The organism is Streptomyces changanensis (assembly GCF_024600715.1).
Classification (GTDB): domain Bacteria; phylum Actinomycetota; class Actinomycetes; order Streptomycetales; family Streptomycetaceae; genus Streptomyces; species Streptomyces changanensis.
The window spans coordinates 4,394,301-4,451,971 of the sequence record NZ_CP102332.1 but is presented as its reverse complement, the minus strand read 5'-3'; the positions used below and the strand labels follow the sequence as shown (position 1 = coordinate 4,451,971).

Genomic DNA, 57,671 nt, shown 5'->3' with positions numbered 1-57,671 from the left:
AGGTGGTCGGCTCGACGGACGTCGGGCTGCCGCTCGGCCCGGCCGGCAAGGCCGCGCTGCTGCCGCTCAACGTGGCCGCGTTCGGCCGGGACCTCAGCGTCCCGGAGGACGAGGTCCGGCTGTACCTGGCGCTGCGCGAGGCCGCCCACCAGCGGCTCTTCGCCCACGTGCCGTGGCTGCGCTCGCACCTGTTCGGCGCGGTCGAGGGGTACGCGCGCGGGATCAAGGTCGACACGTCCAAGCTGGAGGACGCGGTCGCGCAGCTCGACCCGAGCAGTCCGGAGCAGCTGCAGGAGGCGCTCCAGCAGGGCATGTTCCAGCCCGAGGACACGGCCGAGCAGAAGGCCGCGCTCGCCCGTCTGGAGACGGCGCTCGCCCTGGTCGAGGGGTGGGTGGACGCGGTGGTGCACGCCGCGGCCGGCTCCCGGCTCACGTCGGCGGACGCGCTGCGCGAGACGCTGCGGCGGCGCCGCGCCTCGGGCGGTCCCGCCGAGCAGACCTTCGCGACGCTGATCGGCCTGGAGCTGCGGCCGCGGCGGCTGCGGGACGCGGCGCGGCTGTGGGCCTCGCTCACCGACGCGCGCGGCGTCGACGGGCGGGACGCGCTGTGGGAGCACCCCGACATGCTGCCGACCGCCTCCGACCTGGACGACCCGGACGGTTTCGTCCACCGGGAGCACATGGACTTCTCCGAGCTGGACAAGATGCTCGGCGAGGCGGCCGGCCGGCCGGACCGGGCCGGCGGCTCCGACCGCTCCGACCGCTCCGACGGCTCCGACGGCTCCTCGGGCGAGGGCACCTCGGGTCAGGGCAGCTCGGGTGAGGGCGATGCGCCGGGCAAGGGCGGCACCCCGGGCCAGGGCGACGCCTCGGGTCAGAGCGACGCCTCGGGTGAGGGCGACAAGGACAAGTGAGCCTGCACACCGACGCGGTCCGCGTACTGGAGGGGTACGGGGACCAGGAAGAGCTGCGCCGGACGTACCTGGATCACCTCGCGGCGCACGAGGACGCCATGTGGAAGGCGTGCGCGGCGGGCCACCTCACCGCCAGCGCCCTGGTCGTGGACCCGGAGCGGGGCAGGGTGCTGCTGACGCTGCACCGGAAGCTGCGCATGTGGCTGCAGATGGGCGGGCACTGCGAGCCCGGCGACCGGACGATGGCCGCGGCGGCGCTGCGGGAGGCGACCGAGGAGTCAGGCATCCCCGGACTGGACCTGCTGCCGGGCGGCCCCGTCCGGCTCGACCGACACGCCACGCCCTGCGCCTGGCACCTCGACGTGCAGTACGCGGCGGTGGCGCCGCCGGACGCGGTGGAGGCCATCAGCGACGAGTCGCTGGACCTGCGCTGGTACGCGTACGACGACGTGGCGGACGTGGCCGACGCGTCGGTGGTCCGGCTGGTCCAGCGAACGCTGACGCGGCTGTAGCGGCGACCGGGGCGGAAAGCCCGGAACCGGAACCGGAAGCCTGGGGCCGGAGCCGGAAGCCCCGAGCCGGGAGGGGCGCCCGCCGTGGAGGCGGGCGCCCCTCCCGCGCGTCGGGCGGGTGCGCGGGGCGGGCGGTGCGGCCGCGTGCGCGCGGGATGCCGGCCCGGCGGGTCCGGCGGGTCCGGCGGGTCCGGCGGGTACGCGGGTTCAGTTCCAGGCGTTGTTCTGGTTCTGCCCGTGCGCGCCGTGCTGGCCGACGCCGAACTGGGCCGCCACGCCCTGCCCGATCTGCGCGCCCTGCGGTGGCATGACCTCGCTGGGCTGGACGAGGGCGAAGCCGTGGCCGAGGAAGTTCAGCTCCCAGCCCTCCCCGGTCGTGCCGCGACGCCGGCGGACGTTCGACGAGTGCGTCTGGGCCTGCATCTGCACCCGTAGCGACGACGACCAGGCGACGATCGCGTCGGCGTCGACGTTGACGTACTTGTCGGGCGTGACCTGCATCATCAGGGGCCGGCCGGACGTCATCAGCGCGACCTGGCCGCGGCCGGAGACGTTCAGCTGGTACTTGCCGGAGCCGGAGATGCCGTACTGGCTGTCCACGGCGATGACCTCGGTGTGCAGCGTCGAATCGAGCGCCAGCACGTAGGCGCTGTCGACGGTCAGCCCGTCCTGGTCGACGTCGACGACGTGGACGTACTGGGCCAGGTTGGCGAGGTAGACGGTGCCCTGCCCGGAACAGCGCATCAGGTCGAGCCCCTCGCCGGTGTGGGCGTGGGCCGTGCGCTGGCTCTGGTTCTGGATCTCGCCGTCGAAGTCCATCAGTCCCTGGTAGGCGACCATGGCGCCCTTGCGGGCGAGGACGTCGTCGTGACCGGTGAGCGCGACCCGCAGGAGCTGCGGGTTCTGCACCGTGTACCGGTCCTGGCTCTGCTGTTCCGTGTGGCTGAAAAGCGGACTCTGCATGATCTGTTCTCGCTCCCCCGGCTCAGTTCCGGACCCGTAGCCGGTCGGTGCTGTCCTCGCTCGGCTGTACGACGACGATGCCCTGGCCCGAGAAGGCCATCTGGTACGCCTCCCCGCTGCCCCGCCCGATGAGGGAGGACGCCTTGAAACTGCGCTTGCCCTTGACCTTCAGGGAAGGCGACCAGGCGATGAGCGCGTCCGGGTCGACGTACGTCTCGTCGTCGCCCCGGCCGCAGTCGACGACGATGGGCGTGCCGCGCGATGTGAGCGCGACCCAGCCGGTGCCGCCGATCTGGACGTTCCACAGGCCCTGGCCGGCGAACTTCGCCATGCCCTTGACGCGCTCGACGCCCCACTGGAGGTGTGCGTCGAAGGCCAGGACGTTCGTGCCGTTCACGGACAGGGCGTCACCGTCGAGGTGGACGACGACGACGTCCGCCCCGTAGTCGGCGAGGTAGAGCAGGCCGTCGCCGGAGCACTTCATGAGGGGCGCGCCCTCACCGGTGACCCAGGAGGAGGCGATCTGCCGCACCGCCGGCGGGTTGGGCTCGTACTGGACGAAGCCCTCGTAGGCGACGACGGAGCCGGTGCGGGCGAACAGGTCCTGGCCGGTGGCCATGGCGACCTTGAGCATGGCGTTGCCGTGGTTCTCCATGCGGGCCGTGACGGGGGTCGGGGCATAGCCCGCGAGCTGCTGGTTCATTCCTCGGGCTCCCTCAGACCTCGTAGGGCTGGACGACGATGAAGTTGCCGGGGGCTCCCCGGAACTGCAGGTTCACGGTCTCGCCGCTGTGGCCCGGGTAGGCGTTGCGGCGCAGCCGGACCTGGCTGGAGAGGACCACCTGGGAGGCGGCCGACCAGGCGACGACCGCGTTGCAGTCGGCGAAGGTGGTGGGCGTGACGGGCAGGACCACCGGGGTGCCCTGCGTCTTCACGACGACCGTGCCGGTGCCGTGGAAGAGCATCGTGAACAGCGCCCCGCCGGGAATGCCGTGCCCCTCGATGCGGCGGACCTCGTGGTGCAGCGACTCGTCGAACGCGAGGACGTTCTCGGCGGAGACGCAGATCCCGTCGCCCTGGAGCTCGATGGGGTGCAGCTGTGCGTTGTTCTCGGCGAGGAAGAGCTGGCCGCGGCCGGTACAGCGCATGAGCTGCATCTCCTGGCCGGTGGCGTTGCCGACGATGCGGCCGGCGAAACCGGCGCCCTTGTAGCCGAACTCGACCTTGCCCTGGTACATGACCATGCTGCCCTGCCGAGCGAGCACGGGCGTCTGGCCCATGGCGAGGTCGACCCGCATGAGCTGCGGGTTCTGCGACGTCCAGCGCTGCCCGGTCGGCGTCTCGCGGTACTTCTGCAGCGCGGCCGCCAACCCGGCACCCTGCGGCGCGCCCTGCGGAACGCCGTGCGGGGCACCGACGGGCGGGGTGCCGACGGGCGGGGCACCGAGGGGCGGCATACCGGCGTGGGGGGTGCCGACGGGCGGCGTCCCCATCGCGGGCTGCTGCCCGTACGCGCCGGGGGCCGGCTGCCCGTACCCGAGCGCCTGACCGTACGGCGCCTGGACCGGTGCTCCGTGTGGCGGCGTCTGCCCGTAGGGGGTGGGCGCGCCGTGCGGCGGGGTCTGCCCGTAGGGGGTGGGCGCGCCGTGCGGCGGGGTCTGCCCGTAGGGGGTGGGCGCGCCGTGCTGCGGCGGCGTCTGCCCATACGGTGCGGGCGCCCCGTGCGGCGGGGTCTGCCCCGGCACCTGCCCGTAGGGGGCCGGCTGCTGGGGGTGCTGCGCCTGTCCGTAGGGCGTGGGCGGCGGCGCGGGTACCTGCGGGGTGGGCGCCTGGGACGGGGATACCTGCGGGGCCACCGCTGCGCCCAGGGGTGCGGCCATCGTGGGTGCCGCGTGCAGCGGCTGCTGCGGCCGGGCCGGGGCGGGGACCGGAGGCTGCTGTGCGGCCGCGGGGGCGCCGAAGGCCGGAGCGGGCTGGGCCGGGGCGGCCGGGCCGGCGGGCGGCGCGAAGGACGGCGCGGCGTGCGGGGGCTGGGGCTGGGGCTGCTGGGGGGCCTGGGGCTGCTGGGGCTCCTCCTCGAGGACCTCGCCGCCGAAGTTCTTCAGCAGCGCGTCGAGGCCGCCGTCGAAACCCTGACCGACCGCGGCGAAGCGCCAGCCGTCCTTGCGGTAGAAGTCACCCAGCATCACCGCGCGCTCGGTGGTGAACTCCGAGCCGCTGAACGCGTACCGGGCCACCTCCTCACCGCCCGCGACGATCCTGAGGTAACCGGCGCCCACCTGCGACATCTGTCCGGCGCCGTCGATGGTGGCCGTGAAGGACAGCTTGTGGATGCCGTCCGGCACACGGTCCAGCGTGACGCGGAAGGACTCGGTGTCACCGGCCTGCGCGCCCAGCAGCTGGATGGACTCCTCGGGGGACTTGGGCTGGTTGAAGAAGACGAAGTACCGGTCGTCCGAGAGCCGCTCGTCGGCGTCGAGGCCGAAGCAGCTGATGTCGAAGGACAGTCCCGGTCCCGCGATCTGCACGCCGACGTACAGATCGGTCCCGGCTGTCAGGTCACTGATCCGGGCCTTGTGGCCCCGTTGGAATTCCCTGGCCATGCGTGAAGACCGTCCCCCATCCCGGAATGTGTGTGCGTCGCGCCAGGCTAACGGCTGGCCACGATGGTGGACCACGCCGGCGACCGGCTCGGTACGTACTCGGTACAGGACCGGGGACGTCAGTCGCCGGACGGACACGGAGGGTGCGGCAGGCGGCCGGCGGCGACCACACCCTCCAGGTAGCCACGCGCCCGCTCGGTCCTCGGATAGGAGTCGAGCAGCTGCCAGAACCGGGGCCCGTGCCCGGGGACGAGCAGGTGGGCCAGCTCGTGCAGCAGCACGTAGTCGACGACGTACTCGGGCATTCCCTGGAGCCGGTGGGACAGCCGGATGCTGCCCTCGGCCGGGGTGCAGGATCCCCAGCGGGTGTTCTGGTTGGTGACCCAGCGGACGGACGCCGGCCGTGCCCGACCGCCGAGGTACTGCGCGGACAGCCGCTCGGCCCGCTCGGCCAGCTCGGAGTCGCCGGGGCGGCGGCGGCTCTCCTGGGCGGCGAGCTTGTCGAGCATCTGGGTCACCCAGCGCCGCTCCTCGGCCTGCGACATCCGGGCGGGGATGAGGACGATGGTGCGGTCGCCCTCGCGGTAGGCCGAGACGGTCCTACGGCGGCGGGTGCTCCTGCGCACCTCGACGGCGGACGTCCGGTCCGCGTGGGACGGGTCGCTGGTGGTGGGGCTGGGCTGGGGGTCGGCGGGCACGACCCGACGGTACCTGCCGGCCGGCTCATTGAAGCCGCTCGGCGGCGTTGACCCCGGCGGTCCGTCCACAGCCCGCAGCATTCGTATGACTGATCGGCCTCCCTGTGGACGACGGCCGGAGGTGATGGCGCCGACGGCGGCATGCTGCATCCACGTGACGAGCGAGGGAGGTGGCGAGGATGCATCCGATGGTGAAGCCGGCGCTGCGGCGCGCATGGCGAGATCTGCAGTGCGTGCAGTTCGGGGTGGCTCCCGCGCACGCGGTGGTGGTGGGCCCGGTGGACACGACGACCGGGAGCCTGCTGGCGCTGCTGGACGGGACGCGCGGGGTGGGTCTGCTGCGGGAGGAGGCGCGGGCGCTCGGGGTGCCGGACGGCTGGTTGGAGGCGTTGCTCGACCGGCTGGCCGCGGCGGGGCTGCTGGACGACACGGCGCCGGGCGACCGGGCGGTGGAGGCCGTGCGGCGGGAGGCCGGCGTGCTCGACCGGATGCGCGCCGATCTCGGGTCGCTCTCGGTGGTGCACCGCGAGCCGGGCGGTGCGATACGGCGCCTGGCCGCGCGCGGCGGCATGCGCGTCCAGGTGAGGGGCGCGGGTCGGGTGGGGGCGGCGGTGGCCGGGCTGCTGTCGGCGTCCGGTGTCGGCCGGGTCGAGGTGATGGACGGCGGGCGGGTCGAGCCGTGGGACGTGGCGCCCGGCGGTTTCCCGGCCGAGTCGGTCGGCGACCGGCGGGACGCGGCGGCCCGGCGGTTGGTGGGCCGGTCGGCACCGGGCGGCGGGCGGGCGCCCCGTGCGCCGACCGGGCCCGAGCCGGGTCTGTCGCTCGTGGTGGTCACACCCCGGGACGGGCTGGCGGCGTACGCCCCGGACCCGGTGGCGGCGGACACCTGGGTGGGGACGGGCACACCGCATCTGTTCGCCGGGGTCGTGGAGGCCACCGGGGTGCTGGGACCGCTGGTGCTGCCGGGCGAGACGGCGTGCGCGCGGTGTGTGGAGATGGGCCGGACGGACGCTGATCCGGCGTGGCCGCGTCTGCTGGCGCAATGGCGGTCGGGGCGCCGGAGTGCGGTGCCGGCCGGGGACGTGAGGCTGTCGGCGGCCGTGGCGGGGCTGGCGGCGGCGCACGCGCTGGCGTTCCTGGACGGGGGTGTGGCGGCGAGTGCGGGGGCGCGGTGGGAGGTGTCGTCACCGTTGCTGGAGTGGCGGGCGCGGCCGCTGCGGCCGCATGGCGGGTGCCCGTGCGGGGCGGCGGACCGGGAACCGTCGGAGGGGGAACGGGAGCGGCCCTCGGGAGTCCGCGGCGGGCAGGACACAATGGCGGGGTAACCGCCGTCGGCGGCGCGTGTCAGGGCAAGGCGGCACGGGAGTCTGGGCTTTGGAGGGGCGTATGTCTGATCTTCCCCGGAAGGCGGTCACCCGGACCGCCAAGTTGGCCGCTCTGCCACTGGGCTTCGCGGGGCGGGCCACGTGGGGGCTGGGCAAGCGGATCGGGGGCAAGTCCGCCGAGATCGTCGCGCGGGAGCTGCAACAGCGCACGGCTGACCAGCTGTTCAAGGTGCTGGGCGAGCTGAAGGGCGGTGCGATGAAGCTCGGGCAGGCACTGTCCGTCTTCGAGTCGGCACTGCCGGAGGAGGTCGCGGGGCCGTATCGGGCCGCCCTGACCAAGCTCCAGGAGGCGGCGCCCCCGATGCCGACGAGGACGGTGCACGCCGCGCTCGCGGAGCGGTTGGGCGAGGACTGGCGTGAGCTGTTCCTGGAGTTCGAGGAGAAGCCGGCGGCCGCGGCCTCGATCGGGCAGGTGCACCGGGCGGTGTGGCACGACGGACGCGAGGTCGCCGTGAAGGTGCAGTACCCGGGGGCGGGTGAGGCGCTGCTGTCGGACCTGGCTCAGCTGAGCCGGTTCGCCCGGCTGTTGGGGCCGCTGGTGCCGGGCATGGACATCAAGCCGCTCATCGCGGAGATGCGCGACCGGGTGTCGGAGGAGCTGGACTACGACCTGGAGGCGCGGGCCCAGCGGGAGCACGCCGCGGAGTTCGCGGACGACCCCGACGTGGTGGTGCCGGACGTGGTGCACCAGTCGGACCAGGTGCTGGTGACGGAGTGGATCGACGGGGTGCCGCTGTCGGAGGTCATAGCGGGCGGCACACCGGAGGAGCGGGACCGGGCGGGCCAGTTGCTGGCGCGGTTCCTGTTCTCGGGCCCCGCTCGGACGGGCCTGCTCCACGCGGACCCGCACCCGGGGAACTTCCGGCTGCTGCCCGGGGAGGACGGCGGTCGGGCGCGGCTGGGAGTGCTGGACTTCGGGACGGTGGACCGGCTTCCGGGCGGGCTGCCGGAGACGATCGGCCTGTGTCTGCGCATGGCCCTGGAGGGCGAGGCGGAAACCGTCTACGAGCTGCTGTGCGACGAGGGGTTCGTGAAGGAGTCCATAGAACTGGACCCGGAGGAGGTGCTCGACTACCTGCTGCCCATCATCGAGCCGGCCGAGGCGGACGAGTTCCTCTTCACGCGCGAGTGGATCCGCTCACAGGCGGCGCGGATCGCCGACCCGCGCTCTCCGGCACACCAGCTGGGCAAGCAGCTGAACCTGCCCCCTGCGTACCTGCTGATCCATCGGGTGACGCTGAGCACGATCGGCGTGCTGTGTCAGCTGAACGCCTCGGTGCGCCTGCGCGACGAGTTGGAGGAGTGGCTGCCGGGGTTCCTGCCGGAGGAGCCGGTGGAGGAACCGGCCTGACCTGACGGGACGCGGCGGCGGCTCGGGCGGCTCCGAGCTCCCGGTCGTGGACTGTGAGCCGGCGGCCGCGGACGTGAGTTCGTCGGCCCTCAGGCGCGCGGGCCGTGGTCCCGCGCGAGGTGGTGACCCGGTGCGCGGGGTGGTGACCCGGTGCGCGGGGTGGTGGTTCGGTGGAGTCACCACCAGCGGCCCGGTGGGTCACCACCAGGCGGAGTCGACTCGGCTCTCGATGGACCGCAGGTGGTCGCGGGCGCACGTGTCGCGGAAGTACAGCCGGGTGCCGTTCTCGACGGAGCAGGTCCAGGTGACGGGGAGGCCGTCGGCGGTCGTGCCGCAGCGTGAGCACACCGCGGCGGCCGAGCGGGGCTGCGCGGGTTCGGGTGTCCGCTCGTTCACCACGAGACGATGACCCCACCGGCCGCCGGATCCCGGGGCGAACGCACCGTGGGGGCCGGTCGGTGAGACCGGCCCCCACGGGATGGGCTGTGGTGATGATCGGGTGCCGCGGCCGGTCGGCTACTGCATGACCGCCATGGCCAGCGCGCGGCGCGCGCGGAGCGAGGCACGCTCCGCGCGCCGCTGCATCCGCCGGGCCGTGATCAGGCGGGCGCCGGCCCGTTGCTCGTCGGCTTCCCGGAGGCGCTCGTGCATATGCGCACGTGCCAGGGCTTCTGGGATGAGTTGCATTTCTCGGGTCCTGTTCTGGCGCGCGGCGTGCGCACCGAGGGTGGTGACGTCAGAAGTCGCGGAGCCCAGGGGCTCGTTGGTGGAAGAGGTCATCGGGGCCTGCTTCTGGGGTTCGTGCGTGAGGGGGCGGTCGATCGTTCCGGTGCCGGTGTTCATGCCGTGACCGGGTTCTTGCGCGGGCGGCCACGCGGCCGCTTGCGGGCGACCACCACGCCCTGGACGAAGAGCTCACCGCCCCAGACGCCCCACGGCTCGCGCCGCTCCTTCGCACCCGCGAGGCAGGCGGTCATGAGCGGGCAGGTGCGGCAGAGGGACTTGGCGTACTCGACGTCCGCCGGCGACTCGGCGAAGAAGACCTCCGGGTCGTAGGAGCGGCACGGTACGGGCACGCCGAGGTTCTCGATGGCGTCGTCGAGCGCGGTGAGCGCAGTGAGGGCGGTCACGTCGTGGTCCTTCATGAGGCCGGGCGGGGAGATCGTGTCGGAAGGCGGTACGGACGGGGCGTGCGCTTCGAGATGCACGGTGGTGTGTTTCCTCGTCTGTCGGTCCGGCGGGTGTGCCGGTGGGCTGGTACCGGGTTCTGCTGGTCCCGAGGCCCCTTCGTACTGGTCCGCCCGTTCGGGCAAAACAGAAGGGCCGCGGATCCCGGGTGGGGTTCCGCGGCCCTGAAGGCGCCGGCCTGATGCTGGATCAGGCTGGATCACTCCAGGGTTCGAGCCCACGGAAGGCCCACATCGTGTGGTGCTGCTGCTGCGTCTGCTCCGTCAGGTCGGCACCGGTCGCCGCAAGGGCATAGGCCGGGGCCTGCGCCGCTGCTACTCCTGCTTCCAGTGCCTTGGTCGGTCGCTCATTGGCCGCAAAGACCTCGATGACGGGGAGAGCCGACAGGGAGGACGACGGACGGGCGGCCCGGAGACCACGCAGACCGGTGCCAGGGAACGCCGAACCGGAGAGGCCGAGCGAGCAGGCGGAGGCGACGACCGAGCAATCGGTCATTTTGGCGGTGCTGACGTTGCGGGTCTTGATGCTGATCACTGGAAATCGCCTCCTCTCGGCGTCTCGGGGGGGGATCGGCCGGAGCCGACCCCACGCGTATTCGGATAAGTACAGCACGAGGACAGGGCTTCAAGGAAGCCGCTGTTCGCGTGGTTAAGAACCTATGGGGATCTCCGGGGCGGGCGCAAACTATTTTTGCGACGAGTTGCGATCAGTCTTCGGCGTCGTCCACACCGACGTCTTGACCTGCGCAGATGGCCAGGACGTCGGCGCCGAAACGATTGAGCTTGCGGATGCCGACACCGGGGATGGCGGCGAGCTCGCCGTCGGTGGACGGGACCGTCTCGGCGATGGCGATGAGCGTCTTCTCCGTGAAGACGCAGTAGTCGGGCTGGCCGGCGCGCCTCGCCTGCCGGGCGCGCCAGGCGAGCAGCCGCTCGTACAGGCCCTCGTCCATCTCCGAGGGGCAGTCCTCGCAGCGCATCAGCTTCATCTCGCCGGCGATCGTCAGCGTCGTGCCGCACACCCGGCACCGCACCGGGCCGCGGACACGCCGGGTCCGGGCGCCCGCGGCGGGTGCCCGGTCGACACCACCCGCGTGCGTCGCGCGGATGGTCTGCCCTGCGCTGCCGGGGCGCAGCCCCTTCAGGAACCGGGACGGCTCGCGGTGGGCCCGGCCGCCGGGCGAGCGGGACAGCGCCCAGGACAGGCTCAGGTGACGGCGGGCGCGCGTCACACCGACGTAGAGCAGGCGCCGCTCCTCCTCGATCTGCTCGTCCGTCCTCGCGTACGTGATGGGGAGCATGCCCTCGGTGAGGCCGACGAGGAAGACGGCGTCCCATTCGAGGCCCTTCGCCGCGTGGAGGGAGGCCAGCGTCACACCTTGGACGGTGGGGGCGTGCTGGGCGGCCGCCCGCTCGTCCAGCTCGGTGACGAGGTCGGCGAGGGTGGCGTCCGGGCGGGCACGGGCGAGGTCCTCGGCGAGGCGGACGAGCGCGGCGAGCGACTCCCAGCGGTCCCGGACGGCCCCGGACCCCGCGGGCGGCTCCGTCGTCCAGCCCTTGGTCGACAGGACGGCACGGACCTGCGAGGGCAGGTCGACGACGTCGTCGAGGAGCGGGTCGTTCGCGCCGAAGCGGGCCGCGCTGCGCAGGGCGGCCCCCGCCTCCCGCACCTCCTGCCGCTCGAAGAAGCGCTCGGCGCCGCGCAGCTGGTACGGCACGCCGGCGTCGGCGAGGGCCTGCTCGTAGACCTCGGACTGGGCGTTGATCCGGTACAGGACGGCGATCTCTCCGGCCGGGACGCCGGAGGCGATCAGGTCGCGGATGCGGCGGGCGGTGCCCTCGGCCTCGGTCGGCTCGTCGCCGTACTCCGCGTAGACGGGCTCGGGGCCGGGCGCGCGCTGCGAGACCAGTTCCAGCCGGTGGTCGGCGGCGCGGCCGGACGCCTGGGCGAGGAGGCCGTTGGCCAGATGGACGACCTGGGGGGTGGAGCGGTAGTCGCGGACGAGTCGGACGACCGTCGCCTGCGGGTGGCGGGTGCGGAAGTCGAGCAGGTAGTCGGGGGTGGCGCCGGTGAAGGAGTAGATCGTCTGGCTGGCGTCGCCGACGACGCAGAGGCTGTCGCGGTCGCCGAGCCACAGGTCGAGGAGGCGCTGCTGGAGCGGGGAGACGTCCTGGTACTCGTCGACGACGAAGTGCTGGTACTGGCGGCGGACCTGGTCGGCGATGTCGTGGCGGTCCTGGAGGATGCCGACCGTGAGCAGCAGGACGTCCTCGAAGTCGAGGACGTCGCGCTCCCGCTTCAGCTGCTCGTACATGGCGTAGATCTGGCTGGTTTCGGCCGGGTCGCGGGGGGCCGTGCGCTGGGTCTTGGCGACGGCCGCCGGATAGTCGGCGGGGACGGTCTGGGTGACCTTCGCCCACTCGATCTCCGAGGTGACGTCGCGCAGCTCGGAGCGGTCGAGGCGGACGCGGCAGCGGGTGGCGGCGTCGGCGACGAGCTGGGCCTTGCGGTCGATGAGCCGGGGCAGGTCGCCGCCGACGGCTTTCGGCCAGAAGTACTGGAGCTGGCGGAGGGCCGCCGAGTGGAACGTGCGGGCCTGGACGCCGCCGGCGCCGAGCTGCCGCAGCCGGCCGCGCATCTCCCCGGCGGCGCGGTTGGTGAACGTGACGGCCAGCACGCCGGAGGGCTGGAGGATGCCCGCGCGGACGCCGTACGCGATGCGGTGGGTGATGGCCCGGGTCTTGCCCGTGCCCGCGCCGGCGAGGACGCACACCGGTCCGTGCAGGGCCGTCGCGACCTCGCGCTGCTCCGGGTCGAGCCCGTCGAGCACCGCGTCGGCCGAGTCCGGTACCTGCGGGAAGAGGGTGGAGTGCGTCGCTGGTGTCACCCTGCCATGCTGCCAGGTCGGTGGAGGGGGACGGCTCGGTCGTCCACAGGGGTGCGACGCCGGTCATACCGGAGGTGGGAATGCCCGGCCGGTCCCCGTACGTTCTCCCCAGTGCGATCACGCACTCCAGCGATTCGAGGAGCGGAAGAGACGATGCAGGGTTCTGTGACGATGTACAGCACCACCTGGTGCGGCTACTGCCGGCGGCTGAAGAGCCAGATGGACCGCGAGGGCATCGCCTACACGGAGATCAACATCGAGCTGGACCCGGAGTCCGCCGCGTTCGTGGAGAAGGTCAACAACGGCAACCAGACGGTCCCGACCGTGCTCGTGGCGCCGAACGGCGGCGGCGAGGACGTCGTCATGACGAACCCGAGCCTGAAGCAGGTCCAGCAGGCGCTGGCCGGCTGACGCCACCGCGCCGCTCCCCCGCAGACAGGACGCCCCCGCCGACCGACCGGCGGGGGCGTCCGCGTTCCTGATCGCGGGGCGGAGCCCCGGCCGGGGCCCGGCGGGCCCGGCCGGGACACGGCGGGTGAGCCGGGGGGCTCGGCCGGCCCGGCCGGGAGCCCCGCTTCGGCAGCACCCGGCCGGCGGCCGCCTCTCCGGGGCGGGTTCAGAGTGCGGCCGCGCCCGGCTTCGGCAGCGGTCTGCCGTACCAGAGCTCGATGAGGTGCGACGCGATCGAGACGCCGAACGGCGGCAGGACCTCTCCGGAGGCGAAGGCGGCGGTGAGCTCCTCGCGGGAGAACCAGCGGGCCTCCTCGATCTCGTCGCCGTCGACGTCGATCTCGCAGGACGTGGCGCGGGCCAGGAAGCCCAGCATGAGGCTGGACGGGAAGGGCCAGGGCTGGCTGGCGACGTACTCGACCGTGCCGACGGTGACGCCGGCCTCCTCGAAGACCTCGCGCACGACGGACTGCTCGATCGACTCGCCGGGCTCGACGAAACCGGCGAGCGTCGAGAAGCGGCCCTCCGGCCAGTGCACCTGGCGGCCGAGCAGCGCGCGGTCCTGCTCGTCCGTCACCAGCATGATCACGGCCGGATCGGTGCGCGGGTAGTGCTCGGCGCCGCAGGCGGGGCAGCGGCGGATGTGGCCGGCAGCGGCGATCACGGTGCGCTCGCCACAGCGGGAACAGAAGCGGTGGAGGCGCTGCCAGTTCTCCAGGGCGACGGCGTGCACCATCAGGGCGGCGTCGCGCCCGTCGAGCAGGAGCCCGGCTTCGCGGAGCCCGGCGGGGCGTGCCGACTGGTCCATCCGGCCGGGCAGCGCGTCCTTCTGCAGGGCGAAGTAGCTGACTCCGTCGGTGTCGGTGCCGAGGAAGTAGCGGTGGGTCTCCGTCAGCGGCGCCTCGAAGGCCGGCGTCATGACCAGTTCGGTCCGGCCGTCGGGGGTGTCGTCGACCAGCACCTGCCCGCCGGAAACCACGAACACGCGCGTGGTCGGGTGGCTCCACGCCGCCGCGAGCCACGCCTCGTCGAGGCGGTGGTGGGCGGCGCGGTCGATACCGCTCGGGGCGGTGAAGCCGATCGGACGGTGACCGGCCTCGTTGCTGATGGTGCTCACTGATGCTTCCAACTCCCCCGGGTCTGATGGGTGTCTGTCAGGCGTGGTCTTCAGCGGAGTGCGGTGGACAGCTCGCCCCACAGATGGGCGGTCGTCTCCACGCCCTTGAGGAGGAGGTCCAGCTCGACCTTCTCGTTCGGCGCGTGCCAGCCGTCGGACGGCACGGAGATGCCGAGGAAGAGGACCGGCGCGGCCAGCACGTCCTGGAGGTCGGCGGCGGGGCCGGAGCCGCCCTCACGGGTGTAGCGGATCTTCGCCCCGTCGAAGGCGCGGCTCATGGAGCGGGCGACGGCCCGCAGGGCCGGGTGGTCGAGCGGCGTCAGGCAGGGGCGGGTGGCGGCGCCGAAGGTGATCCGGTGGCGGACGCCGGCCGGGACGCGGGCGGCGACCCAGTCGTGGACCGCTTGCTCGATCCGGTCCGGGTCCTGTCCGGCGACGAGCCGGAAGGTCAGCTTCAGCTGGGCGGACGAGGGGATGATCGTCTTGCCGCCGGGGCCCTGGTAGCCGCCGCCGATGCCGTTGACCTCGGCGGTCGGGCGGGCCCAGACGCGTTCCAGGGTGGAGTAGCCCGCCTCGCCGAGGGTGCCGTGGGAGCGGGCCGTGGCCAGCCACGCCGCCTCGTCGAACGGCAGCTCGGCGATGAGTTCCCGCTCCCTGTCGTCGAGCTCGACGACACCGTCGTAGAAGCCGGGGACGGTCACGCGCTCGTCGTCGTCGTGGAGGGCGGCGACCAGGCGGGCGGCGACGGTGGCCGGGTTCGGCACGGCGCCGCCGAAGGAGCCGGAGTGGATGTCCTGGTCCGGGCCGTGCAGCTCGATCTCGCACTCGGCGAGGCCGCGCATGCCGGTGCAGACGGTGGGCGTCGTCTCGTTCCACATGCCGGTGTCGGAGACGACCACGGCGTCGGCGGCGAGACGGTCGCGGTGGTGCTCGACCAGGGCGCGGAAGTGCGGGGAGCCGGATTCCTCCTCGCCTTCGACGAGCATCTTGAGGTTGACGGCGGGGGCGGTGCGGCCGGTCAGGTCCAGGTGGGCGAGGACGCCGAGAGTGTGGAAGAACACCTGCCCCTTGTCGTCGGCCGCCCCGCGCGCGTGGAGCCGCCCGTCGCGGACGACCGGCTCGAAGGGCTCGGTGTGCCAGCCGTCCTCGCGGGCGGCGGGCTGCACGTCGTGGTGGCCGTAGACGAGGACGGTGGGGGCGTCGGGGTCGCCGGAGGGCCACTCCGCGAAGACCGCGGGGGCGCCGTCCGTCTCCCAGACCTCGGCGACCGGGAACCCCGTCTCCTGGAGCTTGGCGGCGAGCCATTCGGCGCTGTGCCGCACGTCGGGGGCGTGCTCCGGCTGGGCCGAGACGGAAGGGATGCGCAGCCACTCGGCGAGGTCGTCGAGGAAGGCGTCGCGGTGCTGCTCCACGTACTTCCGTACGGTCTGGACGGCGCTGTCCGGGGTGTCGCTCATACTGCTGAGCCTATCCGGCGGAGGGCGGTGTCCCGTCTGCCGTCCCACCGATCAGGACGCGCTCCAGCCCGTCCCGGCCGGGCAGCCCCTCCGGGCGGACGACCTCGCCGGTGCGGACGTACACGAACGCGGCGCTGACCGCGTCGAGGGGCAGTCCGTGCTGCTCGGCCCAGGCGAGGCGGTAGACCGCCAGTTGGAGCGGGTCGCCGGTGCGGTGGCGGGTGGTCTTCCAGTCGACGATCTCGTACGTGCCGGAGTCCGGGTCGTGGTAGACGGCGTCGATGCGGCCGCGGACGACCCGCCCCGCCAGGGCGAGCTGGAAGGGCGCCTCGACGCGGTGCGGCGTGCGGTGGGCGTACTCGGTCCGCTCGAACGCCTCCTTGAGGGCGGCCAGGTCCCTCTCGTCGACGATCTCCGGCTCGTCGGCGTGGACCTCGCCGCCGGGCAGCTCGTCGGGGCCGAGCAGCGGCAGGGGCAGCGCCTCGAAGCGCGACTCCACCCAGGCGTGGAACCGCGTGCCGCGGCGGGCCGCCGGCTGCGGCGGGCGCGGCATGGGCCGGGCCAGCTCCGCCGCGAAGGCGTCGGGGTCGGCCGCCAGGCGCAGCAGCTGCGAGGCGGAGAGCGAGGCGGGCAGCGGCACGTCCCTGGTGGCGCTGCGGGCGCGCAGCAGCTCGCCGGTGAGGGCGTCGAGGTCGCGGTCCCAGGAGGCGACGGTGCGGGCCTCCTCGGGTGCGAGCCGATCCGTGTCGCCACGGGGTGCCGGGGCGTCGTGGCGGGGGGCCGGGATGTCGTCGCGCGGGGGCGGGATGTCGTCTTGGGGGCCGCCGGCGTCGTTCCGTAGGGCGCCGGCGTCGTCGCGGAGGTTCCCGGCGTCGTTCCAGGGGTCGCCGGCCTCGTTCCGGGGATCGCTGGCGTCGTCGCGGGGGTCGCCGGCGCCGTCCCGGGGGTCCGCGGCGTCACCGCGGGGGACCCCGGGGCGTGCGTCGGGGCCCCTGGTGGTGTCTCCCGGGCGTCCGGTGCGCTGGTGCGGGAGCGCGTGCGCGGGCAGTGGGAAGCCGTCCGGGAGCTCGCCCCGCGTGTGGGAGGCGTCGCCCGGAACATCGGGGTCGTCGTCGGGGGGCGGGGCGTCATCGGGGGGCGGGGCGTCATCGGGCCAGGGGACGTCCAGGCCGTCCGGGCCGTCCAGGTCGTCCGGCGCGCCCCTGTCGTCCGGTGCGTCCAGGTCCGGCCACCACGGCACGTCGTCGGCGGCGGCGTCCGGCGCGTGGGCCGCCTCCCGTGCGTCGTCGTCGGGCGGGGCCTCCAGGTAGGCGAGGACCGTCTCGGCGGCGGCGCGGCGGCGGGCCAGGGACACGGGGTCGAGCGGCAGGGGCCACGCGTGGTCGTCGGCGGCGGCCCCGAGGGCGGGGTTCTCCGCGTCCTCGTCCGGTTCCTCCGCCCACGCCTCGATCTCGCCGAACCCGGCCGCGCAGTGGTCGTACAGCGCGTGGAGGAACGGGGAGGGGCCGCGGCGGCGCTTCTGGGACGGCCCCCACCAGTGGGCGGAACCGAGCAGGATGGAGCGGGGGCGGGTGAAGGTGACGTACCCGAGGCGGAGCTCCTCGGTGTGCTGGTGGTCCCGCAGCGCGTCCTTGAACGCCCTCAGCGACGCGGCGTTCCAGGTGTCGATCCCCGGCAGGGTGTCGGCGTCGCCCCGCAGGGTGTACGGGAGCACCTGCGGCTGGGCGGTCCACGCCTCACGCGCGCGGGAGCTCGGGAACTGGCCGGTCACGAGGCCGGGGACGGCGACGACGTCCCACTCCAGGCCCTTGGACTTGTGCGCGGTGAGGACCTTGACGGTGTTCTCGCCGCCCGGCAGGGCGTTGTCGAGGCCCTTCTCGTACTGGGCGGCCGTGCGCAGGAAGCCGAGGAAGGCGAGGAGGGTGGCCTCGCCGTCCACGGCGGCGAAGCGGGCCGCGACGTCCAGGAAGTTGGACAGGGTCTCGCGGCGGCGGGCGGCCAGGGCGTGCGGTGACGCGGAGAGCTCGACCTCCAGGCCGGTGGTGGCGAGGATCCGGTGCAGCACGTCCATCAGCGGGTCGGCGAGGGAGCGGCGCAGGTCGCGCAGCTCGGCGGCGAGACGGGCGAAGCGGACGCGCGCCTCGGCCGAGAACGGCAGGCCGTCGTCGTGGCCGCCGGTGTCCAGGAAGGTGTCCAGAGCGTCGGCCAGGGAGATCACCTCGGCGGGGTCCACGCCCTCCACGGCGGCGGCGAGCCTCTCGTCGGGGTCGGCGTCGCCGTCGGCGGCGCGGTGGACGAGGAGGCGGGCGCGGCGGCCGAGCAGGGCGAGGTCACGGGCGCCGATGCGCCAGCGGGGGCCGGTGAGGAGCCGTACGAGCGCGGCGTTGGCACCGGGGTCCTGGAGGACCTCGCAGACGGCGACCAGGTCGGCGACCTCGGGCAGGTGCAGCAGCCCGGACAGGCCGACGACCTCGACCGGCACGTCGCGCGCGACGAGGGCGGCCTGTATCTCGGGGAAGTCCGTCGCCGTGCGGCACAGGACGGCGATCTCGCCCGGTTCCTTGCCGGTGCGGACGAGGTGCGCGATGGAGTCGGCGAGCCAGGCGATCTCCTCGGCCTGGGTCGGCAGCAGGGCGATCCGCACCACGCCGTCCCGCTCGGCGCCGGGGGCCGGGCGGAGCGCCTCCACGCCCTCGTGCATGGCGCGCAGGGGCTCGGCGAGCCCGTTGGCGAGGTCGAGGAGGCGGCCGCCGCTGCGGCGGTTCTCGCTGAGCGCGTACCGGGTCGCGGGGCGGCCGTCGGCGTACGGGAAGTGCTCGGGGAAGTCGTCGAGGTTGGCGACGGAGGCGCCGCGCCAGCCGTAGATGGCCTGGCACGGGTCGCCGACGGCCGTGACGGGGTGGCCCGTGCCCCCGCCGAAGAGGCCGGAGAGGAGCAGCCGCTGAGCGACGGACGTGTCCTGGTACTCGTCGAGGAGGACCACCCGGAACTCGTCGCGCAGCTGCGCGCCGGCCTCGGGGCGGGTGAGGGCCAGCCGGGCGGAGAGGGCGATCTGGTCGCCGAAGTCGAGCAGGTCGCGCTCGCGCTTGGCGGCGCGGTAGCGGACGACCAGGTCGAGCAGTTCCCGCCGGGCGGCGGCGGCCTCGGGGACCTTGCGCAGGTCGGCGTTGCCGAGGCGGACGGCCTCCAGGGCGGTCAGCAGCCGCGCGTCGTGGGCGTCGAGGTCCTCGGGGGGCACCAGGTGCTCGGACAGCTCGGCGTCGAGGGCGAGGAGGTCGCTGACGAGCGTGGGGAAGGAGCGGGTGAGCGCCGGGTAGGGGCCGGGGGCCTCGCGCAGGACGCGGGCGGCGAGCTGGTATCGCGTCGCGTCGGCGAGGAGGCGGGAGGTGGGCTCCAGGCCGATGCGCAGACCGTGGTCGGTGAGGAGCCGGCCGGCGAAGGCGTGGTACGTCGAGATGCTCGGCTCGCCGGGCGGGTCGTCCGGGTCGATGACGTCGGGGTCGGTGACGCCGGCGCGGACGAGGGCGGTGCGGACGCGCTCGGCGAGCTCGCCGGCGGCCTTGTTGGTGAAGGTGAGGCCGAGGACCTGCTCGGGGGCGACCTGCCCCGTACCGACCAGCCAGACCACGCGAGCGGCCATCACCGTGGTCTTCCCGGAGCCGGCTCCGGCCACGATGACCTGCGGGGCCGGCGGCGCGGTGATGCAGGCCGTCTGCTCCGGGGTGAACGGGATGCCGAGCAGCTCCTTGAGCTGCTCGGGGTCGGTGATGCGTGCGGTCACCCGGAGAAGGCTAACCGGGGCCGCCGACAGCGCCCCGCCGTCGGAAGGGCCGAGGCCCGGGAGGGACGGGCGCGAGGCGGGCGGGAGTGCCGAACCTCACCCTTCGGGGGCCGTCATCCCTCGGGTGCCGTCACCTCGGGGCTTGCGCCCGTGGGTGCCGGCCCGTGGACGCCGGCCGCGGGTGCCGACGCCTTGGGGCCGTCGCCCTTGGGGGCTGTGCTCGCCGTCGGGGCGGGCCTTCCCCGTCTCACTCGACGATGTGGCGGCCCTCCGGGCGGGCGCTGCAGGAGGCACGGAAGGCGCACGTGGTGCAGTGCTGACCGGTGGTGGGGGTGAAGCGCTCGTCGAGGACGCGCCCCGCGGCGGTGGCGAGGAGGTCGGAGACCCACTCCTCGGCCGGCGGCTCCTGCGACTGCACGCGCGGCAGGACGTCGCCGCCCTCCTTCTTGGGGGCGGCCTGACGCAGGTGGACCAGCTCGGCGCCGCCCGGTTCGGGGCGGCGTCCGTCGAACACCTCGTCGAGCGCCCCCTCGCGGACGGCGAGCTGGTAGACGGCGAGCTGGGCGTGGCGGGCGACCTCGTCCTTGGTCGGTGTCTGCTTGCCGGTCTTGAAGTCGACGACGTAGGCGCGGCCCTCCTCGTCGCGTTCGACGCGGTCCATGGAACCGCGGATCCGCACCGCGTACTCCCCCGCCTCCAGGGTGACGTCGAAGCCGTGCTCGGTGGCGGCGGGGGCGCGTCCGCCGCGGTCCATGACGTGCCAGCGCAGGAAGCGCTCCAGAGCCACGCGCGCGTGCTCCTTCTCCTGCGCGGACTTCCAGGGCGCGTCGAAGGCGAGCGCGTCCCAGACGGAGTCCAGGCGCTCCATGAGGACGGCCAGGTCGGCGGGGGTCCGGCCGGACGCGACCTCGTCGGCGAGGACGTGCACGACGTTGCCGAAGCCCTGGGCGGCGGTCGCCGGGGCGTCGGCCTTCACCTCACGGCCCAGGAACCACTGCAGGGCGCACGTGTTCGCCAGCTGGTCCAGGGCGCTGCCGGAGAGGGTGACGGGCTGGTCGCGGTCGCGCAGCGGTGCCGGGGCGCGCGTGGGCTCGTACAGGCCCCACCAGCGGTACGGATGGGCGGCCGGTACGAGCGGCTGCCCCTCGTCGTCGGCGAGCGCCGCCAGCCGGGCCAGGCGGCGGGCGGCGGCGTCGCGCAGGGCGGGCGAGGCGTCCGGATCGACGGTGGTGGCGCGCAGCTCCGCGACGAGCGCGGAGACGGCGAGGGGGCGGCGTGGGCGCGCGGTGACGTCCTTCGGTTCGACGCCCAGCTCGGTGAGGAAGCGGGAGGGCTGGTCGCCGTCCTCGGCGGGGGCCTTCACCGCGGTGACGACGAGCCGGTCACGCGCGCGCGTGGCGGCGACGTAGAAGAGGCGGCGCTCCTCCGCGAGGAGGGCACCGGGGGTGAGCGGTTCGGCGAGGCCGTCGCGCCCGATGCGGTCGGCCTCCAGGAGGGAGCCGCGGCGGCGCAGGTCGGGCCAGAGGCCCTCCTGCACCCCGGCGACGACCACCAGGCTCCACTCCAGACCCTTGGAGCGGTGCGCGGTCATGAGCCGTACGGCGTCGGGGCGGACCTGCCGCTTGGAGAGCGTGTCGGCGGCGATGTCCTGGGCTTCGAGCTCGGCGAGGAAGTTCAGGGCGCCGCGCCCGCCGGTGCGCTCCTCGGCGCGGGCCGCGGTGTCGAACAGGGCGCACACGGCGTCGAGGTCCCGGTCGGCGTTGCGGCCGGCGGGGCCACCGCGCAGGGCGGCGCGGTGGAGCCGGTGGGGCCAGCCCGTGCCGTTCCACAGGTGCCACAGGGCCTCCTCGGCCGTACCTCCGGCGGCGAGCAGCTCGCGGGTCTCGCGCAGCAGCCTGCCCAGGTGCTGCGCCCCGCGCGCGTAGGCGGGGTCGTGCGCGACGAGCCGCTCGGGTTCGGCGAGGGCGCGGGCGAGGAGGTCGTCGGAGGGCGGGGGGACCTTGTTGCCCGCCGCGCGCTCCTCGTCGCGCAGGGCGCGGCCGAGGCGCCGCAGGTCGGCGGCGTCCATGCCGCCGACGGGGGAGGTGAGCAGCGTGAGCGCGGTCTCGTTGTCCAGCCAGGGCGCGGCGTCACCGCCGGAGGTCCGGGCAGCACCGGACGGGTCGGGGCCGGAGGGCTCGGAGTCGGACGGGTCGCAGCCGGACGGGTCGGAGTCGGATGGCTCGTCGCCGGACGGAGCGGTACCGGAGGGCTCGGAGTCGGACGGCTCGGAGTCGGACGGCTGTTCACCGGCCGGAGCGGTATCGGAGGGATCCGTACCGGAGGGCCCGGTACCGGAGTGCTCGCTACCGGGCACCTTGGCGCCGGGCGGGGAGGTACCGGAGGGCTCTGCTCCCGACGGCTCCGCGTCGGAACTGCCGCCGTCGGACGTCCCGGGGCCGGAACTGCCGCCGTCGGACGTCCCGGGGCCGGACGTCCCGGCGCCATGCGGCGCCCCGGCCGGCTTCGGGACGTCCTGTTGCTGCGGCTCGGGCGCCGCCGGCCGCGCCGCCGCCGGTGCCGCTCGGGTCGGGAGCGCCGCCGTGGCCGTGACGCGCAGGGCCGTGAGGAGCGGCGCGACCGCCGGTTCGTGGCGGAGGGCGACGTCCGCGCCGTCCGTCTCCAGTGGGACCCCCGCCGAGGTGAGCGCCCGGCGCAGGGAGGGCAGGGAGCGGGCGCCCGCGCGGACGAGGACGGCCATGTCGCTCCACGGGACGCCGTCCTCCAGGTGGGCGCGGCGCAGGATGTCGGCGATGTTGTCCAGCTCGGTGGACGCGGTCGGGAAGGTGTACGCCTCCACCCGGCCGCCGTCGCGTACCGCCGCCAGATCACGGTGGGCCCGTGCCGCCCCCGCGGGGAGCCGCGGCAGCGGCATCCGGGCGGTGAGCAGCCGGGTGGCGTCGAGGACGGCCGACGCGGAACGGCGCGACGTCCGCAGCACGGCGACCGGCGCGGGGCTGCCGTCGGGGGCGGGGAACATCCGGGGGAAGTCGAGGATGCCGTTGACGTCGGCGCCGCGGAAGGCGTAGATCGACTGGTCGGGGTCGCCGAACGCGCACAAGGTGCTCCCCCGCCCGGCGAGCGCCTGGAGGAGCCGCACCTGCGCGGGGTCGGTGTCCTGGTACTCGTCGACGAAGACGGCGTCGTACCGGGGCAGCTCCACCCGGTCGGCGAGGAGCACGGCCCGGTGGACCAGCTCGGCGTAGTCGAGGACGCCCTGCATGTCGAGGACGTCCAGGTACTCGGCGAGGAAGTCGGCCGCCGCCGCCCAGTCGCGCCGGCCGGTGCGGGCGGCGAACGCGGCGAGGGCGCGCGGACCGAGGCCCAGCTCCCGGGAGCGGGCCAGCACGGCGCGCACCTCGTCGGCGAAGCCGCGCGTCGTCAGGCAGGCGCGCAGTTCGTCGGGCCAGTGGACGCGGGCCAGGCCCTCCCGCTCCAGGTCGAGCTGGCCGGCGAGCAGCTCGCGGACGGTGACGTCCTGCTCGGGGCCGGACAGCAGGCGCAGCGGCTCGGCGAACAGGTCCGCGTCCTGGTGGGCGCGGACGAGGGCGTAGCAGTACGAGTGGAACGTCGTCGCCTGCGGGGCGCGCGCGCCGGGCAGGCGGGCGGCCATCCGGTCGCGGAGCTCGACGGCGGCCTTGCGGCTGAAGGTGAGGACGAGGATCCGCTCGGGGTCGGCGCCCCGGGCGACGCGGGCCGCCACGGCCTCGACGAGCGTCGTGGTCTTGCCGGTGCCCGGCCCGGCGAGTACGAGGAGCGGTCCCCCGGCGTGGTCAACCACCCCGCGCTGGGCTGCGTCCAGGAGAGGAGGAGCCATCGGGTCCGGCGGGGTGCGCACCAGCCGGTACGCGCCCGGGGCACCCGCCCGTACCTGGTCCTGGTACGGCGCGCGCCGGGTGGTGGAGGAGGAACTCACGTGGATCGCCGGTCCTGGAGGGTGTGCTGAGGGTGAGGGTGCGGTGGAGAAGGGGCGCGGCCCCGCCGTATGGCGGAAGCTGTCAATTGTGAGCCATCGCATGCCCGGTGTCGCCCGCGTCACCGCTGCCGGCACCGGTGTCCCCGTCCCACCGGGCCCGCCGCATGTCCAGGCGTGGCACGGACGCGGCCGTGCCACGCTCCGGCGCGGTGCCCCGCGAGGAGCCGCCCTCCCGCAGGGGGGCGGCGGCCCGCAGCGGTGCGCCGTCCCGTACGGGAGCCGGGTCCCGCAGGGGGGTGCCCTCCGCGCGGTAGTGGCCGAGCGCGCGGTGCTCGTGGCCGGGCAGCAGCCGGCCGTCGGCCCGCACCACGCGCCACCAGGGGACCGATCCGCCGTAGAGCGCCATGACCCGGCCCACCTGGCGCGGGCCCCCCTCGCCGAGCCATTCGGCGACGTCCCCGTAGGTCATCACCCGGCCGGGTGGGATGAGCTCGGCGACCTCCAGCACGCGCTCGGCGTACTCCGGAAGCCGGTCGGGGTGGTCCTCGGAAGTCATCCGCTCCATCCTGCACCACGGGTGCGACAAGGCGGGCACCACACCCTGATGCTCTCCCCCACCTCCCGGTCATGCCACCATCTTCCGGGCGGTGACTGGTGATACGAGATCGAGAAGACGACCCCACGGAGAAGGCGAAGGGACGGGACGTGCGGCCTCCCGACGTGGCGAGCGCTCCGGGCGCCGAGCCGCACCCGAACGCCGCCCCGGCGGGCGGCGGCGGACCGGACTCCGACGGCCCGGCGCCGCGCGACTCCGGCGTACCCGACGCTGCCGGCCCCACCGGACCCACCGACGCCCCCGCTCCCGCACCGGTCCCCGAGGAGCCCTCACGCCCCCCGGTCCCCGGCGCCCCGCACGGTCCGGACGCCCTCGCCGAGCCGCACAACGACGTCTCCGGTGACGAACCGCTGCTCGCCGCGCGCGTGCACCGCCCCTCCGACCTGCTCCGCCTGCTCGTCGGCGTCCTCGCGATCATCGTCGTCATCGGTATCGCCGCCTTCGCCAGCGGCACCACCTCGGGCCTCGAACAGGACATCAACAAGGGCACCGGTCAGGCGCCGGCCGTCTTCGTCAAGGTCGCCGGTCTGGTCTCCAGCATCGCCGTGCTGCTCGTCCCCGTGGCGTTCGCGATCGAGCGGCTCATCAAGCGGGACGGGCTGCGCATCGCGGACGGCGTACTCGCCGCGGTCCTCGCGCACGGGGTGACCCTCGCCACCGATCTGTGGGTGGCCAGGGCCGCGCCGCTCGCCATCCAGGAGGCGCTGACGCAGCCGCAGAGCGGCGGCGGGCTGACCGATCCCGTGCACGGCTACCTGGCCCCGGTGATCGCCTACATGTCGGCGGTCGGCATGGCCCGCAGGCCGCGCTGGCGGATCATCCTGTGGGTGGTGCTGCTGCTCGACGCCTTCACCATGCTGGTCGCCGGGTACACCACGCCCCTGTCAATCATCCTGACCGTCCTGATCGGGTGGACGGTCGCGTACGGCACGCTCTACACGGTCGGCTCCCCCAACGTCCGGCCCACGGGGCAGACGCTCCTGGCGGGCCTGCGCCACGTCGGCTTCCGGCCGGTGTCGGCGATGCGCGCGGAGGGTGTGCCGGACACCGCCGAACAGGGGGACCGCGGACGCCGCTACCTGGTCACCCTGGAGGAGGGCTCCCCCCTCGACGTGACGGTCGTGGACCGGGAACAACAGGCGCACGGTTTCTTCTACCGGGTGTGGCGCCGACTGACCCTGCGCGGGATCACCACCCGCCGGTCCATCCAGTCGCTGCGCCAGGCGCTGGAGCAGGAGGCCCTCCTCGCGTACGCGGCGATCGCCGCCGGCGCGAACGCGCCGAAGCTGATCGCCACCTCCGAGCTGGGCCCGGACGCCGTGATGCTCGTGTACGAGCACCGGGAGGGCCGCTCCCTGGACTCACTGGCGGACGAGGAGATCACCGACGCGGTGGTGCGGGGGTGCTGGGAGCAGGTGCGGGCGCTGCAGTCGCGGCGCATCGCGCACCGCAGGCTGATCGGCGACGCCCTGCTGGTGGATCGTTCCGGCAAGGTCGTGATCACGGACCTGCGCGGCGGGGAGATCGCCGCCGGCGACCTGGTCCTGCGCATGGACACCGCGCAGCTCCTCACGACGCTGGGCCTGCGGGTCGGCGCGGAGCGCGCGGTCGCGGCCGCCGTCGCCGTGCTCGGCCCGGACAAGGTCGCGGACTGTCTGCCGCTGCTCCAGCCGATCGCCCTGAGCCGGTCCAGCCGCGCCACGCTGCGCAGGCTGGCCCGGGAGCGTTCGCAGCGGGAGCGCGAGGCGGTGCTGGCGGCGTCGCAGGCGGCGAAGGAGGCCCGTCTGGAGGCGTCCACGGCCACCGGCGAGGTGGGCGGCAAGGCCGACGGGAAGGCCGAGCGCAAGGCGGTCCGCGCGGAGAAGCAGGCCGAGAAGCGGGCGCTGGAGGACGCGCTGCACGGGGCGCGCGAGGAGGACCTCCTCGCGCAGATCCGCCGCCAGGTGCTGAAGATCAGGCCGCAGGCCCCGGTGGAGCCGGTGCGGCTGGAGCGGATCAGGCCGCGCACCCTCATCAGCCTCATCGCGGGCGCCATCGCGGCGTACTTCCTGCTGTCGCAGATCGCCAGCATCCCGCTGTCGACGATCAGCGAGGCGAACTGGGCCTGGGTGTCCGCGGCGGTCGTCTTCTCGGCGCTCAGCTACGTGGCGGCGGCGATGAGCCTGCTCGGGTTCGTCCCCGAGCGGGTGTCGTTCGCGCGGACCGTGGTGGCGCAGGTGGCCGGGTCATTCGTCAAGATCGTCGCCCCGGCGGCGGTCGGCGGTGTGGCGCTGAACACGCGGTTCCTCCAGCGCTCCGGGGTCCGCCCCGGCCTGGCGGTGGCGAGCGTCGGGGCTTCCCAGCTGTTCGGGCTCGGCGCGCACGTCATGCTGCTGCTGGCCTTCGGCTACCTGACCGGCACCGAGCGGTCGCAGGACGACTTCACGCCGTCCAGGAGTGTGATCGCGGGACTGCTGACGATCGCGGTGCTGGCGCTGGTCGTGACGGCGGTCCCGGTGCTGCGCAAGTTCGTCTCGACGCGGCTGCGGTCGCTGTTCGCCGGGGTCGTGCCGCGCATGCTGGACGTGCTCCAGCGGCCGGTCAAGCTGGCCACCGGCATCGGCGGCATGCTGCTGCTGACGGCGATGTTCGTGCTGTGCCTCGACGCGTCGATCCGGGCGTTCACCGGCGGCACGCAGCCGCTGACGTACGCGAGCCTCGCCGTGGTCTTCCTGGCGGGCAACGCCATCGGCTCGGCGGCGCCCACACCGGGCGGTATCGGCGCGGTCGAGGGCGCGCTCCTGGCCGGTCTCGTGCTGGCGGGCGTGCCGAAGGAGGTCGCGGCGCCCGCGGTACTGCTGTACCGGTTGCTGACGCTGTGGCTCCCGGTGCTGCCGGGGTGGTTCTCGTTCAACCACCTCACGCGCAAGGGCGCCCTGTAGGGGGCGCCGGGGCCTGCCGGGGCGGCGGGCCGCCACCCGCATGGGCGCCCGTCACGGGCGGGCCGGCTCGGGCACGCCGACGATGGTCGCATGCCCACCTCTCGCGTCCCCCGGCGCACGACCGCCCTCTGGCGCATGTCGGCCCCCTGGCGTACCTCCCGCACCAGGCGCACCGCAGGCACGGCGCGTACGGCGGACACGGCGCGTACGGCGGACACGGCGCGCACCGGGGGCACGGCGCGCATCGCCGGGGCGGGTACCGCGGGAGCGATGCCGGTCCCGAAGGCGGCGTCCACCGCGGGTACGGCGCCTACCACGGGGGCCGGGGGTAGCACGGGTACCGGACGTACCACGGGTGCCGGGCGTACCAGGGATGATGCCGGACGTACCGCCGACGCGCGGCGGCGGACCGCGGTGCTCGCCGCCGCCGTCCTCCTCGCCGGTACCGCGGCGGGCTGCGGCGGCGGGGACGACGGCGCGGACGCGGACCGGGGCACGCTGGACGAGCTCGCCGCGCAGAAGCTGACGTGGAAGCCGTGCACGCCTCCCACGGCCGCCGAGGGCGGTGCCACCGCGCCGTCGCCGCTGCCGGACGGCACGAAGTGGCAGTGCGCCTTCATGGACGCGCCCTTGGACTACGACAAGCCGGGCGGCGACACCGTCGAGCTGGCCCTCATCCGCGCCCCCGCCCGGGACGGGGCGAAGCGGATCGGGTCGCTCGTCTTCAACTTCGGCGGCCCCGGCGGCTCCGGCATCTCCGCCCTGCCGTCGTTCGCACCCGACTACGCGGCCCTGCGCACCCGCTACGACCTGGTCAGCTTCGACCCGCGCGGGGTGGGGCAGAGCGGCGGCGTGGAGTGCCTGGACGACCGCGAGCTGGACGCCTTCTACGCCCAAGACGCCACGCCCGACGACGCCGGCGAGGTGAAGGCCCTCCGGGACGGGCTGAAGGAGTACGCCGACGCGTGCGAGGAGAGGTCCGGCGAGGTGCTGCCGTACGTCGGCACCCGCAACGCGGCCCGTGACCTGGACCTCATGCGGCGCGTACTGGGCGACGACAAGCTGTACTACTTCGGCATCTCCTACGGGACCGAACTGGGCGGCGTCTACGCGCACCTGTTCCCGCGCCGCGTCGGCCGGGCCGTGTTCGACGCGGTCGTCGACCCGACGGCGACCGCCGTGCCGGGGTCGCTCGGCCAGGCGAAGGGCTTCCAGCTGGCGCTGCGCAACTTCGCCCGCGACTGCCTCGACCAGGGTGACGACTGCGCCCTGCCCGGCAGCACGCCCGCGGAGATCGAGCAGTTCGTCGTGGACCTGCTGGCGCGGCTCGACGAACGGCCCATCCGCGGGATCGGCGAGCGCCGGCTCACCCAGACGCAGGCCGCCAACGGCATCGCGCAGGCCCTGTACTCCAAGGAGTACTGGCGGTACCTCGAACAGGGCCTCGACGAGGCCGACGGCGGCAACGGCGCGCTGCTGCTGGCCCTCTCCGACTCCATGAACGGCCGCGACGAGAGCGGCCGCTACACCAACCTCCAGGCGGCGAACGCGGCGATCAACTGCGTCGACGACAAGACCCGGTTCACCGCGGAGCAGGTACGGGAGAAGCTGCCGGAGTTCCGCGCGGCGTCGCCGGTCTTCGGCGACTTCCTGGCCTGGGGGCTGCTCTCGTGCGGCCAGTGGCCCGTACCGGGCACCTGGGACCACCCCGACGTCGCCGCGCCCGGCGCGCCGCCCATCCTGGTGATCGGCACCACCGGCGACCCGGCGACGCCGTTCGCGGGCGCGCGGGCCATGGCGAAGGCGCTCGGCAAGGGCATCGGCATCGAGGTGACGTACCGGGGCGAGGGCCACGGCGCGTACAACGGCGGCGACGCCTGTGTGCAGCGGATCGTGAACGCGTACCTGCTCTCCGGCAAGGTCCCGGCATCCGGCACGGTCTGTCCGTGAGCGGCCGATGCAGGAGGGATCGTCCGCGGGAGGTCCATCCGTGAGCGATCCGTCCATGAGCGGTCCGTCCGTGAGCGGGCAGCCGGTCCGTGCGGGGTGCGACGGGGTCCGTGAGATGTCCGCCGGCCAGGGTTTTCCACAGGCCGGGAGGGCCGACGGTGGCGGCACCTACGATGGCGTTCCACAGGTGGGGTGCCGGATTCGTCCGGGAAGCTCTGGGGGACGGATGACGATGCGTGTACGAGCCGTGGCGATCGTGGCCACGGCGGCCGTGGTGGCCGGGCTGGCCAGCGGCTGCCAGGCCGGGGACGGCGGGAGCGGTGGCGGTGCCGCGAGCGGCGGGAGCGGCGCGACGCCGGGCGGGTCGGCGAGCACTGCGCCCGGCCGGCCCGGTACTACGGCGGGGATGCCGACCCTGCCGGCCTCGCTGACCGGCCAGAAGCCGAAGTGGCAGTCGTGCGAGGCGCCGGAGGGCGGTGACGCGCCGGGCGCGTCGTGGCGGTGCGCGAGCGTGAAGGTGCCGCTGGACTACGCGAAGCCCCAGGGCGAGACGCTGTCGGTGGCGCTGATCCGCAAGGAGGCGCGCGACCGGAGCGGGCGGATCGGCTCGCTGCTGTTCAACTTCGGCGGCCCCGGCGCCTCCGGGGTGGAGATGCTGCCGGACTTCGCCCCGGACTACGACGCGCTCAACGCCCGCTACGACCTGGTCGGCTTCGACCCGCGCGGCGTCGGCGGGAGTTCGGCGGTCGTGTGCCGCTCCGACGAGGAGCAGGCCGCGTCCGAGGCGCGCGCGGACCTCACACCGGACACGCCGGCCGAGGAGGCGGCGTACCTGAAGGACGGCGCCGACTTCGGGGCCGGCTGCGCCCGCCGCTCGGGCCGGCTCATCGCCCACGTCACCACCAGCAACACCGCCCGCGACATGGACGTGCTGCGGCACGTGCTCGGGGACGCGAAGCTGCACTACTTCGGCGTCTCGTACGGCACACAGCTCGGCGCGGCGTACGCGCACCTGTTCCCGGGGAACGCCGGCCGGACGGTGCTGGACGCGGTGGTCGACCCGACCGCCGACACCAAGGGTCACGCGCGGCACCAGACGACGGGCTTCCAGCGGGCGCTGAACAACTACTTCACGTCGACCGGCGAGGGCGCCGCCGCCGGGACCGCGCGCGTGGCCCGGCTGCTGGAGCGGCTCGACGGGCAGCCGCTGCCCACGACCGGTGGGCGGAAGCTGACGGAGGGCCTGGCGCTGACCGGCATCGTCCTGCCGCTGTACTCGGAGAGCAGCTGGCCGCTGCTGACGGAGGCGCTGGAGGAGGCCGAGGACGGCCGGGGCGACGCCCTGCTGCGCCTGGCGGACATGTACAACGACCGTGACACGGACGGCAGCTACGGCACGGACAGCCACGCGCAGCGGGCGATCTCCTGCGCCGACAGCGACCAGCGCCCGACGGCCGCCGAGGCGAAGGCACTGCTGCCGGAGTTCCGCCGCATATCGCCGGTGTTCGGCGCGTTCCTCGCGTGGGACACGGCCGGCTGGTGCGCGGACTGGCCCGTGAAGGGCGAGGGCTCGACGCAGGACGTGAGCGCACCGGGCGCGGGCCCGATCCTGGTGGTCGGCACGACGGGCGACCCGGCGACCCCGTACGAGGGCGCCCGCCGGATGGCGGACGGTCTGGGCGACGGCGTCGGCGTGCTCGTCACGAACAAGGGCGAGGGGCACGGCGCGTACGGCTCGTCGCCCTGCGTGACGCGGACGGTCGACGACTACCTGCTCCGAGCCAAGGTCCCCCAGGACGGCACGACCTGTTCCTGACCCACCCGCCCGCGACGCCCCACCCCGGCCACCGGACCCCCGGCCTCCCGCCCCGGCGTCCCGTGCCCCGCCCCGCCCGCGCTGGAGCGGGCACGGGCACGGCACGCGCACGCACGGCACGGCAGGGGCCCGGGGACGGCAAAGGGGCCGGACCGAGCGGTCCGGCCCCCTGGGCCCGGGCGGGCGGTCAGGTCAGTAGACCGGCTTGTCGGGTTCGATCTGGTTGACCCAGCCGATGACGCCGCCGCCGACGTGCACCGCGTCCGCGAACCCGGCCGACTTCAGCACCGCCAGGACTTCCGCACTGCGGACACCCGTCTTGCAATGCAAGACGATCTTCCGGTCCTGGGGCAGGTCCTGGAGGGCGTTGCCCATCAGGAACTCGTTCTTCGGGATCAGCCGGGCGCCGGGGATCGAGACGATCTCGTACTCGTTGACCTCGCGGACGTCGATGATGTCGATGTTCTCGCCGTCGTCGATCCACTCCTTGAGCTGCTTCGGAGTGATCGTGGAGCCGGCCGCCGCCTCCTGGGCCTCCTCGGAGACGACGCCGCAGAAGGCCTCGTAGTCGATGAGCTCGGTGACGGTCGGGTTCTCCCCGCAGACGGCGCAGTCCGGGTCCTTGCGGACCTTGACCTGGCGGTACTGCATCTCCAGGGCGTCGTAGATCATCAGCCGGCCGACCAGCGGGTCGCCCACGCCGGCCAGGACCTTGATCGCCTCGGTGACCTGGATGGAGCCGATGGACGCGCAGAGCACGCCCAGGACACCGCCCTCGGCGCAGGACGGGACCATGCCCGGCGGCGGCGGCTCCGGGTAGAGGCAGCGGTAGCAGGGCCCGTACTCGGACCAGAAGACCGACGCCTGGCCGTCGAAGCGGTAGATCGAGCCCCACACGTACGGCTTGTTCAGCAGCACGCAGGCGTCGTTGACGAGGTAGCGCGTGGCGAAGTTGTCCGTGCCGTCGACGATCAGGTCGTACTGGCCGAAGATCTCCATCACGTTCTCGGCCTCGAGCCGCTCCTCGTGGAGGATGACGTCGACGTAGGGGTTGATGCCCTTGACCGTGTCACGCGCCGACTCCGCCTTCGAGCGGCCGATGTCCGCCTGGCTGTGGATGATCTGGCGCTGCAGGTTCGACTCGTCGACCTCGTCGAACTCCACGATGCCGAGCGTGCCGACGCCCGCCGCGGCCAGGTACATCAGCGCGGGCGAGCCGAGACCGCCGGCGCCGACACAGAGCACCTTGGCGTTCTTCAGCCGCTTCTGTCCGTCCATCCCGACGTCCGGGATGATCAGATGGCGGGAGTACCTGCGGACCTCGTCTACGGTGAGCTCGGCAGCCGGCTCGACCAGGGGTGGCAGCGACACGGGGACTCCGTTGGTCGTATGTCAGTACGGGACTACCCCCGCGCGGGCGGGGACTACATGTCCCGTAACACTGCCACGGCCCTTCTCATTCCGAGACACCTGGTCCGATCTGCGAGACGATTTCGTCCCAGTAGCCGGGCAGCGCCGCGAACGGGTCGGTTTGTCCGGTGCGGTCCGTGAAGAAGATCGTCCCCGCGCCCTGCCACCGGGCGATCCGCACCGCCTCGTCCAGGTGGGTGCGCGGCACCCCGTGGACGAAGTGCGCGAACCGCTCCGGCGGGTGGTCGGCGGTCCACTCCGCCACCTGTGACCAGCGGTATTCCGTCCACGGCCCGGAGAAGGTGACCAGCTGGTCGGCGATCTCGGCGTATCCCGGGTACGGGTGACGACCGTGCCCGAGGACCAGGTGGCACCCGTCGGGCCGGTCGAGGACGGACTCCAGGGTCGCGGTCAGCCGCCGCGCCGCGGGCAGGTCTGCCCGCTCCGTGGGACAGCGGTCCAGGAAGAAGCCGTCCACGCGGTACCAGTCGAGGTACCGGTGGGCCTCGGAGACGCTGTCCCCGAAGGGGCGGGCGCCGCCGACCAGGTCGAGGAGGCCGAGGATCCGGATGCCGGCGTTGCGCAGCCGGCCCGCGGCCTCCAGGCAGTGGGGGTCGGGCCGGACGCCGGGGCCGTCCGCGACGTTGAGGACGGCCCAGTGCACCGGGGCGCCCGGCCGGGTCAGCTCCGCCCACTCGACGGGCGCGAGGAGCGGGTGGGCGTAGCCGGGGACGCCGAACCCGAGCCGCTCCGCGCCGGTGGCCGACAGATTGGTGCCGGTCCTGGTCAGATGCGGCACGCCGCCTCCATCCAGATGTCGGCGAGGGACTCCTCCAGGTTGATCCGGGGCCGCCAGCCGAGCCGGTCGCGGGCGGTGCGGACGTCGGCCTGCTGCCAGGCGCCGCAGCCGTCGGGGTACGGGTGCGGGGCGACCGGGGCGTGGTCGGTGACCGAGTCGGCGCGCTGCGCGGCGATGACGGGGCGGGTCGGCGGGCCGTCCAGTTCGTGGAGGGCGCCGGTGTAGCCGGCGACGCGGGCGAGGACGGCGGCCGCGTCGCGCAGTCGTACGGCACGGCCGGTGCCGATGTTGACGACGCCCTGCGCCGCGGAGAGCGACGCGGCGTGCACGGCCCGCGCGACGTCCCGTACGTCGACGAAGTCGCGCTGCACACCGAGGCCGCCGAGCCTCAGCTCGGCGTCACCGGACTGCATGGCCCGGCGCATGGCCTCGGCGAGCCGCCCGAGCGGCGAACCCGCGGGCGTGCCGGGGCCGACCGGTGAGAAGACCCGCAGCACGACGGCGTCCAGGCCGGAGCCGAGGACCAGTTCGGTGGCCGCGAGCTTGGATACGCCGTAGGGGCCGCCGGGCCGGGGCACGGAGTCCTCGGCGGTGGAGGAGCCGGGCTGGGACGGGCCGTACTCGGAGGCGCACCCCACCTGGACCATGCGGGCGCCGCAGCGGCTGCGGCGCAGGGCCTCGCAGACGGTGGCGACGGCGACGGTGTTGTGCCGGGTCAGCTCGCGGGCGCCGCCGCGGGTGGCGCCGGCGCAGTTGATGACGACGCCGGGGTGGACGGCGTCCAGGAACCGGGTGAGCGCGCCGGGACTGCCGTTGGCGAGGTCGAAGCGCACGTCGGAGTCGTCGCGGCGGCCGAGCGCGGTGAGATGCACCGCCGGGTCGGCGAGCAGCCGGTCGGCGACGAAGCGGCCGAGGAATCCCGTGGCGCCGAGCAGCAGCACCCTCATCGTGCGCCCCTTTCACACAGGTCGGCCGTGGCGGGGGGTCGGGAAGTCATCTCGTGTGTCTCCTCGGTGCTCTGGGGGTGTCGGGTCGCATGCGGGGCGGGGGTGGGGAGAGGTGCGCGAAGGCCGGGTGGGGCGGGACGTGGAGGGGTGGGCCGGTGGGTCGGGTGGAGCGGTGGCGGCCGGGGTGACGCCCGGCGGCCGCGTGGCCGGTGGGGCGCGCACGGCCGGCGGGGTGTCCGTGGCCGGTGGGGTGTCCGTGGCCTGCGGGTGGGTCGGGGCCCCGGGGCGGGTCGTGGCGCTGGGGCGGCCCGTGACGCTGGGGTGACGCGTGGCCTTCGGGGGCGGGTGGCCGGTGGGGTTTCCGGGGCAGTGCGGGGTCATGGGCATGAGCGGTGTGCGGGTCGGTGCGGGTGTGGTCAGGGGCGGGCGTGTGCGGAGGCCCGGGCGAGCACGGTGGACGCGTACGCGAGCAGGGCGGCGGCCGCCCCGCCGCACGCGAGGGCGGGTACGGCTGCCGGGCCCCAGGTCTCCACGACGGCCCGGACGGGCGCGGCCACCGGGTCGAGGCCGGGCAGCCGTCCGGCGAGGACCGCGGCGCAGGCGAGGTACTGGGCGGCGCACGCGGCGCCGAGCGCGGTGGCGCCCGCCGGCGCGAAGCCGTGCACGGTGAGCAGCCTGGCCAGGAACAGCAGGGCGCCGAGCGCCAGCGCCGGGACGAGCGGCCCTGGTGCGGCCCCCGGGACGAGCCGGGTCAGGACGAGCAGACCGGACAGGGCCGTCAGGTACAGCGCGACGACCGCGAGGAAGAGGGGCCTGGCCCGGGCGGTGAAGTCGTCCAGGCCCCGGCTGCCCGCGAGCCGGCGCCGGGCCCGCACGGCGAACAGCCGGGTGCAGCCGGCGGCCGGCGGCAGGGCCAGCGTGAGGGCCAGCAGCGGGCCCGTCGCGGGGGGCCAGGGTCCGTCGGGGGCACCGTCGACGAGCCGGCCGAGCAGCCCGTCGCCGTACGCCGCGTAGAGGAGGAGCAGGGTCGTGGCGGCTGCCGCGGAGACCGGCGTGCGCCCCGGCGTGCGCAGCGGCCCGCGCCGGACGCAGAAGGCGAGCGCGACCGCGAGTCCGAGGGCCCCCGCGAGGGTGACGGCGAGCCGCGGCCGCCCGGTGGTCAGGGCCTGCCCGGTGAGCGTCAGCCCCCAGACGGCGGCCGGGAGCAGCGTGGCGAGGACGGTCCCCGCCCGCCGCGTCCACAGGCGCCCGGCCCGGTCGGTGGCACCGTCCCGGGCGCCGGCCCGAGCGTCCGTCCGGTGGGCGTCCCGGGCGTCGGCCCGGTCGGGCGCTTCCGCCCGGTCCGGGGCGTCGGCCGGGGTGCTCGTGCGGGTGGCGGCGACCTGGCCGGAGTCGCGCGGTACGCGCGCGTAGAGCTCCTCGGCGAGCGAGAACACGTCGCGGTGGCGGAAGCGGGCCGCGGTGCGGTCGGTGACGCCGTGGGCCTCCAGCCCGGCGGCGATCTCCAGGGGGTCGACGGCCCGTTCGCACAGCTCCCGGTGCCGGTGCAGCAGCGCCTTGACGGGATCGGCGGAGCCCCGGCGCGCGGAGGCGCCCGCCCGGGACACCGCGGAGGCGCCCGCCCCGGACACGCCCACTCCCGGCCCCCGGGAAGGGGCCGTCCCGGCCGCCCCGGAGGTCGCGGGAGGCGCGGGAGGCGCGGGTGTCTCAGACATGGCCACCCTCCACTCCCCCTGTGACCGCCGTGGCCGCCGCGATCGGAGCCGCCGAGGCCGAACCCACCGCCGACGCCGAACCCACCGCCAGGCCCGACCCCGACACCGGCCGCGGCCCCGCTGCCGCCGCCACCGCCCATGTCGGGGTGGGGCGCGGGGCGGCGGTCCAGTGCCCCGGTACGTACGCCTCCGCCGGGTGGGCGAAGGGCACCGGGTGACCGTCGCTGTCGACGGCCTCGGACGCGCGGCGTACGGGGGCGAGCGACAGCAGTTCGAGGTAGAGGCCGCGGAAGGCCGCGACGTTCTGCTCGGTCGTGAAGAGTTCGAGCGCGCGGGCGCGCGCGGCGGCGCCCAGCCGCTCCCGGCGCTCGGGGTCGCGCAGCAGCGCGAGGCAGGCGTCGGCGAGCGCCCGGGGGTTGCGCGGGGGGACGACGAGTCCCGTTCCGCCGATGACCTCGACGACCGCCCCGACGTCGGTCGAGACGGTGGCGCGGGCACAGAGCATGGCCTCGATGAGGCTGACGGGAAAGCCCTCCACGACGCTGGAGAGGACGGTCACGCACCCGGCGGCGTAGGCGTCGGGGAGTTCGGGTGCCTCGGGGCCGCCGATCTCCTCGAAGGAGACCGGGTTGTCGCCGACGGCGTGGGCGGTGGCCGCCTCGTCGGGGAAGAGCTGGGCGGCGAGCGCCCGGCAGTGCCCGAGGTAGGCGGACGCCTCGGGGCCCCGCAGGGGGGCCGCGATGATCCGCAACCGGGTGCCCGGCTCGGCCCGGCGCACCGCGGCGAAGGCGTGCAGCAGGCCGACGAGGTCCTTGGCGGGCTCGATCCGGCCGACCCAGACGAGGGTGCGCGGGTCGCCGCAGTCCGTGCCGTCCCCGACGGCGGCGAACCGTTCCGCTTCGAGGCCCGGGTAGACCGTGCGCAGTTTGGCACGGTCGGCGCCGCACCGCTCCTGCCAGCGGCGCGCGTGGGTGTTGCCGGCGGTCACGACGGAGGCCCGGTGGTAGACCTCCGTGGCGAGCCGGCCGTGGAAGGCCGCCAGCAGGGCCCGCACGGGCGGGCTCAGCGGCGTCCCGCCGGTGGCGAGATAGTGCGCGCGCAGCTGCACGCCGTACTCGCTGACCAGCAGCGGAACCCCGAAGAAGCGTTTGGCCAGAAGGCCGGGGAGGGCCGCGGCGCCGCCCGAGGCCGCGTGGCACAGGTCGACCGCGCCGAGACCGTCGGCGTCGTACCAGTCGAGCGACAGGGGGCGCAGGACGCGCTCCAGCTCGTGGGCGAGCGCCAGGTAGTCGGGCACGGTGGCGCCGTGTGCGCTCCGGCGTGCGCCTGGGGCGCGGCAGGCGGCCTGCAGGACGCGCGCGGCGGCCTCGGAGCGGAGGGCCGACGCGAGACCGCCGCGGTCGCGGGCGAGTTCGGCGAGCCCGTAGAGGCCGTCGGCGAAGGTGGTGCCGGCGGCCGGCTCGGCGCGGCAGAGGGCGGTGGCCAGCTGCTCGAAGCGGTCGGTGAAGCGGCGGCGGTCCCGCCGCCCGTGGGGGCGCGGCCCGCGAGCGCCGTCGCGGAGGTCGGCCGGCGCGGACCACAGGGGGGCGGTGCGCACGCGCTGGACGTGCGGGGGCAGCGGCACCCACCCGGCGTCCTCCTCGCGTGCGCTGCGGCTCAGCGCGTAGAGGTCGAACTCGTGCTGCGCGAGCCCGCGCACGAGCCGGTCGCACCAGAGCCTGGACTCACCCGCGGCGTACGGGTAGCCACCCTCGGTGAGCAGTCCGATCCGCACGAGCACACCCCCGATCTCCCTTGTGCGCGGCCGTCGTTGGTCCGGCGACTCGCGGCGGGACGACCGTAAGCGGACGAACAGGTGGCGCGACGGACGGTTGTCCGTCGCGCCACCGGAAGGGGTGAATGCACGTAACTTTCGCCCACCGGGCGCGTTCCGTCGCGCTAAGGCGCGATGCGACTACGCCACGTCAGGCTCCGGCCAGGCCGTGGGGCGTCACTCGCCCGGGTAGACCCAGGGGTTGGGGCGGCACTTGACGCCGTCGATCTCCAGCGACTTGGTCTGCTGCTGCATCACGGGCGCGGGCGCGCCGGGCGTCTGGCAGGTGCGGTGGTTGTGCCCCAACCGGTGCCCGATCTCGTGGTTGATCAGCATCTGCCGGTACGCGAGCATCGCCTTGGGGCCGAAGGTCTCGGCGCCCTGCGCCCAGCGGTAGGCGTTGATCATCACGCGGTCGGTGGAGGCGGAGTCGCACGAGACGTTGTCGATCGTCGTGTCGAGGCCCGACTTGGCGCACCAGACGCCGGTCGTCCCGGGGCTCGCCAGGGTGACGACGAAGTCCGGGCGGCCGGTGGAGATCCGCTCGAACGTCATGGCGCCGCCGTGCGCCCAGCTGCGGGGGTCATTGAGGGTCTTCTGGACGGCCGTGGCGAACAGCTTGCCGTCGAGCCCGAGCCCCTTCTCCACGTCGACGCGGTAGCGGACCTTCTGCCCCTTGCCGGGCGCCGGGTCGGCCCCGGGCACGGCCTCGAACGCGCCGGTCCCCTTGAGGGCGGGCGCCAGGGGGAACTGGCGGGCCATCAGCTGATCGTACGTCGGCGGCTCGACGGGCACGGCGGGGCGGGACGGCACCACCAGCGGCGGTGTGGGCCGCTGGTCGGAGCGGGACGCGGCGTCCTCGCCGGGCCGCAGGTCGGGGGCGTCGGCGGCCTGCCCGGTGCGGCCGTCCTGCCGGGCCTCGGTGACCTGACCGGCGACGACGACCGCGAGGACGGTGGTGACGGCGGCGGCCGCGATCCCGGTGTACGTACGACTCCGGCCGCCCTTGCGGTCCTCGCCCGGAGCGCCCTCGCTCCCGGCGTCACCGGCGCCGTCGGCCGGGGCGTCGTGGGCGACCGGGCCCCCGCCGTCGGCGGGGGCGTGCGGGCCGGCGGCCGCCGGGGCGGTACCGGTGGCCGGTGCCCCGTCCCGCCGGTGGTCGCGCCGTCGACGCCCCCCGGCGGCTCCCACACCGCCGCCCGCGACCACGTCCACGCCGTCGCCGGGCCGGGCCTCCTGCGGCACCGGCCCGTCGAACGCCTCGACGAACTCCCGGCGCGGACCCGGTACGCGCGGAGCCGCCTGCGCGATGCGCGGCTGCGCCGCGGCCACCGGCTGCTCCTGGGGTGCGTACGGGGCGGCGCCCCAGCCGCCGCCCGGCTCGCGCTGCTCGGGGTGACCGCCCCGCGCGTCACGGGGCGTGGAGTAGGGGGTGGCGGTGCCGTGCGCCGGGGTGCCCTGGTCGTGGGCGTGGCCGTAGCCGTACTGCCCGGACGTCGGCGACTGCGGCTGCTGCTGCCGGTCCTGTGGCTGCTGGATGCCTTCGGGCTGCCGCTGCGGGGCCTGAGGCGCCCGTGCGGCCTGTGGTGCGGCCTGCCCCGGTGCCGGTGCCGGCGGTGTCGTCGCCGGTCCCCTGCGGCGGCGGCCGCCCTGTGCGGCGGCGGTCGCGGTACTGCGGTCGACCCCCCGGTCGGTGGGTGCGGGGCCTTTGCGGCTATGTCGTCCCACGCCCCGGATCAGCTCCCCGTGCCGTCGTGCCGCTCGCCGCCGTCGCGCCGTCCGGCCCCCTGCCGGTCACCGCCGTCCCGCGGCCCGACCTCCCGCCGGTCGCCGTCGCGGTCGGCCGGCACCGGATCACCGGGGCCCCGGTCCGTGACGAGGTCGCGCACCGCGCGGGCGACCGCCTCCGGGTACTCCATCATCGCCACGTGCCCGGCGTCCGGGAGCGTCAGCAGCCGGGCGTCCCGGAACGACGCGGCGGCCTTGCGGGCCATGCGGTACGACACGAGCCGGTCGCGCCCACCGTAGACGAGCAGCGTCGGGGCGAGGACCCGCTCGGCCTGCCGCCACAGGTTGTGCTGGCCGCCGACCGTGTACGCGTCGACGATGCCCCGCGCGGAACGGCTCATCGCGTCCCAGAAGTACGGCAGCCGGAGGCGGCGCTCCATCTCCTCGACGGCGGCGCGCAGCCCCTCGTCCGTGACGGTGCGCGGGTCGCCGTAACAGAGGCCGACGACGCCCCGGACGCGCTGCTCGGGCGTCCAGTCCCGGGTCATGCGCGCGAACATCCGGGCCACGCCCGGTACGGCCAGCAGCCCGGTGGGCCAGGCACCGCGCTGGGCCCGCAGTTCGGGCAGGGCGGGCGAGACCAGCGTCAGCGTGCGGACCAGGTCGGGGCGGACGGCCGCCACGCGGGTGGCGACCGCGCCGCCCAGGGAGTTGCCGATCAGGTGCACCGGGCCCCGGGCGCCGGCGTCGAGGAGCCGGATGACGGCGCGGGCGTGGCCCGTCAGGGAGTAGTTGCCGTCGTCGGGCGGCGGGGAGTCACCGAAGCCCGGCAGGTCGACGGCCTCGCCGTCCAGGACGTCCGCCAGGAGCGGCATGAGCGCCGACCAGTTCTGCGAGGAGCCGCCGAGCCCGTGCACGTACAGCGCGGGGGCCCTGCCGGTCGTGTCGTCGCACGGCCGGTAGCGGACGTTCAGCGTCAGCCCCGGCAGCGTCACGCGGCGCAACCGCTCCCCCTCGGCGACCCGTACGGCACCCACGCGGGGCACCGCCGCGGCGGCCGTCGGGGACGCGGGCAGCTCGGTCGAAGACATGCGCCAATGTTACGAGACGATCACGTCCGGAACGGTGTGTTCGCCGTCACAGGATCGCATAGCGTCGGAATGGGCAACCTTCTAGGCTCGTAGCAAGGGCAGACGCCCGCGAGGAAGGGGAGCTCATGACCGTCGACCCCACGGATCCCGAGACGCTGGCGGAGCTGGCCCGGGAGAACGGCACGACCGCGACCGGACTGGCCGAGGAGACACCCGAGGCGGACGCCGCCGAACAGCACACGGAGCTGGTGCCGCAGGCGGACGACCCCCTCACGCGGATCGACCCCGAGGTGGCGAACGAGGCGGACGCGGTGGAGCAGGCGAGGGTGGTCGAGCTGGACGAGGACGACTACCGCGAGGGGTGACCGGCCGCCCGCCCGGGCCGGACCGGACCGGACCGGGCTGCGGACGGAGGGCGGACGGGCGGCGAACCGGCGCACGGGTGGCGACCCGTGCGGGCGGACGGCGGGCGACGCTGGGCACCGGCCGGGTCCACCCGCCGCCGTCCGCCCGCCGCCGCCCTGCGGTCGGCCCGCCCGGCGCGATCCGCCCCGGCGGCGCGGGACCGTCCCGCGGCGCGTCGCCCGGGTTGAGCCGCGTTCGCCCGGGGTCAGATTCGTTCAAACTTGAAGCTCCGGGTACCGCGGGCGTCCGGTACGTGAAATTCTGCGCTCGCACCGCGCACAGCCGGGTTACCCAAAAGTACGATGGCGGCGCGGCGCACAGCGCATTTGGATCGAATTTGGGAGGCGGCGTGACAGCCATCGAGCAGACAGAGGCGGCGCGCCCGAGGGGCACACGCCTGCCGCGCCGAGCCCGACGCAATCAGCTCCTGGGCGCGGCCCAGGAGGTCTTCGTCGCCCAGGGTTACCACGCGGCCGCGATGGACGACATCGCGGAGCGGGCGGGGGTCAGCAAGCCCGTCCTGTACCAGCACTTCCCCGGCAAGCTGGAGCTGTACCTGGCGCTGCTCGACCAGCACTGCGAGTCCCTGCTGCACGCGGTCCGGACCGCGCTCGCCTCCACGACGGACAACAAGCAGCGCGTCGCCGCCACCATGGACGCCTACTTCGCCTACGTCGAGGAGGAGGGCGGCGCGTTCCGCCTGGTCTTCGAGTCGGACCTGACGAACGAGCCGGCGGTCCGCGAGCGCGTCGAGCGGGTCTCCCTGCAGTGCGCGGAGGCCATCTCCGACGTGATCGCCGAGGACACGGGACTGTCCCCGGACGAGTCCATGCTGCTCGCGGTGGGTCTGGGCGGGGTGTCGCAGGTCGTCGCCCGGTACTGGCTGGCCAGTGACTCGCCCGTGCCGCGCGACACGGCCGTGCAGCTGCTGACCTCGCTCGCCTGGCGGGGCATCGCCGGCTTCCCGCTCCACGCGGCCGAAGGCCACTGACGTCGGACGGCGTCGCGGGGGCTTGTTCGCTCCTGGCGTGCGCCGCCCGGCCGTGGCGGGTCGCCTCTCCGGGCTAATGTGTGCAGCGTACGGCGCGGTGATCGCGCAACGCTGACCGTTCGGAGGGACATAGCCGTGGAGGTCAAGATCGGTGTGCAGCACGCGCCCCGGGAGATCGTTCTGGAGAGCGGGCAGTCCGCCGAGGACGTCGAGCGCGCGGTGGCCGACGCGCTGGACGGCGCGTCGAAGCTGCTCAGCCTGACGGACGACAAGGGCCGCAAGGTCCTCGTGCCGGCGGACCGGATCGCGTACGTCGAGATCGGCGAGCCGACGGTGCGCCGGGTCGGTTTCGGCGCGCTGTGACGACGTAGCGCGACAGCGACAGTCGGAGGCCCGGCGGGGGCGACCCCGCCGGGCCTCCGCCGTGTCCGCCCCCGTGGCCGTCGCCGTATCGCCCTGCGGCGCCACCCCCGGTCCTGCCCGGGCCCGGTGCCTCCGGTGCCTCCGCCGTCCCCGTGTCGGTGTCCACCCCTCGGCGCCACCCCCCTCGGCGGGCGACCCAGCGCCCCCGCCGGTCCCCGGTCGGTCACCTGTCGGCCGGTCAGGCGGCGGTCACGAAGGGGTGTTCGGGTGCGGCGGTCACCCGGGCGTGATCGGGGCGCGCGGGAGGGTTGCGTTCCACGGGGCACGGGTAGGACCGGGACGACCGCTCTGCCCGCCCCGCCGTCCGCGAGGTGATGCTGTGTTCTGGGAAGCTCTCGGCTCCGTGCTGCTCGGCCTCGCCCTGTCCTGGGCCGCCCTCCACCGGCTGGCCGACCGGCTCCCGCCGCGTCGCACGGTGCTGGTCACCGGCGTGCTCGGCGCGCTGTTCGGCGCGCTCGTCACGCACGCCGCGCTCGGCCCCGGCCTCGTACTGGGGACGCTGCTGGGCGCCGTCGCGATCAGCGCCGTCCTGCTGTCGCTGCTGATCCGCCCGGCGGCCCACCGGTTGCGCCGATCAGCGGCGGCGTGAACCACGCCGCCGCTCCCCGCCGGAAGACCGGACGACCCCGGGTGACCGGGACGACCCCGGATGACCAGGGCGGCCCGGATGACCAGGGCGGCCCGGATGACCGGGGCGGCCGCTAGGCCGCGAGACCCAGGGCCGCCATGCGCTTCGTGTGCGCCTTGGTGATGCGCGAGAACATCTCGCCGACCGCCGCCAGGTCGAACCCGTCCGCGACGCCGCCGACGAGCATCGTCGACAGCGCGTCCCGCTCCGCCACGACCCGCTGGGCCTGCGACAGGGCCTCGCCCATCAGCCGCCGCGCCCACAGCGCGAGCCGGCCGCCGACACGCGGGTCCGCCTCGATCGCGGCGCGGACCTTCTCCACGGCGAAGTTCCCGTGACCGGTGTCGTCCAGCACGGCCAGCACCAGCGCGCGCGTGTCCGAGTCGAGCCGGACGGCGACCTCGCGGTAGAAGTCGCTGGCGATCGAGTCGCCCACGTACGCCTTGACCAGGCCCTCCAGCCAGTCCGAGGGGGCCGTCTGCCGGTGGAAGTCGTCCAGCGCCTTGGCGAACGGCTCCATCGCGGCGGTCGGCTCCACGTCGATCGCGGCGAGCCGGCCGCGCAACTGCTCGAAGTGGTGGAACTCGGCGGACGCCATCTTCGCCAGCTCCGCCTTGTCGCCGAGCGTCGGGGCGAGCTTCGCGTCCTCGGCGAGCCGCTCGAAGGCCGCCAGCTCCCCGTACGCGAGCGCGCCGAGCAGATCCACGACGGCCGCGCGGTACTGCGGCTCCGCGGAAGCGGCTGCCCAGTCGAGGGCGGCGATCCCGGTCGGTTCTTCTGCGGCAGTGGCGTTGTCAGGCGTCTCCATGAACCGCACAATAGCCCGCCCGTGGCACCCGGTAAGGCGCTGGTCAGTGAGCGCGGGGGCCTGTCCCCCGAGTGTGACGTCCCCCTCCTTGTGAATCGTCCCGACACTCCTGCGGGATTCCGGGGTACAGTGGTAAAGCGCCCTGTCGAGTACGCGGATGCTTCCGTATGCGCTCGGGGGGCGGTTCCATGAATGAGGATGCCCGGTCGGTGGCCCGATCGGCTCCGACCTGACAGCCCTCCGTGCGCCACCGCACATGAGGGGCCCCTCAGCGGTATGACGCTCGAGCGACGGCAGTGGTCCCGCGACACCCGGCTGTGATGCCACACAGTGCGGCCGGACAGTGATCCGGCGCGGTAAGACCCCCAGCGTTCGCCTCGTACCGCGGCTCACAGAAGAGGCGACACCCTGACTACGCAGGCCATGACTTTCCGAGACCTGGGGATCCTCCCCGAGACCGCCGAGGCCCTGGAGGCCGTCGGCATCGTCAACCCCTTCCCCATCCAGGAGATGACGCTCCCGGTCGCCCTCTCGGGCAGCGACGTCATCGGACAGGCCAAGACCGGCACCGGCAAGACGCTCGGCTTCGGGCTGCCGCTGCTGGAGCAGGTCACCGTCCCCGCGGACGTCGAGGCGGGCCGCTCCCGCCCCGACCAGCTGACGGACGCGCCGCAGGCCCTGGTCGTCGTCCCGACCCGCGAGCTGTGCACGCAGGTCACCAACGACCTCCTGACCGCCGGCAAGGTCCGCAACGTCCGCGTCCTCGCGATCTACGGCGGCCGCGCATACGAGCCGCAGGTCGAGGCGCTCAAGAAGGGCGTCGACGTGGTCGTCGGCACCCCCGGACGCCTGCTCGACCTGGCCGGTCAGCGGAAGCTCGACCTGTCCCACATCCGCACGCTCGTGCTGGACGAGGCGGACGAGATGCTCGACCTGGGCTTCCTGCCCGACGTCGAGAAGATCATCAACATGCTGCCGCCGAAGCGCCAGACGATGCTGTTCTCGGCGACCATGCCGGGCGCCGTCATCGGCCTCGCCCGCCGGTACATGTCCCAGCCCACGCACATCAGCGCCACCGCGCCGGACGACGCGGGCGCGACGGTCGCCAACATCAAGCAGCACGTCTTCCGTGCCCACTCCATGGACAAGCCGGAGCTGGTCTCCCGCATCCTGCAGGCCAGGGGCCGCGGGCTCGCGATGATCTTCTGCCGTACGAAGCGCACGGCGGCCGACATCGCCGAGCAGCTGGAGCGGCGCGGCTTCGCGTCCGGCGCCGTCCACGGCGACCTCGGCCAGGGCGCCCGCGAGCAGGCGCTGCGCGCCTTCCGCAACGGCAAGGTCGACGTCCTCGTCTGCACCGACGTCGCCGCGCGCGGCATCGACGTCGAGGGCGTCACGCACGTGATCAATTACCAGACGCCGGAGGACGAGAAGACGTACCTCCACCGCGTCGGCCGCACGGGCCGCGCCGGCGCGTCCGGTACGGCGATCACGCTGGTCGACTGGGACGACATCCCGCGCTGGCAGCTGATCAACAAGGCGCTGGACCTGAACTTCGGCGACCCGGTCGAGACGTACTCGACCTCCCCGCACCTCTACAGCGAGCTGGACATCCCGGAGGGCACGAAGGGTGTCCTGCCGCGCGGCGAGCGCACGCGGGCCGGGCTGGGCGCGGAGGAGCTGGAGGACCTGGGCGAGCCGGGCGGGCGCAAGCCCCGCGGCGGTCGGCGCCGCGAGGAGGAGCGTTCCGAGCAGCGCCCCGCCCGCACGCCGCGCCAGCGCCGCCGCACCCGTGGCGGGACCTCGCTCGACGAGCCGGCCGCCGCGCAGACGCCCGTCGCGCAGACGCCCGTCGCGACGACGGACGGCACGACGCAGGGCACTGCCGACGGTACGGCTCCGGCCGAGCGCCGCACGCCCCGCCGCCGGCGCCGTACCCGTGCGGGCGCGACGGCCGAGGCCGCCGCGCCGGTGACTCCGGTCGCACAGGCCCCGGAAGCGGTGGCGCCCGCCGCCACCGTGGAGACGGCCGTCGCTCCGCAGGCCGAGGTCGAGGCGGCCCCGCGCCGCCGCACCCGCAAGGCCACCGAGGCGAAGGCCGACGAGACCGTCGCCACCGCCGAAGGCACCGCCCCGGAGGCCGACGCCGAGGCCAAGCCGCGCCGCCGCACCCGCAAGGCCGCGCAGGCCCCGGAGGCCGCCGAGGCCGTCGCCAGCGCCGAGGGCACCGCCCCGGAGGCCGACGCCGAGGCCAAGCCGCGCCGCCGCACCCGCAAGGCCGCGCAGGCCCCGGAGGCCCACGAGACCGTCGCCACCGCCGAGGGCACCGCCCCGGGAGCCGACACCGAGGCCAAGCCCCGCCGCCGCACCCGCAAGGCCGCGCAGGCCCCGGAGGCCGCCGAGGCCGTCGAGGCCGGGGTCGACACGGTGGAGGCCGCGCCGCGTCGTCGTGCCCGCAAGGCTGCCGCGTCCGCCGACACCGCGGCAGTACCCGCGCAGGCGACCGAGGCGAAGCCGAGGCGCCGTCGTACGACCAAGGCGGCCGCAGCGCCCGCCGAGGCCTGATCGACCCGCTGAAGGCCCCGCCACCGCTCCCGGTGGCGGGGCCTTCGCACGTCTCCGCCCGCCGCGGCGGTACGTCTCCGCCCGCGGGCTGCCGTACGCCGCCGCCCGCCTGGAGTGGCCGGGGCCGGGCAGAAGGAGGCGTTCCGGGCCGCTAGCCTCGTCCCCATGAGCCGGCCGCCCACCTTCGTCCCGCCGCCCTGTGCCCGCGCCCGTGTCCTCGACACCGCCCGCGGCTCGTTCGCCGTGCTGGACGCGGCGCCGCCCGCGGACCGCGCGCCCGCGGGGACGGCGCTGCTCCTGCCCGGGTACACCGGCAGCAAGGAGGACTTCGTCGCCATGCTGGAGCCGCTGACCGAAGCGGGGTACCGGGTCGTGGCCGTGGACGGACGGGGCCAGTACGAGACGTCGGGGCCGAGCGTCCCCGAGGCGTACGCGCAGGCCGAGCTGGCGCGGGACGTACTGGCGCAGGCCGAGGCCGTCGACGCGGGCGGGCCGGTGCACCTGCTGGGCCACTCGCTCGGTGGGCAGATCGCGCGGGCCGCGGTGCTGGCGGACTCGGCGCCGTTCCGCACGCTCACCCTGCTGTCGTCCGGCCCCGCCGAGGTCGCCCCGGAGCAGCGGCAGAAGATCAAGCTGCTGAGCGACGCCCTCGGCGTGATGGACATGGAGCAGGTGTGGCAGGCGATGCGGGCGGTGGACCCGCCCGAGGACGCCGGCGACCCGCGGCGCGGTGACCGTGAGGACCTGCGCCACCGCTGGCTGCTGCACAACCCGGCGCAGCTCGTGGCGACGGGCCGCCAGCTGACCACGGAACCGGACCGGGTCGCGGAGCTCGCCGCGCTGGATCCGCCGCTGCCGGTGCACGTCGTCTCCGGTGAGCGCGACGACACCTGGCCGGTCCCCCTGCTGGACGCGATGGCCGAGCGGCTGGGCGCGCACCGCACGCGGGTCTCCGGCGCCGAGCACTCCCCCAACACCGACCGGCCGGAGGAGACGGCGGCCGTGGTCGCGGCCTTCTGGGACCGGTACTGAGTCGGCCGCGCACCGCCGCGCGGCGGGCTAGAACCGCGACTGGAGGTGCTGCCAGAAGCCGTCGCGCAGGGCGCGGCGCAGCAGGGCGTGGCCCCGCAGGGAGCGGCTGAGGACGCGCTCGGCCTCCACCAGCAGGTCCTGGTCGACGCCGGCCGGCAGGTAGGGGCGGCCGGGCAGCAGCTCCGCCATCTGCTCGGCGCCGCGTTCCGCGAGCCAGGTCGCGGCGATCTGGGCGCCGACGAAGCGGGCCTCGTCGCGTGACGGCGGCGGCTCGCCCTCGTTCTCGTACGTCGTCACCGGGCGGCGGGTGATGTAGGGGCGGCAGAAGTCGAGGTCGAAGACGCGCTGGCTGTCGACCTCCCACAGCAGGGGCTCGGCCTGGTTGCGGCCCTCGGCGGACTCGATGCCCCACAGGTGGACCCGGGCCCCGTAGCCCTGGGCGGCCTCCACGGCGGAGACGAGGTCCTCGTCGCCGCCGACGAGGGCGGCGTCGCTGATGGCGCGGTGGCGGGCGAGGGACTCCAGGTCGGAGCGGATCAGGGAGTCGACGCCCTTCTGCTGGTTGTTGGCGTTGAGGTTGCCCAGGCGGACCTTGACGTCGGGGAGCTCCGCGATGGACTGCTGCTCGGCGGTGTGGATGCGGCGGCGGGCGCCGTCGTACCAGTAGACGCGCAGGAGCCTGCTGTCGGCGAAGATCGTGCGGGCGGTGTCGATGAAGGCGTCGATGAGCCCTTCGGCGTCGAGGTCGAAGGCGCGTCGGTCCTCGGTGCCCGCGACCAGCAATCCGGCGGAAGCATAGACGTAACCGGCGTCGACGAAGATGGCGTGCGTGGAGGGCGTCTTGGCGACCTCCGCCAGCATGCGTCGCAGGAGCTCATTGGTGCGCTCCAGGCGCCGGGCGATGTCCTCGTCGTTCATAGGGGCCTCATTGTCCGTGTCGGGCGTTCCCACCGCCAGCCGCTCCTCGTTAGACGGTCGAAGATTTTCTTTAGTTTAGGGAATGTTTGGGTAGTGCACCTGGTTGCAGGTGGTACGAACACACTCCGACGAAGGGATGAAGCCATGCGCTTCGAGATCATGCGACTCGACGACGTCGACGGCCTCGCCGTGGACAGCACCGTTGTGGACGCGGCCTCCGTCAACCGGATCGTGCAGCACGCCGCGGCCACCGGCCAGCGCGTCTACATCCGTCCGGCCGCCGCCACCGCGTCATGACACTCGCCGCGAGCCGCGGACGACCGCGCCCCCGTACCGACGATCGGTACGGGGGCGCGGCCGTGTCCCGGCCGGTGCCGCTCAGGCGGCCTTGATCACCTGCGTCACGCCGTTGATGATCTGCTGCACCGCGATGGCGGAGAGCATCATGCCGGCGAGCCGGGTCACCAGCACCACGCCGCCGTCCTTGATCACCCGGATGATCACCAGCGAGTAGCGCATGGTCAGCCAGAGCACCAGGTGCATCGCTCCGATCGCTGCCCACACCGAGACCTGGCCGCGGACGCCGTCGGCGTGCTGCACGGCGAGGATCACCGAGACGATCGCGCCCGGGCCGGCCAGCAGCGGCATGCCGAGCGGGACGAGGGCGACGTTCACGTCCTTCGTCTGCTGCGGCTCGTCGGTCTTGCCCGTGAGCAGGTCGAGCGCGATGAGCAGCAGCAGCAGACCGCCGGCGATCATCAGCGCGGGCACCGAGACGTGCAGGTAGTCGAGGATCTGCTGGCCGAGGAGGCCGAAGACGGCGATCACGCCGAAGGCGACGGCCACGGCCTGCCAGGCCATGCGGCGCTGCACCTTGGCCGGCCGGCCGGAGGTCAGGGCGAGGAAGATCGGGGTGATCCCCGGGGGGTCCATGATGACGAAGAGGGTCAGGAAGAGGGAGCCGAAGACGGCGACGTCGAACACAGTGAGCCTTGCGAGGAGGTGGTACGGAAGGACGCGCGGCGGAGCCGGGCGGGGCGTCGTGCGGCGGGACGCCGGACGGCGGAAGTGCGGGGCGGCGGCAGCCGGGGGTACGGGCGAGCCGGAGGTTACGGGCGTCCGCCCGTGCCGGGCACGGGGAAGGCGCCGGTGGCGCGCCGCGTGATCTCGCCGTAGATCTCCGGGTCGGTGGTGAACTCCCCGAGCCGGCACGTCTTGCGGCTGCCGTGGTAGTCGCTGGAGCCCGTGGTCAGCAGGCCGAGCTCGCGCGCGAGTCCGCGCAGCCGGGCCCGGGCGTGCTCGTCGTGGTCCATGTGGTCGACCTCGACGCCGTCGAGGCCGCCGGCGGCGAGCTCGGCCAGCATGGCGTCGGGCAGGGTCCGGCCGCGCTTGGCGGCGCCCGGGTGCGCGAGGACGGCGACCCCGCCGGCGGCCTTGACCAGGCGCACGGCGGTGAACGGGTCCAGCTCGTGCTTCTCGACGTGGGCACGCCCGCCGTCGGCGAGCCACTCCTGCGTGAACGCGCCGGACACGTCCGGTACGACGCCCAGCTCGACGAGGGCCTCCGCGACGTGCGGACGGCCGACGGAGCCGTCCCCGGCGATGGCGGCGACCCGCTCCCACGTGACGGGCACGCCCAGGCCACGGAGCCGGTCGACCATCGCGCGGGCCCGCGGCACCCGGTCGTCGCGCACGAGCTCGCGCTCGCGGGCGAACTCGGGCTCGTCCGGGTCGAACAGGTAGGCCAGCATGTGCACGCCCATGCCGTCGACGCGGCACGACAGCTCGGCGCCGGTCACCAGGGTGAGCCCCTCGGGCAGCGCGGTTAGGGCCTCGGCGTGTCCCCGCGTGGTGTCGTGGTCGGTCAGCGCGACGACGTCGAGACCCTGGGCGGCGGCGGCGCGCACGAGTTCGGCGGGGGTGTCCGTACCGTCCGAGGCCGTGGAGTGGGTGTGCAGGTCGATGCGCACGACGCGTGACTCCGGGGCTCGCTGCGGACGGGGGACACCCAAGGATAACGGCCCCGCGCGCCCGCCCCGCCCGGCTGTGACGGTCCCCACCAGGGCCCCTGCCCCGCCCGGACCGGTACCCGTCGGGCCCGGGTCCGCCCGGGTCCGCCCGGGTCCGAGACCCGCCCTGCCCGGCTCACGCAGGTCCGGGACCCGCCGGACCGCCCCGCCGCGCCCGGGACCCACCGGCCCGGCACCCGCCCTGCCCGGGGCCGCCGGACCGGGCCCCGTCGGACCGGGGCCCCCGGACCGGGGCCGCCCGGGTCCGGGGCCCGCCGACCAGGGACACGCGCGGGCCGGAACCCACCCTCCCTGGGGCGCGCCGGACCGAGCCCCGCTGCCCAGGACCCACCCTGCGCGGGGCCGCCGGGCCGGGGCCGCCCGTAATCGGGGGCCGCCGGGCACGGGCCGCCCGTATCGGGGCCCGCCGGACCCGGGCCACCCGGGTCCGGGACCAACCGGACCGGGACCAACCGGGACCCGGGCCGCCCGGGTCCGGGACCGGCCACGCCGCGCGGGCGTGGCCGCCGTAGGGGGTGAGCGGGACCGCCGGCCGGGCCGTGCGGGCGGGCCCGTGACCGGGAGCCGCGACCGGCCCGCGGCCCGACCGGCCGCGGACCAGGGGTCAGGACAGCAGGCGTGGCGACAGCGCCCCGCACGGCACCATGTCGACCTCGGGGCCCGCCTCGCGCAGGTCGGTGAGGACCAGCTCGTCGTAGAGGAGCAACCCTGAGTGCTCCGGCCAGGCGATGGCCCACAGCCACAGGCCCCGCGCCTCACCGGCGAAGACGGCGCGCCCCTCGGGCACGTCGCCCACGTGCCACATGGGGGTCAGCCGGCCACCGGCCAGGACCTTGGCGTGCGGCGCCTTGTCCTGGCACAGGTGCGGTCCGGGGTCGGGGCCCTCCAGGCCGGCGTACCGCGCGCCCAGCCCGACGCCCAGCTCCTCGGCGACCAGCAGCAGCTCGCCCACGCCGCCGAGCGGCCCGGGGCCCGAGCAGGCGATGGCGGTGGCGCGTCCGCCGCTGCGGTCGTCACCGGCGTGCGCGACACCCGTGAAGAGCCAGCCGATGGGCAGCGGCCAGGGCATCCAGACGGGCACCTGCGCCCGGTTCACGACGACGTGGAGCGCTTCGAGACTGGGCGGCACCACGGGCTGCAGCGGGTACACCGCGCCGTGCGCGTCGCACTGCCAGCGGTCGGAGAAGAGGCCGGGCGCCCTGACCCTGCCTCCGCACTTCGGGCATGTGGGTTCGCCCCTCATAGGGTTCAACGGTCCTCCCCGACCGTCGCCGCGTCAAGGACGATCACCCGTCCGGTGTGCCGCGGGAGGGGACGGCGGCCGCGCTCAGTCCAGCCGGACCGAGGCACGCAGCGGGTCGCGCAGGTCCGTCTGGGCGCCCAGCCAGCGCTCCTCCAGCGCCTGCGCGCCGTGGACGCGCTTCCAGGCGGCCTCGTTGGGCGTCATCGGCAGCAGGGGCAGGAAGCGGACGGGGTCCATCCCCTCCCCCAACTCCAGGTCGGGCACCAGACCGCCCGGCTCGGCGACGAGCACCGAGGTGAAGGGCGCTCCCGGCCAGAGCGGCTCCCCGGTGTCCAGCGACGCCCCCGGCGCCACGACGAGGCCCTCGACCTGCGGCGACGCGGCCAGCACCGCCAGCGGGCGGAGGACCTTGTCGGTGTCGGCGAGACCGGCCCGCACGGTCAGGACGAGCTCCGCGCGGGGGCCCTCCACGGGGTCCGCCACCACCGACGTGGGGTCGGTCATGGGGCGTGCCGACATGCCGAGCGTCGCGTACCTGACCACGGGCCTGTCCCCGCCGTTCTCGGTGTCGGTGAAGCGGAGCACCTCGATCCGGTCCGTGCCGAGGAAGGTCACGGAAGCCCGCGCGTCGGGTTCCCCGAGCGCCGAGCGCAGCCGCGCCTCGACCAGCGCGAGAACTTTTTCCATGCGGCGAGCATAGGCCGCGTACGGATCGGGCAGGGAAAAGGATTGACCCTCAGTCGGCTGATAGGGTGGGCCGCTGGTCGGGACGGTGCGCCGAGCGCGCCTTCCGGTCCCGACGACACGTCATCCCCCACGGGGGACCGGCCGGAGGAGGTGGGGCTGCGGTGGATCGAAGTCGACCGTGCAGTACCAGCCGCTCTTCCGCGCCGCGCGGGCAGCTCCCGCCGCGCACCATCCGTGCACGCTCCACCTCCCGTACGTCTTCCCGTACGGGCGTCTGAGGCGTTTCCGCCCGTACTCCGCACGCCGGGCACCGCGCACGACGGAAGAGCACGTCGTCCCTGCCTGTCTGTAGCGAACCGCGAACCGCGAACTCCGTCACGCGTTCCGCGGTGCCGCCCGCTTTGCGGACGTACGCAACGCCACGTCCCCATTCCGGGCTGTGCCACGCCTCGCCGACGGCTTCTTGCGTGAAGGAGCCTGCCATGTCGATGATCCGTGACCTGCGTGCCGTCGTACGCCCGTCGCTGCGCAAGCGCGGCGCCCCCTACCAGCCGTACAACGCGTACGACGCGACCCGCGACCCCTCCGCGTCCACCGCCGTCGTCGACTGCGCGGTGTACCGGGACGGGCGGCGCGTCGAGGAGGAGGGGTGCCTGACGCCCCGGGAGGCGATGTGGCGCGTCCGCGAGGGCGGCGGTTTCGCCTGGATCGGGCTGCACGAGCCGACCGAGGCCGAATTCGCCGGTATCGCCGCCGAGTTCGGGCTCCACCCGCTGGCGGTGGAGGACGCCGTCCACGCCCACCAGCGGCCGAAGTTGGAGCGGTACGACGACACGCTGTTCACGGTCTTCAAGACGATCCACTACGTGGAGCACGCCGAGCTCACCGCGACCAGCGAGGTCGTGGAGACGGGCGAGGTGATGTGCTTCACCGGGCGGGACTTCGTCATCACCGTCCGGCACGGTGGGCAGGGATCGCTGCGCAACCTGCGCCACCGGCTGGAGTCCGAGCCCGAGTTGCTGGGGAAGGGCCCCTCCGCCGTCCTGCACGCCATCGCCGACCACGTGGTCGACGGGTACATCGCGGTCGCGGACGCCGTCGAGATCGACATCGACCAGATCGAGATCGACGTCTTCTCGCCCCCGGCGAAGGGCGGCACGCGCGGCACCGACACCGGCCGCATCTACCAGCTGAAGCGCGAGGTGCTGGAGTTCAAGCGGGCGGTGACGCCGCTGATGCGGCCCATGCAGCTGCTGAGCGAGCGGCCGATGCGGCTGGTCGACCCGGACATTCAGAAGTACTTCCGGGACGTCGCCGACCACCTGGCCCGGGTGCAGGAGCAGGTCGTGGGCTTCGACGAACTGCTGAACTCGATCCTCCAGGCCAACCTCGCCCAGGCGACGGTCACGCAGAACGAGGACATGCGCAAGATCACCAGCTGGGCGGCGATCATCGCCGTGCCGACGGCGGTGTGCGGCGTGTACGGCATGAACTTCGAGCACATGCCGGAGCTCCAGTGGAAGTACGGCTATCCGATGGTCCTGACGGCCATCATCGGCATCTGCTTCGCCATCCACCGCACGCTCAAGCGCAACGGCTGGCTGTAGGGGCGTCCCGCCCCCGCGGGGGCGGCCGTGCGGCGGCGCAGCCCCGCCGCACCCCGGCCGCCGGGTCCGGGCCACCGGGCGTGGGGGCGGCGGGTCGCTGGCTAAGCTGCGGGCATGACTGACGACTCGCTGCTCGGCCATGCCCTCATCGAGGAGGCCACGAAGAAGTCCGGCCTCATCTGGGTGCGCGGCGAGGGACCCGCGCGGGCCCTGTGGCACGTGTGGCACGACGGCGCCGCGCACGTCGTCGGTGGCGGGCCCGGGGAACAGCCGCTGCCCGACGGCCTCACCGAGGGCGCGACCGTCGAGGTCACCGTGCGCAGCAAGGACAAGGGCGGGCGGGTCGTCGCCTGGACGGCGCTGGTGAGCGCGCCGGCGCCCGGTTCCGAGGCGTGGACCGCGGCAGCCGACGAGCTGAAGGGGAAGCGGCTGAACGCCCCGGACGCCGAGACGATGACCGAGCGCTGGGCCCGCGAGTGCCGGCTGCTGCGGCTCACGCCCCGCGAGGCGGTCACCGAGCTGCCGCAGGGCTCGCTCTCGGCGGTACCGCTGCCGACGCCGGCGACCACGCGCCGACCGGTACCGCCGGCCCTCCCCCGCCTGCTCCTGCGCCGCCGCGGCCGCTGAGGCCCGCCCCGTACCGCCCGCACGACAGGAATCGAAGCCGCCCGGACCGTGCGGCGCGGGCGGCGGCGGACCCGAGCGGTGCGGCGTGAGCGGCGCCGGACCGGGGCCGGTGCCACGCGGCGCGACGGGCGCGAGGCCCGCCCCGTACCGCCGGCACGACAGGCGCCGAAGCCCGCCCGGACCGCGGCGCCGGCGGCGCCGGGCCGGCCGCGGTCAGTCGCTGGTGCGGGGGAGCTGGCGGCCGTAGTCGACGGTGTCCTCCTTGACCGGCTCCTCCAGCGGGAAGTCCCGGTTCCAGTCGGACAGGACCACGACGCCACCGCCCCCGCCACGGGCGAACTGGAGCGGGAACGGCGTGCCGTCGAGGGCGACGTCGAGTGTGCCGCCCTCGCCGTGCTCGCCGCCCGAGACCTTGATGGTGCGGATCCCGGCGATCTTGTCGCGGTCGCCCTTGCGCACCTCGCCGTGGAGCTCCAGCAGGCCGTCGAGGAGGACGTTCATCTCGGTGAAGCCGCGCAGCCGCTTGTACGAGGGGTCGTCCTGGGGCACCTTGACGTACTTCCCGTCGAGCTTGTCCGCCGCCTCGATGTCGGCCTCGGTGGGCTCGTCGGACCCTTCGGCGTGGCGCCAGAACGCCGCTCCCGCCTTGAGGAAGAGGGCGTCACGCACGCGCAGCAGCTCGAACGTCGACGCCTTGGTCGTGACGGAGCCGGTGGCGCCCGTGCCCTTGAGGCGCATGTTCAGCTTGTACGTACCGGACTTGCTGACCAGCGTGCCCGCGAGGCGCACGGACGCGGCGGCCTTCGCCGTCGTGCGGGCCTTGGTCTCGATCTCGTTCGCGGGGAGTCTGCCGACGCCGTTCGTGCCCTTGTCCGGGTCCTCCGCGCATGAGGTCAGTGCCGCGGCCAGCCCGACGCAGAGCGCGACGGGGAGCGCGGCGCGGCGGGTTCGCCGAGCCGGGGGGAGAGCGGTCACCAGCGCTGCCTCTCGTGTTTCACGTGGGGGACGGCAGACGGCAGCGTACCGGGGCCCGGTGGCCGGGTCCGCACGGAGCCGTACGGACGCCCTGCCCGGGCGACCCGAACCATGACGAGCTAGCCTGAATCACCGCACCCGCACGGACGTGCGGACGCGGCGTGCGCGGTGCACGTGGTGCACGTGGTGGACGACCGAGGAGGAGGCGCTGGCATGGCAGGTGGCGCCCCCCGCATCTTCGTCTCGCACCTCGCCGGCGCGCCGGTCTTCGACCCCAGCGGCGACCAGGTCGGCCGCGTGCGGGACATCGTCGCCATGCTGCGCGTGGGACGGCGGCCGCCCCGGGTCCTCGGGCTGGTCGTGGAGGTGATCGGCCGCCGCCGGATCTTCCTGCCGATGACCCGGGTGACGGGGATGGAGTCCGGCCACGTCATCACCACCGGCGTGCTGAACGTCCGCCGCTTCGAGCAGCGCCCCACCGAACGGCTCGTCCTCGGCGAGCTCCTCGACCGCCGGGTCCGGCTGGTCGACGGCGGGGACGAGGTGACCGTCCTCGACGTCGCCATGCGCCAGCTGCCCGCCCGCCGCGACTGGGAGATCGACAAGGTCTTCGTCCGCCGGGGCGGCGGCGGGGCGCTGCGCCGCCGCGGCGAGACGCTGACCGTGGAGTGGTCGGCCGTCACCGGCTTCTCCCTGGAGGAGACCGGGCAGGGCGCCGAGAGCCTGCTCGCCACCTTCGAGCGGATGCGCCCCGCCGACGTCGCCAACGCCCTGCACCACCTGACGCCCAAGCGCCGGGCCGAGGTGGCCGCCGCCCTCCACGACGACCGGCTCGCCGACGTCCTGGAGGAGCTGCCCGAGGACGACCAGGTCGAGATCCTCGGCGAGCTCAAGGCGGAGCGCGCCGCGGACGTGCTGGAGGCGATGGACCCCGACGACGCCGCGGACCTGCTCTCCGAGCTGCCGGAGGAGGAGAAGGAGCGGCTGCTCACGCTGATGCGCCCCGACGACGCGGCGGACGTGCGGCGGCTCATGTCGTACGAGGAGCGCACCGCGGGCGGCCTGATGACGACCGAGCCGATCGTGCTGCGCCCGGACGCCATGGTCGCCGACGCCCTCGCCCGGGTGCGCCAGCAGGACCTCTCCCCCGCCCTGGCGGCGCAGGTGTACGTGTGCCGCCCGCCGGACGAGACGCCCACGGGGAAGTTCCTGGGGACGGTGCACTTCCAGCGGCTGCTGCGGGACCCGCCGTTCACGCTGGTCTCGGCGATCGTCGACACCGACCTGGAGCCGCTGGGGCCGGACACCCCGCTGTCCGCCGTCACCAGCCACCTCGCCGCGTACAACCTGGTCGCCGCGCCGGTCGTCGACGACAGCGGGTCGCTGCTCGGCGCGGTCACCGTCGACGACGTGCTGGACCACCTGCTGCCGGACGACTGGCGCGAGACGGAATTCGAACCGGACGAGGAACGGGGGGCCGCGCATGGCGCCTGACCGCACCCCGGAGCGGGGCGCCGGCCGCGAGCGCGCCGGGCAGCGCGAGCGGACGGCCCCTCGCGAGCGCCCCGCGCCCCGCACCCGGCTCGACCAGCCGCTGGACCAGCCCCGGGTCCGGCGGCCCCGGCTGCTGCCCGAGTACGACCCGGAGGCGTTCGGCCGGCTGTCGGAGCGGATCGCCCGGTTCCTCGGGACGGGCCGGTTCATCGTGTGGATGACGGTGGCCATCATCACGTGGCTGATCTGGAACGTCACGATGCCGGACCCGCTGCGGTTCGACCCGTACCCGTTCATCTTCCTCACGCTGATGCTGTCGCTCCAGGCGTCGTACGCGGCCCCGCTGATCCTGCTGGCCCAGAACCGGCAGGACGACCGCGACCGGGTGAACCTGGAGCAGGACCGGGCGCAGAACGAGCGGTCGATCGCCGACACCGAGTACCTGACCCGGGAGATCGCGGCGCTGCGGATGGGGCTGGGCGAGGTCGCCACCCGCGACTGGATCCGCTCGGAGCTCGAGGACCTGGTGCGGGAGCTGGAGGAGCGCGGCGCCGCCGCCCCGCGCCCCGCCGCCCCGGGACGTGACGAAGGCGACCGCTGACGGGCTTTCCGGGCGCCGTGGTCGGCGCCGTACCATCGTCCGTATGACGACGGAAGACGCGGTGCGCGAAGCACTGGCGACGGTGAACGACCCCGAGATCCATCGACCGATCACCGATCTCGGCATGGTCAAGTCAGTCGAGATCGGTGCCGACGGCGCGGTGGCGGTGGCCGTGTACCTGACGGTCTCCGGCTGCCCGATGCGCGAGACGATCACGAAGAACGTGAGCGAGGCGGTCTCCCGGGTCGAGGGCGTCACCCGCGTCGACGTGTCGCTGGACGTGATGAGCGACGAGCAGCGCAAGGAGCTCGCGGCCGCGCTGCGCGGCACGACCGCCGAGCGGGAGGTGCCGTTCGCCAAGCCCGGCTCGCTGACCCGCGTGTACGCGGTCGCCTCCGGCAAGGGCGGTGTCGGCAAGTCGTCGGTGACCGTGAACCTCGCCGCCGCGATGGCCGCCGACGGGCTGAAGGTCGGCGTCGTGGACGCCGACATCTACGGCCACAGCGTGCCCCGCATGCTGGGCGCCGACGGCCGGCCCACCCAGGTCGAGAACATGATCATGCCGCCGTC

General features: G+C 74.6%; 48 protein-coding genes (2 of these 48 cut by a window edge). 20 read left to right on the top strand and 28 right to left on the bottom strand.

Features of this window, described 5'->3' with window-relative positions; translation table 11 throughout:
* Both NRO40_RS19890 and NRO40_RS19885 read left to right on the top strand, forming a co-directional pair.
* On the top strand, positions 1–914 hold the 3' portion of the coding sequence (locus NRO40_RS19890) for a zinc-dependent metalloprotease (protein ID WP_079046821.1). The gene continues 625 nt to the left of window position 1, outside the view; only the last 914 of its 1,539 coding nucleotides appear in the window; the start codon falls outside the window, past its left edge; its stop codon occupies positions 912–914.
* Complete coding sequence (locus NRO40_RS19885; protein ID WP_058940660.1) at positions 911–1,426, top strand: NUDIX hydrolase; 516 nt, start codon at positions 911–913, stop codon at positions 1,424–1,426. Before NRO40_RS19890 ends, NRO40_RS19885 begins: the two co-directional genes overlap by 4 nt.
* A gap of 207 nt (positions 1,427–1,633) precedes the next feature.
* Here the strand turns inward: NRO40_RS19885 and NRO40_RS19880 are convergent, their stop codons facing one another.
* The 4 genes from NRO40_RS19880 to NRO40_RS19865 all read right to left on the bottom strand — a co-directional run bounded on the left by NRO40_RS19880 (position 1,634) and on the right by NRO40_RS19865 (position 5,690).
* Positions 1,634–2,389: an AIM24 family protein gene (locus NRO40_RS19880; RefSeq protein WP_058940659.1), complete on the bottom strand. Its 756-nt coding sequence runs from the start codon at positions 2,387–2,389 to the stop codon at positions 1,634–1,636.
* A gap of 22 nt (positions 2,390–2,411) precedes the next feature.
* Positions 2,412–3,092, bottom strand: a complete 681-nt coding sequence (locus tag NRO40_RS19875; RefSeq protein WP_058940658.1) for an AIM24 family protein — start codon at positions 3,090–3,092, stop codon at positions 2,412–2,414.
* 13 nt (positions 3,093–3,105) lie between these two features.
* Positions 3,106–4,992: a TerD family protein gene (locus NRO40_RS19870; RefSeq protein ID WP_058940657.1), complete on the bottom strand. Its 1,887-nt coding sequence runs from the start codon at positions 4,990–4,992 to the stop codon at positions 3,106–3,108.
* Positions 4,993–5,111: 119 nt separating this feature from the next.
* The gene (locus NRO40_RS19865) at positions 5,112–5,690 is read right to left on the bottom strand and encodes a M48 metallopeptidase family protein (RefSeq protein WP_058940656.1); all 579 of its coding nucleotides are present in this window, start codon (positions 5,688–5,690) and stop codon (positions 5,112–5,114) included.
* A gap of 179 nt (positions 5,691–5,869) precedes the next feature.
* Between NRO40_RS19865 and NRO40_RS19860 the strand changes: the two genes are divergently transcribed.
* Together NRO40_RS19860 and NRO40_RS19855 are read left to right on the top strand one after the other, a co-directional pair.
* Positions 5,870–7,015, top strand: coding sequence for a ThiF family adenylyltransferase (locus NRO40_RS19860; RefSeq protein WP_058940696.1), 1,146 nt, complete (start codon positions 5,870–5,872; stop codon positions 7,013–7,015).
* A 61-nt stretch (positions 7,016–7,076) separates the two neighbouring features.
* Entirely contained in the window at positions 7,077–8,426 is a 1,350-nt protein-coding gene (locus NRO40_RS19855; protein WP_058940655.1) for an ABC1 kinase family protein, read from the top strand.
* A gap of 198 nt (positions 8,427–8,624) precedes the next feature.
* Here the strand turns inward: NRO40_RS19855 and NRO40_RS19850 are convergent, their stop codons facing one another.
* The 5 genes from NRO40_RS19850 to NRO40_RS19830 all read right to left on the bottom strand — a co-directional run bounded on the left by NRO40_RS19850 (position 8,625) and on the right by NRO40_RS19830 (position 12,501).
* A complete protein-coding gene (locus NRO40_RS19850; protein ID WP_408057030.1) occupies positions 8,625–8,822 on the bottom strand; it encodes a hypothetical protein in 198 nt (65 codons plus the stop codon).
* Between the two features lie 120 nt (positions 8,823–8,942).
* Positions 8,943–9,269: a hypothetical protein gene (locus NRO40_RS19845; RefSeq protein WP_058940653.1), complete on the bottom strand. Its 327-nt coding sequence runs from the start codon at positions 9,267–9,269 to the stop codon at positions 8,943–8,945.
* Positions 9,266–9,634, bottom strand: coding sequence for a WhiB family transcriptional regulator (locus tag NRO40_RS19840; RefSeq protein WP_058940652.1), 369 nt, complete (start codon positions 9,632–9,634; stop codon positions 9,266–9,268). The genes NRO40_RS19845 and NRO40_RS19840 overlap by 4 nt, the downstream gene beginning before the upstream one ends.
* 169 nt (positions 9,635–9,803) lie before the next feature.
* A complete protein-coding gene (locus NRO40_RS19835; RefSeq protein ID WP_058940651.1) occupies positions 9,804–10,148 on the bottom strand; it encodes a hypothetical protein in 345 nt (114 codons plus the stop codon).
* Between the two features lie 172 nt (positions 10,149–10,320).
* Positions 10,321–12,501, bottom strand: coding sequence for an ATP-dependent DNA helicase UvrD2 (locus tag NRO40_RS19830; protein ID WP_058940650.1), 2,181 nt, complete (start codon positions 12,499–12,501; stop codon positions 10,321–10,323).
* 153 nt (positions 12,502–12,654) lie between these two features.
* Between NRO40_RS19830 and NRO40_RS19825 the strand changes: the two genes are divergently transcribed.
* Positions 12,655–12,912, top strand: a complete 258-nt coding sequence (locus NRO40_RS19825; RefSeq protein WP_058940649.1) for a mycoredoxin — start codon at positions 12,655–12,657, stop codon at positions 12,910–12,912.
* Positions 12,913–13,117: 205 nt separating this feature from the next.
* Here the strand turns inward: NRO40_RS19825 and nudC are convergent, their stop codons facing one another.
* The 5 genes from nudC to NRO40_RS19800 form a co-directional block, all read right to left on the bottom strand.
* Positions 13,118–14,068, bottom strand: a complete 951-nt coding sequence (gene nudC, locus NRO40_RS19820) for an NAD(+) diphosphatase (RefSeq protein ID WP_257375456.1) — start codon at positions 14,066–14,068, stop codon at positions 13,118–13,120.
* A 50-nt stretch (positions 14,069–14,118) separates the two neighbouring features.
* A complete protein-coding gene (locus NRO40_RS19815; RefSeq protein ID WP_058940648.1) occupies positions 14,119–15,525 on the bottom strand; it encodes a dipeptidase in 1,407 nt (468 codons plus the stop codon).
* Positions 15,526–15,535: 10 nt separating this feature from the next.
* Positions 15,536–19,306 carry a UvrD-helicase domain-containing protein gene (locus NRO40_RS19810; RefSeq protein ID WP_058940647.1) on the bottom strand — a complete coding sequence of 1,257 codons (3,771 nt, stop codon included), beginning with the start codon at positions 19,304–19,306 and terminating at the stop codon, positions 15,536–15,538.
* A gap of 247 nt (positions 19,307–19,553) precedes the next feature.
* A complete protein-coding gene (locus NRO40_RS19805; protein ID WP_079046820.1) occupies positions 19,554–23,261 on the bottom strand; it encodes a UvrD-helicase domain-containing protein in 3,708 nt (1,235 codons plus the stop codon).
* An 82-nt stretch (positions 23,262–23,343) separates the two neighbouring features.
* Positions 23,344–23,826 carry an MGMT family protein gene (locus NRO40_RS19800; RefSeq protein WP_058940646.1) on the bottom strand — a complete coding sequence of 161 codons (483 nt, stop codon included), beginning with the start codon at positions 23,824–23,826 and terminating at the stop codon, positions 23,344–23,346.
* Positions 23,827–23,966: 140 nt separating this feature from the next.
* On the opposite strand from NRO40_RS19800, the gene NRO40_RS19795 reads away from it, so the two are divergent.
* From NRO40_RS19795 to NRO40_RS19785, 3 genes are all read left to right on the top strand, one after another.
* Entirely contained in the window at positions 23,967–26,798 is a 2,832-nt protein-coding gene (locus NRO40_RS19795; protein WP_058940645.1) for a flippase-like domain-containing protein, read from the top strand.
* A 135-nt stretch (positions 26,799–26,933) separates the two neighbouring features.
* Entirely contained in the window at positions 26,934–28,748 is a 1,815-nt protein-coding gene (locus NRO40_RS19790; RefSeq protein ID WP_408057089.1) for an alpha/beta hydrolase, read from the top strand.
* Positions 28,749–28,974: 226 nt separating this feature from the next.
* On the top strand, positions 28,975–30,564 hold the full coding sequence (locus NRO40_RS19785; RefSeq protein WP_058940643.1) for an alpha/beta hydrolase: 1,590 nt from the start codon (positions 28,975–28,977) through the stop codon (positions 30,562–30,564).
* A 192-nt stretch (positions 30,565–30,756) separates the two neighbouring features.
* Here the strand turns inward: NRO40_RS19785 and moeZ are convergent, their stop codons facing one another.
* From moeZ to NRO40_RS19750, 7 genes are all read right to left on the bottom strand, one after another.
* Positions 30,757–31,935 carry an adenylyltransferase/sulfurtransferase MoeZ gene (gene moeZ / locus NRO40_RS19780; RefSeq protein WP_058940642.1) on the bottom strand — a complete coding sequence of 393 codons (1,179 nt, stop codon included), beginning with the start codon at positions 31,933–31,935 and terminating at the stop codon, positions 30,757–30,759.
* A gap of 85 nt (positions 31,936–32,020) precedes the next feature.
* Positions 32,021–32,773, bottom strand: coding sequence for a spherulation-specific family 4 protein (locus tag NRO40_RS19775; protein ID WP_058940641.1), 753 nt, complete (start codon positions 32,771–32,773; stop codon positions 32,021–32,023).
* Positions 32,761–33,720: an NAD-dependent epimerase/dehydratase family protein gene (locus NRO40_RS19770; protein ID WP_058940640.1), complete on the bottom strand. Its 960-nt coding sequence runs from the start codon at positions 33,718–33,720 to the stop codon at positions 32,761–32,763. Before NRO40_RS19770 ends, NRO40_RS19775 begins: the two co-directional genes overlap by 13 nt.
* A 416-nt stretch (positions 33,721–34,136) precedes the next feature.
* Positions 34,137–35,351 carry a hypothetical protein gene (locus NRO40_RS19765; RefSeq protein ID WP_232790956.1) on the bottom strand — a complete coding sequence of 405 codons (1,215 nt, stop codon included), beginning with the start codon at positions 35,349–35,351 and terminating at the stop codon, positions 34,137–34,139.
* Between the two features lie 76 nt (positions 35,352–35,427).
* Positions 35,428–37,209 carry a DUF3492 domain-containing protein gene (locus tag NRO40_RS19760; RefSeq protein ID WP_058940693.1) on the bottom strand — a complete coding sequence of 594 codons (1,782 nt, stop codon included), beginning with the start codon at positions 37,207–37,209 and terminating at the stop codon, positions 35,428–35,430.
* Positions 37,210–37,425: 216 nt separating this feature from the next.
* Positions 37,426–38,976, bottom strand: a complete 1,551-nt coding sequence (locus NRO40_RS19755; protein ID WP_079046819.1) for a DUF3152 domain-containing protein — start codon at positions 38,974–38,976, stop codon at positions 37,426–37,428.
* 8 nt (positions 38,977–38,984) lie between these two features.
* Positions 38,985–40,067 (bottom strand): alpha/beta fold hydrolase, encoded by a 1,083-nt coding sequence (locus NRO40_RS19750; RefSeq protein ID WP_079046818.1) that lies wholly within the window; start codon positions 40,065–40,067, stop codon positions 38,985–38,987.
* A gap of 125 nt (positions 40,068–40,192) precedes the next feature.
* On the opposite strand from NRO40_RS19750, the gene NRO40_RS19745 reads away from it, so the two are divergent.
* The 4 genes from NRO40_RS19745 (at position 40,193) to NRO40_RS19730 (ending at position 42,475) form a co-directional block, all read left to right on the top strand.
* A complete protein-coding gene (locus NRO40_RS19745) occupies positions 40,193–40,432 on the top strand; it encodes a hypothetical protein (protein WP_058940638.1) in 240 nt (79 codons plus the stop codon).
* A 389-nt stretch (positions 40,433–40,821) separates the two neighbouring features.
* Positions 40,822–41,463 (top strand): TetR/AcrR family transcriptional regulator, encoded by a 642-nt coding sequence (locus tag NRO40_RS19740; protein WP_058940637.1) that lies wholly within the window; start codon positions 40,822–40,824, stop codon positions 41,461–41,463.
* A gap of 135 nt (positions 41,464–41,598) precedes the next feature.
* Complete coding sequence (locus NRO40_RS19735) at positions 41,599–41,826, top strand: DUF3107 domain-containing protein (protein ID WP_058940636.1); 228 nt, start codon at positions 41,599–41,601, stop codon at positions 41,824–41,826.
* Between the two features lie 379 nt (positions 41,827–42,205).
* Positions 42,206–42,475: a hypothetical protein gene (locus tag NRO40_RS19730; protein WP_058940635.1), complete on the top strand. Its 270-nt coding sequence runs from the start codon at positions 42,206–42,208 to the stop codon at positions 42,473–42,475.
* A 112-nt stretch (positions 42,476–42,587) separates the two neighbouring features.
* Here NRO40_RS19730 and NRO40_RS19725 read toward each other — a convergent pair whose 3' ends face one another.
* On the bottom strand, positions 42,588–43,322 hold the full coding sequence (locus NRO40_RS19725; protein WP_058940692.1) for a ferritin-like fold-containing protein: 735 nt from the start codon (positions 43,320–43,322) through the stop codon (positions 42,588–42,590).
* A 423-nt stretch (positions 43,323–43,745) separates the two neighbouring features.
* On the opposite strand from NRO40_RS19725, the gene NRO40_RS19720 reads away from it, so the two are divergent.
* Together NRO40_RS19720 and NRO40_RS19715 are read left to right on the top strand one after the other, a co-directional pair.
* Positions 43,746–45,887, top strand: a complete 2,142-nt coding sequence (locus tag NRO40_RS19720) for a DEAD/DEAH box helicase (RefSeq protein ID WP_107115000.1) — start codon at positions 43,746–43,748, stop codon at positions 45,885–45,887.
* Between the two features lie 165 nt (positions 45,888–46,052).
* A complete protein-coding gene (locus NRO40_RS19715; RefSeq protein WP_058940634.1) occupies positions 46,053–46,919 on the top strand; it encodes an alpha/beta fold hydrolase in 867 nt (288 codons plus the stop codon).
* Positions 46,920–46,946: 27 nt separating this feature from the next.
* Here the strand turns inward: NRO40_RS19715 and NRO40_RS19710 are convergent, their stop codons facing one another.
* Positions 46,947–47,837: an NYN domain-containing protein gene (locus tag NRO40_RS19710; RefSeq protein WP_198549255.1), complete on the bottom strand. Its 891-nt coding sequence runs from the start codon at positions 47,835–47,837 to the stop codon at positions 46,947–46,949.
* Positions 47,838–47,981: 144 nt separating this feature from the next.
* Here NRO40_RS19710 and NRO40_RS19705 point away from each other — a divergent pair, with 144 nt between their 5' ends.
* Complete coding sequence (locus tag NRO40_RS19705) at positions 47,982–48,134, top strand: hypothetical protein (RefSeq protein ID WP_198549254.1); 153 nt, start codon at positions 47,982–47,984, stop codon at positions 48,132–48,134.
* Between the two features lie 81 nt (positions 48,135–48,215).
* Here the strand turns inward: NRO40_RS19705 and NRO40_RS19700 are convergent, their stop codons facing one another.
* The 4 genes from NRO40_RS19700 to NRO40_RS19685 form a co-directional block, all read right to left on the bottom strand.
* The gene (locus NRO40_RS19700; protein ID WP_058940633.1) at positions 48,216–48,821 is read right to left on the bottom strand and encodes a MarC family protein; all 606 of its coding nucleotides are present in this window, start codon (positions 48,819–48,821) and stop codon (positions 48,216–48,218) included.
* A 125-nt stretch (positions 48,822–48,946) separates the two neighbouring features.
* Positions 48,947–49,807: a PHP domain-containing protein gene (locus NRO40_RS19695; protein WP_058940632.1), complete on the bottom strand. Its 861-nt coding sequence runs from the start codon at positions 49,805–49,807 to the stop codon at positions 48,947–48,949.
* A 664-nt stretch (positions 49,808–50,471) separates the two neighbouring features.
* A complete protein-coding gene (locus tag NRO40_RS19690) occupies positions 50,472–51,110 on the bottom strand; it encodes a DUF6758 family protein (protein ID WP_058940631.1) in 639 nt (212 codons plus the stop codon).
* Positions 51,111–51,194: 84 nt separating this feature from the next.
* Positions 51,195–51,797, bottom strand: a complete 603-nt coding sequence (locus NRO40_RS19685) for a suppressor of fused domain protein (protein ID WP_058940630.1) — start codon at positions 51,795–51,797, stop codon at positions 51,195–51,197.
* Positions 51,798–52,279: 482 nt separating this feature from the next.
* Here NRO40_RS19685 and NRO40_RS19680 point away from each other — a divergent pair, with 482 nt between their 5' ends.
* Positions 52,280–53,404 carry a magnesium and cobalt transport protein CorA gene (locus tag NRO40_RS19680; protein ID WP_058940629.1) on the top strand — a complete coding sequence of 375 codons (1,125 nt, stop codon included), beginning with the start codon at positions 52,280–52,282 and terminating at the stop codon, positions 53,402–53,404.
* Between the two features lie 114 nt (positions 53,405–53,518).
* The gene (locus tag NRO40_RS19675; protein WP_058940628.1) at positions 53,519–54,031 is read left to right on the top strand and encodes a hypothetical protein; all 513 of its coding nucleotides are present in this window, start codon (positions 53,519–53,521) and stop codon (positions 54,029–54,031) included.
* A gap of 213 nt (positions 54,032–54,244) precedes the next feature.
* Here the strand turns inward: NRO40_RS19675 and NRO40_RS19670 are convergent, their stop codons facing one another.
* Positions 54,245–55,006 (bottom strand): hypothetical protein, encoded by a 762-nt coding sequence (locus tag NRO40_RS19670; RefSeq protein ID WP_058940627.1) that lies wholly within the window; start codon positions 55,004–55,006, stop codon positions 54,245–54,247.
* 213 nt (positions 55,007–55,219) lie between these two features.
* Here NRO40_RS19670 and NRO40_RS19665 point away from each other — a divergent pair, with 213 nt between their 5' ends.
* The 3 genes in view from NRO40_RS19665 to NRO40_RS19655 are tightly spaced (at most 43 nt apart) and all read left to right on the top strand, a layout consistent with a single transcriptional unit that may run on beyond the window.
* Positions 55,220–56,500 (top strand): magnesium transporter MgtE N-terminal domain-containing protein, encoded by a 1,281-nt coding sequence (locus NRO40_RS19665; RefSeq protein WP_058940626.1) that lies wholly within the window; start codon positions 55,220–55,222, stop codon positions 56,498–56,500.
* Complete coding sequence (locus NRO40_RS19660; RefSeq protein ID WP_058940625.1) at positions 56,490–57,101, top strand: DUF1003 domain-containing protein; 612 nt, start codon at positions 56,490–56,492, stop codon at positions 57,099–57,101. Before NRO40_RS19665 ends, NRO40_RS19660 begins: the two co-directional genes overlap by 11 nt.
* A gap of 43 nt (positions 57,102–57,144) precedes the next feature.
* Positions 57,145–57,671: the 5' end (the start) of an Mrp/NBP35 family ATP-binding protein gene (locus tag NRO40_RS19655; protein ID WP_058940624.1), read on the top strand. 607 nt of this gene lie beyond the right edge of the window; 527 of the gene's 1,134 nt are visible here — the first part of the coding sequence; it begins with the start codon at positions 57,145–57,147; its stop codon lies off the right edge, out of view.

Coding starts and splice junctions, on each gene's coding strand:
- NRO40_RS19750 (WP_079046818.1), bottom strand. CDS start 40,067: ATGTCTTCGACCGAGCTGCCCGCGTCCCCGACGGCCGCCGCGGCGGTG.
- NRO40_RS19690 (WP_058940631.1), bottom strand. CDS start 51,110: ATGAGGGGCGAACCCACATGCCCGAAGTGCGGAGGCAGGGTCAGGGCG.
- NRO40_RS19860 (WP_058940696.1), top strand. CDS start 5,870: ATGCATCCGATGGTGAAGCCGGCGCTGCGGCGCGCATGGCGAGATCTG.
- NRO40_RS19725 (WP_058940692.1), bottom strand. CDS start 43,322: ATGGAGACGCCTGACAACGCCACTGCCGCAGAAGAACCGACCGGGATC.
- NRO40_RS19745 (WP_058940638.1), top strand. CDS start 40,193: ATGACCGTCGACCCCACGGATCCCGAGACGCTGGCGGAGCTGGCCCGG.
- NRO40_RS19855 (WP_058940655.1), top strand. CDS start 7,077: ATGTCTGATCTTCCCCGGAAGGCGGTCACCCGGACCGCCAAGTTGGCC.
- NRO40_RS19675 (WP_058940628.1), top strand. CDS start 53,519: ATGACTGACGACTCGCTGCTCGGCCATGCCCTCATCGAGGAGGCCACG.
- NRO40_RS19720 (WP_107115000.1), top strand. CDS start 43,746: ATGACTTTCCGAGACCTGGGGATCCTCCCCGAGACCGCCGAGGCCCTG.
- NRO40_RS19875 (WP_058940658.1), bottom strand. CDS start 3,092: ATGAACCAGCAGCTCGCGGGCTATGCCCCGACCCCCGTCACGGCCCGC.
- NRO40_RS19880 (WP_058940659.1), bottom strand. CDS start 2,389: ATGCAGAGTCCGCTTTTCAGCCACACGGAACAGCAGAGCCAGGACCGG.
- NRO40_RS19710 (WP_198549255.1), bottom strand. CDS start 47,837: ATGAACGACGAGGACATCGCCCGGCGCCTGGAGCGCACCAATGAGCTC.
- NRO40_RS19825 (WP_058940649.1), top strand. CDS start 12,655: ATGCAGGGTTCTGTGACGATGTACAGCACCACCTGGTGCGGCTACTGC.
- NRO40_RS19790 (WP_408057089.1), top strand. CDS start 26,934: ATGTCGGCCCCCTGGCGTACCTCCCGCACCAGGCGCACCGCAGGCACG.
- NRO40_RS19870 (WP_058940657.1), bottom strand. CDS start 4,992: ATGGCCAGGGAATTCCAACGGGGCCACAAGGCCCGGATCAGTGACCTG.
- NRO40_RS19665 (WP_058940626.1), top strand. CDS start 55,220: ATGGCAGGTGGCGCCCCCCGCATCTTCGTCTCGCACCTCGCCGGCGCG.
- NRO40_RS19845 (WP_058940653.1), bottom strand. CDS start 9,269: ATGAACACCGGCACCGGAACGATCGACCGCCCCCTCACGCACGAACCC.
- NRO40_RS19800 (WP_058940646.1), bottom strand. CDS start 23,826: ATGGAGCGGATGACTTCCGAGGACCACCCCGACCGGCTTCCGGAGTAC.
- NRO40_RS19660 (WP_058940625.1), top strand. CDS start 56,490: ATGGCGCCTGACCGCACCCCGGAGCGGGGCGCCGGCCGCGAGCGCGCC.
- NRO40_RS19685 (WP_058940630.1), bottom strand. CDS start 51,797: ATGGAAAAAGTTCTCGCGCTGGTCGAGGCGCGGCTGCGCTCGGCGCTC.
- NRO40_RS19815 (WP_058940648.1), bottom strand. CDS start 15,525: ATGAGCGACACCCCGGACAGCGCCGTCCAGACCGTACGGAAGTACGTG.
- NRO40_RS19705 (WP_198549254.1), top strand. CDS start 47,982: ATGCGCTTCGAGATCATGCGACTCGACGACGTCGACGGCCTCGCCGTG.
- NRO40_RS19785 (WP_058940643.1), top strand. CDS start 28,975: ATGACGATGCGTGTACGAGCCGTGGCGATCGTGGCCACGGCGGCCGTG.
- NRO40_RS19770 (WP_058940640.1), bottom strand. CDS start 33,720: ATGAGGGTGCTGCTGCTCGGCGCCACGGGATTCCTCGGCCGCTTCGTC.
- NRO40_RS19680 (WP_058940629.1), top strand. CDS start 52,280: ATGTCGATGATCCGTGACCTGCGTGCCGTCGTACGCCCGTCGCTGCGC.
- NRO40_RS19715 (WP_058940634.1), top strand. CDS start 46,053: ATGAGCCGGCCGCCCACCTTCGTCCCGCCGCCCTGTGCCCGCGCCCGT.